This is a genomic window from Terrabacter sp. C0L_2 (genome assembly GCF_036352015.1).
Taxonomy (GTDB): domain Bacteria; phylum Actinomycetota; class Actinomycetes; order Actinomycetales; family Dermatophilaceae; genus Terrabacter; species Terrabacter tumescens.
Genome location: NZ_CP143557.1, coordinates 4488632 through 4545407, shown reverse-complemented (window position 1 = coordinate 4545407; position 56776 = coordinate 4488632). Strand labels below are relative to the sequence as shown.

The following is a 56776-nucleotide window of genomic DNA, read 5'->3' as shown; positions in this document are numbered from 1 at the left end:
CCCGACGGCCTCAACATCAACGACGGCTACGGCTCGACGCACACCGAGCACCTCAAGGAGGCCGTCGTGTCGGCCGGCGCCGACTTCGGCATCGCCCTCGACGGCGACGCCGACCGGTGCCTCGCCGTCGACGCCGCCGGCCACGAGGTCGACGGTGACCAGATCATGGCGATCCTCGCGCTCGCCATGAAGGAGCAGGGCGTGCTGCGCGGCGACACCCTCGTGGCGACGGTGATGTCCAACCTCGGCATGATCCAGGCCCTCGGTGGCGCCGGCATCACGGTGCTCCAGACCGCCGTCGGCGACCGCTACGTCCTCGAGGGGATGAAGGGCGGCGGCTTCTCGCTCGGCGGCGAGCAGTCCGGCCACGTCGTCATGCTCGACCACGGCACGACCGGCGACGGCACGCTGACCGGGCTCATGCTGGCCTCGCGGGTCGCGGCCACCGGGCGCACCCTCGCCGACCTCGCCGGCATCATGACCCACTTCCCGCAGGTGCTCGTCAACGTCAAGGACGTCGACAAGTCGGCGCTCGATGCCAACGTCGCCGTCGCCGACGCCGTGCGCGCGGCCGAGGGCGAGCTCGGCGAGACCGGCCGGGTGCTCCTGCGCAAGTCCGGCACCGAGCCCGTCGTGCGCGTCATGGTCGAGGCCGCCGATCGCGAGCAGGCCGCCGCCGTGGCCGACCGGCTCGTCGGCGTCGTCAAGGCCGAGCTCTCGCTCTGACCAGACCCGACCCGACCCGAGCCGTCCTGTGCTGGGTCCTCAGTGGGGAGACGCCCCTCGGGGCTGCTGGCAGACTCGGGGCGTGAGCCACGTCAACGTCGTGCCCCTGACGCGCCGGATGCAGCCCCGCGACCCGCACGAGCAGCACCGGGTCGCGACACCGCTCGAGCTGTTCTTCGACCTCGTCTTCGTCGTCGCCATCGCCAGCGCCGCGGCCCAGTGGCACCACGGCCTGGCCGAAGGACACCTCGGCGACCTCGTGGGCTTCGTCATGGTCTTCTTCGCCATCTGGTGGGCCTGGATGAACTACACGTGGTTCGCCTCGTCCTACGACTGTGACGACGTGGCCTACCGGCTGCTCACCTTCACCATCATGGCGGGATCGCTCATGCTCGCCGCCGGCATCCCGGACCTGTTCATCAGCGGCCAGTCCGGGCTCGTCGTGGCCGGCTACGCGGTGATGCGGTTCGCGATGGTGGCCATGTGGCTGCGGGCTGCGCGCAGCCATCCGGAGGGCCGGCGCACCGCCCTGACCTACGCCGCCGACATCTCGGCCGTGCAGCTGCTGTGGATCGCGCGGCTGCTGCTCGAGGGCGAGACGGCCCTGCGCGTGTCGTTCTTCGCCCTCGTCGTGCTCGAGCTGCTCGTGCCCGTCGTGGCCGAGCGGCACGGGATCACCCCGTTCCACCCGCACCACATCGCCGAGCGCTACGCGCTGCTGACCATCATCGTGCTCGGGGAGGTCATCCTCGCCTCGGTGCAGGCGGTCCAGGGCGCCCTGGTCCGGGGCGCCGAGCCCGGGCTGCTCGCCCTCGTGGTCGGCGGCCTGCTCATCGTCTTCTCGATGTGGTGGCTCTACTTCAAGCGCGACCACGCACCGCTCTTCGAGGGTGAGATCGCCAGCACCTTCCTCACCGGCTACGGGCACTACCTCGTCTTCGCCTCGGTGGCCGCCACCGGAGCAGGGCTCGCCGCCGCGGTCGACCAGGTCCAGGGCGAGGCGCACGCGACGGCACGCGTCATCGGGCTGGCCCTCGCCGGCGCCGTGGCCGTCTATGTGTGGTGCCTGACCGCCATGCACGCGATGGCAGGGGCGGCCGCGGCCGAGACCAGGGTGGGGGTCGCCGTCGGTCTGGTCCTGCTCGGGGTCGCGGCACTGGGGCTGCCCGTGGGCCTGACGGTGCTGAGCATCGGCCTCGTGCTCGCAGCCACGGTCGCGCACCACGTCTGGACGACGCGCGACGTCGCGCCCGTCCCCGCCTGAGACGACCGAACGCCGCGTTCGGTGTCGAACGCGCTGTCAGAACAGTGAGTTCGGCACCGAACGCGGCGTTCGGCGGTGGAAGAGGGGTGGGTCAGTCGACCCGGCGCAGCAGACCCGTGTCGACGTCGTAGACGAAGCCGGCGACCTCGACGCCCTCCGCGATGAGCGGGTGCGTGCGCACCCTCGCGAGGTCCTCGCGCAGCGCCCTCTCCTGGTCGGCGATGGCGTGGAACGTCATCCACGACGCGTCCTTGCCGGCGCTGGCGCCGACGCGATCGCGCAGCTCGGCTTCGGAGTTGGACGCCATGGCGCAGCGGGTGTGGGGCACGACGAGGATGCGGTCCACGTTCAGCAGGTGGGTGGCGAGGACGAGCGCCTCCAGGGCGTCGCTGCCGACGCGGCCGCCGGGGTTGCGGAAGATCTTCGCGTCGCCCGGCTTGAGGCCGACGAGGCCGAGAGGATCGATGCGGGAGTCCATGCACGTGACGATGGCAACGCCGGCCTGGGCGATGCCATCGAAGCCGGCCATGTCGAAGCGGTCGGCGTAGTCGCGGTTGGCCTCGATCAGGTCGTCGAATCCCTTTGCTGCAGTGACGTTCTCACTCATTGGTGTCCCTTCGTTCATTGGAGTCCAGGTCGCTTGGAGATCGTGAAGGCCATCGGCTTGCTCACCTCGGCGAAGAAGTCGTTGCCCTTGTCGTCGACGACGATGAAGGCCGGGAAGTCCTCGACGTCGATCTTCCACACCGCCTCCATGCCGAGCTCTTCGTACTCGAGCACCTCGACGTGCCGGATGCAGTCCTGGGCGAGCCGGGCGGCCGGGCCACCGATCGAGCCGAGGTAGAAGCCGCCGTGCGCGTGGCACGCGTCGGTGACCTGCGTGCTGCGGTTGCCCTTGGCGAGCATGACCTTGGAGCCGCCCGCGGCCTGGAACTGGTCGACGTAGGAGTCCATGCGCCCGGCGGTCGTCGGCCCGAAGGAGCCGGACGGCATGCCCTCGGGCGTCTTGGCCGGGCCGGCGTAGTAGACAGGGTGGTCCTTGAGGTACTGCGGCATCTCCTCGCTGGCGTCGAGGCGCTCCTTGATCTTCGCGTGGGCGATGTCGCGGGCGACGACGAGGGGGCCGGTGAGCGACAGGCGCGTCTTGACCGGGTGCTTCGACAGCTCGGCGAGGATGTCGTCCATCGGCTGCGTGAGGTCGACCTTGACGACGACGTTGCGGCTCGTCGAGCTCACCCCGATGGCGTCGTCCTCGTGGTCGCCGAGGTCGACGGCGCCCGCGTCGGGCAGGAAGCGCGCCGGGTCGGTCTCGAGCTGCTCGATGAAGACGCCGTCGGCGGTGATCTTGCCGAGCACCTGCCGGTCCGCGGAGCACGAGACGGCGATGGCGACGGGCAGGCTCGCGCCGTGGCGGGGGAGACGGACGACGCGCACGTCGTGGCAGAAGTACTTGCCACCGAACTGGGCGCCGATGCCGAACTGGCGGGTCAGCTCGAGGACCTTCTCCTCGAGAGCCGTGTCCCGGAAGCCGTGGGCCGTCATCGAGCCGGACTTGGGCAGCGAGTCGAGGTACTTCGCCGACGCGTACTTGGCTGTCTTCAGGGCGAACTCGGCGCTCGTGCCGCCGATGACGATGGCGAGGTGGTAGGGCGGGCAGGCGGCCGTGCCGAGCGAGCGCAGCTTCTCGTCGAGAAAGCGCATCATGGCGTCCTCGTTGAGGATGGCCTTGGTCTCCTGGTAGAGGTAGCTCTTGTTGGCCGAGCCGCCGCCCTTGGCCATGAAGAGGAACTTGTACTGGGCCTCGTGGCCGGGGAGGGTGTCGGCGTAGAGCTCGACCTGGGCCGGCAGGTTGGAGCCGGTGTTCTTCTCCTCCCACGTCGTGATCGGCGCCATCTGCGAGTAGCGCAGGTTCAGGCGGGTGTACGCGTCGTAGACGCCTTCGCTGATCGCGCGCTCGTCGGTGCCCTCGGTCAGCACGTGCTGGCCCCGCTTGCCCATGACGATCGCCGTGCCGGTGTCCTGGCACATTGGCAGCACGCCGCCCGCGGCGATGTTGGCGTTCTTGAGCAGGTCGAGGGCCACGAACTTGTCGTTGTTGCTCGCCTCGTCGTCCTCGAGGATGTTGCGCAGCTGCTGGAGGTGGCCGGGCCGCAGGTAGTGCGCGATGTCGTGCATCGCGGTCTCGGTGAGCAGCCGCAGCGCCTCAGGGTCGACCTCGAGGAAGGTGCGCCCTCCCGGGCCCTCGACGGCGCGCACGCCCTCGGTCGTCAGCAGCCGGTACGGCGTCTCGTCGGCGCCGATCGGCAGCAGGTCCTCGTAGGCGAAGTCGGCCACGACACGCTCCTTGCGATCACCGGCGGGCCGGGGCGCCCACCGCACGGGCGTATGCCGCGCGGCCACACGGCATACGAAAGTCCCCTCCCAGCCTAGTGAACGGCTGGGAGGGGACTGACGCGAGGTGCGTCACGTGGACCGGCCGGTCAGCCCTTGACCGCGCCGGACGTCATGCCGCGGATCATGAAGCGCTGCAGCGTGACGAAGACGATCATCGGGATGATGATCGAGATGAACGCGCCGGCCGTGAGCAGCTCCTGACCCTGGCCCTGCGTGCCGAGCAGCTGCTGGAGCTTGACGATGACCGTCGTGTTCTCGCTCTTGAGGAAGAGCTTGGCGATGAGCAGGTCGTTCCAGACCCAGAGGAACTGCAGCGTCGCGAAGGCGGCGATGGCCGGGATCGACATCGGCGCCACGAGTTTCCAGAACGTCTGGAAGTGGCTGCAGCCGTCGATCTTGGCCGACTCGACGACGCTGCGCGGCAGCGTGCTCATGTAGTTGCGGAGCGTGTAGATGCACAAGGGCATGCCGAATCCCGTGTGCAGCAACCAGACCGCGATGTACTGCCCGCTGATGCCGAGGCCGCGCGGGCCGAGGATGTTGAGCATCGGCTGGAAGGCCACCTGGATGGGGACCACCATGACGGCGATGATCAGCAGGAAGAAGAACTCCTTGAACGGGAAGTCCATGAAGGTGAACGCGTAGGCGGCGAACGCCGCGAACATGATCGGGATGACCGTCGCCGGGATCGCCACGATGATGCTGTTGATGAAGCCCGAGCTGAGGTCGGACCCCGTCCAGGCACCGGCGTAGTTGCTCGTCGTCCAGTCGGCGCCGAACGGGTTGAACAGCGCCGTCCACCAGCCCGAGGTCGCCGCGTCGTCGCGTGAGCGGAACGAGGTCACGAGCAGGCCGAGCGTCGGGATCGTCCAGAGGATCGCCAGGACCGTCAGGGTGACGATCGAGAACGTGCTGCGGGGACGCCCGTCCTTCATCAGGGTGCGGCTCATCGACCTGCCTCCTCGTCGCGGAAGTGCTTGATCTGGTACCAGATGAGCGGGATCACCGCGATGAGCAGGATGACGACGATGGCCGTGGCCTGCCCGGCCTCGCTGGCCGCGAACAGCTTGTTGAAGAAGAGGTTCGCGATGACGTTGGTGCCGTAGGCGCCGTTGGTCGTCACGTAGACGATGTCGAAGACCTTGAGCACCGTGATGAAGACCGTGACGAACACCGTGATGATGGTGCCCTTGATCTGCGGGATGACGACCTGCCAGAAGATCTGGAACTCGCCGGCCCCGTCGATGCGTGCCGCCTCGAGGGTGTCCTCCGGGACTCCCTTGATGGCGGAGGAGAGCAGCACCATGGCGAAACCCGCCTGCAGCCAGATGAGGATCACCATGAGCAGGATCGAGTTGAGCTTGACGGTGTCGATGGCGAGCCAGGTCTGCGGGTCGCCGCCCAGCCCCGTCCAGATCGCGTTGAGCAGACCGGTCTGGGCCTGCCCCGGGTTGTTGTACGCGTAGACGAGCAGCCAGATCGCCGAGGCGCCGACCGCCGAGATCGCCATCGGCAGGAAGATCAGGCTCTTGGCGACCTTCTCACCGGTGGCCGACAGCTTGTCGGCGAGCACCGCGACGATGACACCGAAGCCGACGACGAGCGCCGGCACGATGAGCAGCCACAGGATGTTGTTGACGATGGACTGCCAGAACTCGCTGTCGCCGAAGATCGTCTTGTAGTTCTGCAGCCCGACGTACGCGGTGCTGTCGGCGTTGGCGAACGAGTAGTTGATCGTCTGGAACGTCGGGTAGATGAGCATGAGCCCGACGAGGAGCAGACCGGGCAGGAGGAAGGCGTAGGGGATCGCGCCCTCGGAGAGCCGCCGCGGCAGGCCCTCGACGAACATGTTGAGGAAGTAGAAGAGCAGCGCGGCCCCTCCGACTCCCGCGATGATCGCGAGGAGGCCGATGACGAACTTGTTGCCGAACCACTGCGGGTAGTAGCCGAACGCGAGGAAGAGGTTGGCCAGCCCCCAGACGACGGCGATCATGCCGACGATGCCCAGGGCGATCTTCATCGGGTTGGTGCGCAGGTGCGCGTCGGGGTCGTCCCCCGTCCGGAGTCTCTGGCGCGGCGCTGCCGCGCTGGTGTCGGCGGTCATGACTTCGGCCAGGAGGCTTCGATGTTGTCCGCCGTCTGCTGCGAGCTCTGTCCGCTCTCCCACTTGACCATCTCGGTCCAGAAGGTGCCCGAGCCGACGGCCTTGGGCATGAGGTCCGAGCCGTCGAAGCGCAGCACGCTCGCCTTGTTGGCGATGTCGGCGATCTTCTTCGTCGTCTCGTTGGGGTAGTTGTTGACGTCGAACGTCTTGTGCGGCGAGAGCCAGCCGCCGGCCTTGGCCCACGGTCCGCCGAACTTGTCGGAGGTCAGGAATTCCATGACCTTCTTGGCGTCGGGGTCGGTGCCGTTGAAGAGGCCGGCGAGGTCGCCGCCGCCGAGGATCGCCTGGCCGTCGTAGCCGCCGTCGAACTTCGGGAAGACGTAGATGCCGACCTGGTTGTCGAGGTCGGCCTGGACGTTCTTCGGGTAGAAGGTCGTGGCGAAGTTGCCCTGGCGGTGCAGCATGCACTTGGGCGGGTTGGCGAAGGCCGGCGTCATCGCGTCACCGAAGGGGGTGTTGAGCACGCCCTTCGTGCCGCCGAGGACCATCTTCGGGTCCTTGTTGAACTTCGCAGCCTCGTCGAGCGCCTTGACGACGCGAGGGTCGTTGAAGGGGATCCGGTGCGAGGTCCAGTCGTCGTAGACGGTCGGGCCGTACATGCGCAGCATGAGCTCCTCGACCCAGTCGGTGCCGACCCAGCCGGTGGCCTGGTCGGAGCCCCACCCGATGCACCACGGGGTGATGCCGGTGGCGGCGATCTTGTCGGCGACGTTGGTCTGGAGGTCCTGGATCGAGGTCGGGTCCTTGGACCAGCCGCCCTTCTCGTAGGCGGCCTTGGGGTACCAGACGATGCTCTTGACGGCGTTGCGCATCGGGGCGCCGTAGACGCGGCCCTTGTAGCGGCCGGCGTCGAGGAAGCCGGGGAGCAGCGTGCCCTGGAGCTTGTCGTAGTCGAGGTAGGTGTCGATCGGCCAGACCTTCTTCTGCGCCGCGAACTCGAGCAGGCCGCCCGGCTGGGGGAACAGGCCGATGTCGGGGGCGTCACCCGCCGACACCTTCTGCTTGACCGTGGTCGTGAAGTCCTGGTCGGACGTGTACTGGATCTTGATGCCGCTGCTCTTCTCGAAGTCCGCGAGAGAGGCGTTGAAGTTCTTCTCCTCGTCGCCACCGAAGGCGCCGAGGATGGTCACGACCTTGTCGCCGTCCGCTGAGCCGCCGTCGACGAACCCGCCGGAGCCTCCCGCTCCGCCCGAGCCGCCGCTTCCGGCATTGGGGTTCTGCAGGCACCCGGCCAGGACGAGGGTCGCGGCGGCGACCACCCCGCCAGCCTGCAGTGCCCGTCTGGGAAATCCACTCATGGTCGCTCCTCGTCGTTGAGTTGTGCGTCGATCCCCACCGATCAACGTGACCACGGTCACGTGAAGTACCTCATTCCTACCGCGTCGTAGGGGGTGGGTCCAGTGTCGGTGACCTGCTCGTGACCTACCCCGAAGACGCGCTCGGGGGACACGCGAGCGGTGCCGGGTACGCGAACGGCCCCCGGGGACGCCGGGGGCCGTTCGCGTGACACCTGTGGTCGGTGTGACCTCAGGAGGACTCAGACGCATCGTCCGTTCTTGCACTCGTGGTCGAACAGGGCCCGGGCGAGCACCGTCGTCATGTCGGCCGGGGAGGGCGCTGCGTAGAAGTCGGAGTAGGTCATCTTCGAGATCTGCGACAGCGCCTTGGGGTCGACGTCCGGGCCGATGCCGATGGTCGTGATGGCGACCGGCTTGTTCGGGTCGCTCGCGGCCCGGAGGTTGGCCTTGAGCTGCTCGAGCGAGATCCCCTGCGGGTCGTCGTTGCGCCCGTCGGTGAGGATGACGACGGCGTTGACCCGGTTGGGGTCGTACTGCTGCTTCGCCTTCTGGTACGCCGCCCAGATCGTGTCGTAGAGGCCGGTGCCGCCGCCGACGTTCTTGGCGAGGGTGCTGGCGGCCGTCGCGACGAGCGCCCGGTGGGAGTCGTCGTCGAGGCGGCCGATCGGGGCGAGCTCGCGCCAGTCCTTGCCCGGGCCGCCCTGGTCGATGGAGAAGACCCACAGGCCGAGCTTCGTCGTCTTGGGCAGGGCGGCGAGGGCGATGCCCGCGGCCTCCTGGGTGATCGCCACGCGGGTCGTGTCGCCGACCTTGTCCTTCATCGAGCCCGACACGTCGAAGACGGACAGGATCGAGAAGTCGGTCGTCGCCGACTGCCACACGTTGGTGGCCGCCGTGACGGCGGCCGCGTCGGGGGTCGGGCCGATCTTGACCTCACCCACGCTGCCCTGCGGGGTGGGCATCGTGACCGGGACGCCCGTCGAGCGGATGCCGTACTGGGCGAAGATCTTCGCGGCGGCCGGCGTCATGAGGTAGGCGCGGAGCAGCTCGACCGCCTGGTCGCGGACCGGGTCCGTCGCGACGTTGACGAGGGAGAACTCGAAGGCCGGGGTGCCCTCGCTCGGAGTGACCGAGACCATCTTGTGGTCGGGGTAGAGCCGGTTGTGGTCGATGAGGTCGGCCTCGGACACGGGGAACGCCGAGGCGGTCGTGGGGTCGGCGTTGTAGGCGCCGAAGAGGTCGTCGATCGACGGGGCGGCGCCCTTGGCGAGCTTGGGGATGACGACGCGTCCCTGCTCGTTGGACAGCTCGGGCAGGGCCGAGGCGAGCGTCAGCATGCCGGCCGTGGTCGAGCGCGGGTCGCTCATCCGGATCGGGCTGTCGGACGCGACGAGCTCGAGCCACTTGGGCTGGCCGTCGAGCTTGGCGGCCTGCGCCGGGTCCATGGCGATGACGAGCGGGCTCTTGGCGAAGGGGCTCGACGGCTTGGCGTTGAGCTTGGCGGTCGCGTTGACCCGCTCGAGCCAGCGCGGCGAGTCGGGGATCCAGCCGTCGGGCCGGTCGGGCTGGCCCTGGCCGAGGCCGATCATGGCCTCGATGGGCGCCTTGCCCTTGACGACGTAGTCGACGCACGGGGAGTCGGGATCGGCCTGGTACTCCTTGGCGAGCGCCAGCACCGCCGGTTGGGCGGCCTCGGAGACCCACAGCGAGACCGGGGTGCGGTCGGGGCACGACTTGCCCGGCGTCGCGGTGAGGGCGGCGACGGGAGCCGCCTCGCGGCCCTTCCACCAGAGGGCGCCACCGACACCGGCGCCGGCGAGAACAACGACGCCGAGCACCGCCGCGATGATCCGGTTGCGCCGGGCCGCGGCGATGCGGGCCTCGAGCGCCTTACGGTTGGCGCGGCTCTCGAGGAGGCTCTGTTCGTAGGGGCCCATGGGGCGACGTGGAGGGGTGGGGTTGGACACGAGGTTTCCTCACATGAGGACGCCCCGGCACCGGGGCGTCAGGGTGAACCACCGGCCAAAACTACCCGCGGTTCGCGCAGAATGGTGCCCGACCCCGGGGCCGATTGTCTAATGTCCGATTTGTCCTCAGGAGAGGGCGATTCGCGTCGGCGCGTGGGCGCCGGCCCGCTCCACGGTGAGGGCACCGGCGCGCAGGGCGCGCTCCACGGCAGGGACGACGTCGTCGAGGGTGGAGGCGCGCAGGCGGGTCCTCGCCTCAGGCCCGCCGAGCAGGCCGGCGTCGAGCAGGCCCGAGACGAGACCGGCCATGAAGGAGTCGCCGGCGCCGACGGTGTCGACCACCTCGACGCGGGGCGCGGGCAGGGCCAGCCGCTCGCCCGTGCGGGTGATCCGCACGACGGCGCCCTCACCACCGCGCGTCACGACGACGACGGCCGGCCCGAGCTCGCCCCAGGCGCGCAGCACCGCGTCGAGGGACTCGCCGGGGCAGAGCCACTCGACGTCCTCGTCGCTCAGCTTGACGACGTCGGCGAGGGCGATGGAGCTCTTGATCGTCTCGCGGGCCTGCTCGGGGCGGCCCATGAGGGACGGGCGGGCGTTGGGGTCGTAGGACACCGTCGCCCCGAGCTCGCGGGCGGCCGCCAGGATGGCGCGCACCTGGCTGCCACCCGGCTCGAGGACGGCCGCGATGCTGCCGGTGTGGACGTGGCCGTATTCCGTGAGGCCGGGGACCGCGGCCACCTGCCACTCGAGGTCGAAGACGTACGACGCGGCGCCGCTCTCGTCGAGGGTCGCGTGGGCGACGGAGGTGAAGGGGGCACCCTGGGAGCCGGCGGTCAGCGCGACGCCGCGCTCACGGCATACCTCCTCGATGCGGAGACCACGCTCGTCGGTCGCGATCCACGTGGCGAGGTCGACGGGGTGCTCGAGCGCGGCCAGGCCGAAGGCGACGTTGGCGGGGCTGCCTCCGACGTGCTCCTCGGTGAGCCCGGCCGGGGTGGTGACGGCGTCGACGAGGGCCTCGCCGACGACGAGCGTGCGGGTGCTGCTCACGCGGGCCTCCTCAGGGCTCGATCATGTCGGTGCTGCCGAACCAGCCCGGACGGTCGAAGCGGTGCTCGCTGTCGATGGTGCGGATCGTGCCGCTGCGCGAGCGCATGACGAGCGAGTTGGTGCGCGCCGACTTCGCGCCGTAGCGCACGCCGCGGAGCAGCTCGCCGTCGGTGATGCCCGTCGCGACGAAGAAGCACTCGCCCGTGACGAGGTCGTCGGTCGACAGGACGCGGTCGAGGTCGTGTCCGGCGTCGAGGGCCTTCTGGCGCTCGTCGTCGTCCTTGGGCCAGAGGCGGCCCTGGATGACGCCGCCGGTGCACTTGATGGCGCACGCGGCGATGATGCCCTCGGGCGTGCCGCCGATGCCGAGGAGCAGGTCGACACCGGTGTCCGGACGGGCTGCCATGACGGCGCCGGCGACGTCGCCGTCGACGATGTAGCGGATGCGGGCGCCCGTCTCGCGGATCTGCTCGGCGAGGCCCTCGTGGCGCGGGCGGTCGAGCATGACGACGGTGACGTCGGCCGGCGTCTCCTTCTTGGCCTTGGCGATGCGCCGGATGTTCTCGGCGACGGGCAGGCGGATGTCGACGACGTCGGCGGCCTCGGGGCCGGTCGCGATCTTGTCCATGTAGAACACGGCGGAGGGGTCGTACATCGCGCCTCGGTTGGCGACGGCCATGACCGCGACAGCGTTGTTCATGCCCTTGGCCGTCAGCGTCGTGCCGTCGATCGGGTCGACGGCGACGTCGACCTCGGGTCCGGTGCCGTCGCCGACCTGCTCGCCGTTGAAGAGCATCGGGGCGTTGTCCTTCTCGCCCTCGCCGATGACGACGACGCCGCGCATGCTGACGGTCGAGATCATCGCGCGCATGGCCTCGACGGCGGCGCCGTCGGCCTTGTTCTTCTCGCCGCGGCCGACCCACCGACCCCCGGCCATGGCTGCTGCCTCGGTCACCCGGACCAGCTCGAGAGCGAGGTTGCGATCCGGCTGGCTGTGCTTCATCAGGGGTCCTCCGTCGGCGCAGAACGAGTCGGCGCCAGCCTAGCGGTGAGCCCGCCCGGGTTTGGACCGCGTCCCGGAGTCGGGGACGATGGGGACATGAGCACCCCGTCGACGCCGTCGACACCCCCGGCAGAGAGCACCCCGACCGCCGTGACGGAGCCCTCGGCGGCGACGGATCCCGTGTCGACCGAAGCTGCGTCGGGCGAGGCCGCGGCGCCGGCCGCTCCGCCGAGCCGCTACTCGCTCGGCACGTTCCCCAACATGTTCCGCTCGATGTTCGTCATCGGGCTGTTCGTCCTGGCCCTCGTCGCCATCGTGCCGCGGATCAGCCAGGTCCAGCGCCCGGCCGTCGACGCCGCCGGCAAGGCGAGCCAGGTCGCCGCGCAGACCACGTGGCCCGTGCAGCTGCCGAAGGGCCTCGGCGAGGGCTGGGTGCCGACGGTGGCGACCTACGCGCCGGGCACCGAGAAGGTCCCGACCTTCACGACCGTCTGGACCACCCCGAGCGGGGCCGACATCGCCCTCAAGCAGGCCGTGGGCGCGACCCAGGGCTGGGTCGACCGCTCCGTCAACGACGGCGAGGCCGCAGGGACCGTGAGCGTCTCGGGCCGGACGTTCGAGAAGTTCGTCGCCGGCGACAAGGGCCAGCTCGCCTACGTCGCGAAGGGGCAGGGCGCCAAGGGCCTGACGCTCGTCGCGAGCGGCACGGCGCCCGAGGACGAGCTCAAGGCCTTCGTGGCCGCGCTCGCGCCCGTGGCGCCGGCTCCCGGCGTCTCGCCGGCGCCGTCGACCACCACCGGCTGACGGGCCGCTGACAGGCCGTGGTCGGTTCGACCGCCTGGCGCCGCTGAGACGACGGGTCGCTCAGGACTCGTCGTCCTCGTCGAAGATCTCGTCGTCGGCGTGCAGCTCGCCCGCAGGTGCCGGCGGCCGGGTGGCCCGCTCGATCTCGGCCTGCGCCCCGTCGAGCCAGGTGGCGCAGTGCGCGGCCAGGGCCTCGCCACGGCGCCAGAGGTGCATCGAGTCCTCGAGGGGCGCCTGGCCGGCCTCGAGCTTGGCCACGATCGCGATGAGCTCCTCGCGGGCGTCCTCGTAGCGCATCCCGGCGATGTCGGGGAACGAGCCGTCGGTCGTCGTCGCGTCAGCCATGGGCGCCACCCTATGACGTGGGTTCGTCGGCGCCGTCGACCGGCTTCGGCGGGCTCGCCTTCCGTGGCCTGCGGGGCGACGCGGTCTTCGCAGTCGCCGGCGTCGCCGGCGCCTCGGTGGTCGCCTTCGCCGCTGCCTTGGCGGCGGGCCTGGGGCTCGTCCTGGTGGTGGCCCTGTCGGTCGCCGCGCTGTCGGTCGCGTCCTCGGCGCCGGCCGACACGGGCCGGACGCCGAAGTCGCCCCGCGCCACCCGGACCCGGAGCAGCTCGCCCACCCCGACGTCGTCCTGGTCCATGACGATGCGTCCGTCGCGGTGCTGCACGACGGCATACCCCCGCTCGAGCGTCGACTGGGGAGACAGGGCGACGACCTGCCGGCGCAGGTGCTCGGCCTGGTCGGCGGCGCGGTGCAGGCGCGCCTCCATGCGCGTGGTGGCGCGGGACCGCAGGGCGGCCACCTCCTGACGGCGCGCGCGGACGAGGGCGACCGGGTCGGCCATGACCGGGCGGGAGACGAGCGAGCGCAGCCCGGAGCGCTCGGCCTCGACCCGGCGCACCATGGCGCGCCGCACCCGGTCGCGGCCGGCGTCGACGAGGGCCTGCTCGTGCGCCGCGTCGGGGACGACCTTCTTGCCGGCGTCGGTCGGCGTCGACGCGCGCCAGTCGGCGACGAGGTCGAGCAGCGGGGTGTCGACGTCGTGGCCGATGGCGCTGATGACGGGCGTCCTGGCCTGGGCGACGGCACGGATCATGGCCTCGTTGGAGAAGGGGAGCAGCTCCTCGAGGGCGCCGCCGCCACGGGCGATGACGATGACGTCGACGGCCGGGAGGGCGTCGAGCTCGCGCAGTGCCTCGACGACCTCGGTGACGGCCGACGTGCCCTGCACCGCGACCTCGCGGATCTCGAAGGCGACCGCGGGCCAACGGCGCCGGGCGTTCTCGACGACGTCCTTCTCGGCGGCCGAGTTGCGGCCGGTGATGAGGCCGACGCGGTGCGGGAGGAAGGGGATCGGCCGCTTGCGCTTGGCGTCGAAGACCCCTTCGGCGGCGAGGGTGCGCTTGAGGATCTCGACGCGGGCGAGGAGGTCACCGATGCCGACGGGGCGGATCTGGCGGGCCTCGAGCTGGAGCGTCCCGCGCTTGGTCCAGAAGGTCGGCTTGGCCTGGAGCACGACGCGGGCGCCCTGGGCGAGCGGGATCGGCATGGCGTTGACGGCGTTCATCGGGACCGAGACCGAGAGCGACATGTCGACGTCGGGGTCGCGCAGGGTGAGGAAGGCGGTGCCACCTCGCGGGTTGAACTGCACGACCTGGCCCTCGACCCAGAGCTGGCTCATCCGGTCGACGTAGTCCGAGATCTTGAGGCTGAGCACCCGCACCGGCCAGGGCTGCTCGGCCGTCGTGTCGGCGGCCTTGTCGGGCAGCGGGCTCGTCATGCTCACCCGCGCCACCCTAGAGGTGTTGTCCGGGCGGTGGCGTGAACCCGGCGGCGGCGCGGTGACTCCCCGTCGACGCGCGCTGGGCGAATCGGGCTCGTGCACGGGGTCCCCGTACGATGGGCGCATGAGCGACACCGCCGACCAGACGTCCGCCAAGAAGGTCCTGCTCGCGGCGCCGCGGGGCTACTGCGCCGGCGTCGACCGCGCCGTCGTGACGGTCGAGAAGGCGCTCGAGCTCTACGGCCCGCCCGTCTACGTGCGCAAGCAGATCGTGCACAACAAGCACGTCGTCACCACCCTCGAGAAGCGCGGCGCGATCTTCGTCGACGAGACGGACGAGGTGCCCGAGGGCGCCACCGTGATCTTCTCCGCCCACGGGGTGGCTCCCGTGGTCCACGAGGAGGCGAAGGCCCGCAGCCTCAAGACGATCGACGCCACGTGCCCGCTCGTGACGAAGGTGCACCGGGAGGCCGTGCGCTTCGCCGACGACGACTTCGACATCCTGCTCATCGGCCACGAGGGGCACGAGGAGGTCGTGGGCACCTCGGGCGAGGCGCCCGAGCACATCACGCTCGTCGACGGCCCCGACGACGTCGAGAACGTCACCGTCCGCGACCCCGAGAAGGTCGTCTGGCTCTCACAGACGACGCTGTCGGTCGACGAGACGATGCAGACGGTCGCGCGCCTCAAGGAGAAGTTCCCCGCCCTCCAGAGCCCGCCCTCCGACGACATCTGCTACGCCACCCAGAACCGTCAGCTCGCCGTCAAGCAGATGGCCAAGGACACCGACCTCATGATCGTCGTGGGGTCGCGCAACTCGTCGAACTCGGTGCGGCTCGTCGAGGTCGCGATCGAGCACGGCGCCCGCGACGGCCACCTCGTCGACTTCGCCGACGAGATCCAGGAGGCGTGGCTCGAGGGCGTCACGACGGTCGGGGTGACCTCCGGCGCCAGCGTTCCCGAGGTCCTCGTGCGCGACGTGCTCGCCTGGCTCGCCGAGCGCGGCTACGGCGAGGTCGAGGCCGTCATCGCCGCCGAGGAGTCTCTGCTCTTCTCGCTGCCCAACGAGCTGCGCCGCGACCTCAAGGCCCGCAAGGGCGAGGACGCCGGCACGCTGCGCCACGACGCGGCGTTCGAGGACACCGGCTCGCTGCACTGACCCGTGCGCCGGACCGCCCGCCGGACGTCGAGGGCGACGGCACGGACCGGCGGGAGTGCGACCGGGCTCCTGCGTCAGCCGCCGAGGGCCTTGGCGAGCGCCGGCTGGAGCTCCTCGACGGTCCGCGTCGAGATGTACTGGCCACCGGTGACGGACACGACCTGCTGCATCGCGGCTGCATCGGCCCGACCACCGATGCCCAGGACGACGATGCGCACCGGCCGCTTCGCGTCCTTGGCAGCGGCGAGGCGCTTCTTCAGCAGGTCGAGCGACAGGCCGTAGTCGTCCTCGTTGGGGCCGTCGGCGACGACGACGAGGGTGTTCGTGAACCCGGGGCGCCAAGCGGACTTCGCGCGGTCGTAGGCGGCGGCGATGGTGTCGTAGAGCCCGCTTCCGCCGCCGACGTACGTGTCGAGGCCGGTGACTGCGGAGTCGAGCGCGGTCAGGCTCTTCGCGACGCCGAGGCCCGCGTAGTCGGTGAGCTGGCGGTAGTCGTCCGCGCGGTTGCCCACGTGCAGGGAGTAGATCCACAGCGAGGCGACGGCGGTCGGCGAGACAGCCGCGAGGGCGCGGACCGTCGACTTCTGCACGACGGCGAGGCGGGTCGCCCCCTCGGTGCGCTCGAGCATCGACCCGGAGACGTCGACCGCGATGAGGGCCTGCGTCTTGCGGGCCGAGGCGTTCCACAGCGAGAGGACCCCGGCGAGGGTCGTGGAGCTCGGCGCGGCGGCGTCGCGGATCTCGCCGTAGAGGGGTGACGGGTCCTTCGGGTCACCGGACGCGGTGCGGAAACCGCTGTCCTGCAGCAGCTTCTGGGTGGCGGAGGACGTGAGGTAGGCGCCCAGGGCCTTGACGAGACCCGCCTTGGCGTCGTCGGTGGTGAGGGGGACGAGGGAGTACTCCAGCGGTGGCGCGCCCTCCGACGCCGCGACGGCCGAGAGCTGCTCCTCGGGGTGCGCGGCGTTCCAGGCGACGAGCTGCGCCTGCGACACGACGGCCGCGCCGGTGCGGGCCTGTGCGAGACCGTCCAACGTCACGCCGCCGCCGGCGGTGGGCGCGGAGGACGTGACGAGCGAACGCATCCGCGGGACGGGAAGGGTGGCCGCGGCGACGCCGAGGACGTTGCGGGCGATGGCGGAGCGGTTCGGGTCGGGGATGCGCACGGGCACGGCGCCACCGAGCAGGTCCGCCCAGCCGAGGCGCGTGCCGAGGGCCGACGCGGGGTCGTCCTTCATCGCGAGGACCACCGGGGTGGAGGCGAACGGCTCCGTCGGCGCGAGCGACGAGCGGGACACGGCGTTGGCGCGGCCGATCCACACGGAGGAGTCGGTGATCCAGGCGTCGGGACGCCCGGCGCCGGCCAGCGAGCCGGCGACCGAGAAGGGCTCCTCGGAGTCGATGGTGAAGGCCGCGCAGGGGGCGTCGGGGCGCTGGGCCAGGGCGGTCGCGGCCGCACCGACGACCGGAGCGACGGCGGGTGCGACGGCGACCCGCACCTTGACGGGCTTGGCGCACGAGGTGGGCTGGGCCGCGACCGTGGGCACCGTGGTGGGCACGTCACGCTGGCCGATGTAGCGGTAGGCCCCGTAGCCGACCCCGGCGGCGACGACGACCGTCGTCACCGCGGCGACGACACGGGTGCGACGGCGACGGCGGGCACGCTCGCGCTCGGCCGCCTCGACGCGCTCGCGCGACTCGCGCAGGCTCTGCTCGTACGGTCCGATGCGCCGCCCCGGCGCGCTGGAGTCCTCTGGACTGGTGCCCCCCGGCCCGGTCACGATCTACCCGATCCCACGCGCGTATTGTGCGCGGCGCCCTATCAGGTGTCCACTATCGGGACAAACCGGACGCACGCTCGAGACGACGAAACCGGCTGTGGGGCAGGCGTGCTCACGGGCGACTCATCCAGCCGTGCCGTCGGCGGTGCCGGCGGCGGGGAGGCCCCGGTGTCGTCCGGACCCCATGACCTCGTCGAGGAACGCATCGTCGCGCGCCGAGCGGCCGAGGTCGTCGGTCAGCTCGGCCGCGCTGGGCGAGCGGGGCGCGACCTCCAGGGGAGTCAGCGACGGCGGACGCTCGCTCGTCAGGTGGAGCTCGTGCATGCGGCGGGCCGTGACGAGAACGCGCGACTCGAGCGTGCCGACGAACTTGTTGTACTGCTCTACGGACCGCGAGAGCGACTGGCCCATCGTCGTGACGTGGCCGCCGAGGGTGGTCAGACGGGCGTAGAGGTCCTGCCCGATGGCGAGCAGCTCGCGGGCGTTCTGCTCGATCGCGTCCTGCTGCCAGATGGCCCCGATGGTGCGCAGGACGGCGAAGAGGGTGCCCGGGGAGGCCAGGACCACATTGCGCGACAGGGCGTGCTCGTAGAGGCCGGGGTCATCGGCGAGCGCCGTCGCGAGGATCGCCTCGCCAGGGACGAAACAGATGACGACCTCGGGGGAGCGGGTGAACGCCGTCCAGTACGCCTTGGCCGCCAGGCCCTCGACGTGCCGTCGCAGTGCGGTCGCGTGCGCGGCGAGCAGCTCGGCCCGCTCGACCTCGGACACGGTCTCGCCGTGCGCCTGGAGGAAGTGCGCCATCGGCGCCTTGGAGTCGACGACGACGTGGCGCGACCCGGGGAGGTTGACGACGGCGTCGGGTCGCACGGTCGCGCCGTGCCGGCTGACGCTCGTGACCTGCTCGTCGAAGTCGCATCGCGCGATGAGGCCGGAGAGCTCGAGCACGCGGCGCAGCTGCACCTCGCCCCAGGCGCCACGGACGGTCGAGGCGTTGAGAGCGGTCGCGAGAGTCGCGGTCTCGGAGCGCAGGGACTCGGTGGACCGGCTCACCTCGGTGAGGCGTTCGCCGAGCTGGCCGAACTGGAGCGACCGGTCGCGCTCGAGCGCGCCGACCTGCCGCTCGACCCGGCCGATGGTGTCGCGCAGTGGCGCGAGCAGGGTCGCGGTCGTGTCGTCGACGTCGCGGGCGGCCTCGAGGTCGCGGACCCGCTCGCGCAGCACGTCGCGCTCGGCCTCGGCCCCGGCGGAGCGGGCGAGCAGGCTGGAGCGGGCCAAGAGCCACGCGAGCAGCCCGCCGACCAGGGCGCCGATGACGAGCCCGACGAGCAGAGCGGTGAGGTCCATGGCAGCACCGTCCCAGACGCCGCCGACAGCGCCGGCGCGCGACACCCGGCCACACGGCATACGACCACGGAGTCGGGGCGTCGGGCGGGTCTGTTACACCTAGTCCGTGAGCGAGTACGACGACGCGACCCGGCTCGAGGCCGGCGACGACCAGACGCAGCGGCACGGCACCTTCCACGAGGAGTGGATGATCGGCAACGCCGTCAACGGCGGCCTGGTCATGACGACGGCCCTGCGCGCCCTCGGCGAGCACCTCGCGGCCGACCCCGACGAGACGACCGAGCACGTCGACCCGGTCGTGCTCTCGGCGTACTTCATGACCGCGTCGCAGCCCGGCCCGTTCACCGTCACGACCGAGGTGATGCGCTGCGGCCGCAAGCTCTCGACGGGGCAGATGACGATCCACCAGGCGGGCGACGACGGACAGCCCGTCGAGCGCATGCGCGCCATCGGCTCGTTCGGCAACCTCACCGACCTCGACGTGCAGCGCCAGGCGAGCCCGCCCGCGATGCCGCCGCCGGAGCAGTGCGTGTCGGCCGAGCAGGCGCCGCCCGACTTCCTCGCCAACGCCAAGTTCCTCGAGCGGCTCGACCTGCGCCTCGACCCGAGCACGGCCGGCTGGGCGATGGGCAAGCCGTCGATGCAGGGCGTCATGCGTGGCTGGCTGCGGCTGCGGGACGGCCGCGAGCCCGACACGACGATGCTGATGATGGCGCTCGACGCGCTGCCGCCGGTCGCCTTCGACCTCGGTCTCTTCGGCTGGACGCCGACGCTCGAGTTCACCGGTCACGTGCGCCGCCGCCCCGAGCCGGGCTGGCTGCAGGTCACGCTCGGCAGCGACACCCTCGGCGGCGGGATGATGGAGGAGGACGCCATGATCTGGGACTCCGCCGGCAACCTCGTGGCCCAGTCGCGCCAGCTCTGCGGCGTGCGCATGCCGGGCTGAGGCCGTCGTGAGCGTCCACCTCGTCTACGAGACCCACGCCGTCACCGAGGACAACGAGGCCGGCATCGCGACCGGCTGGCTGCCGGGGCGGCTCTCCGAGCAGGGCCGGGCCCAGGCCGTCGAGCTCGGCGAACGGCGACGGGGCGAGGCGCTCGCAGCGGTGTACGCCTCGGACCTGCGGCGTGCGGTCGACACGGCGGTGATCGCCTTCGGCACGGGCTTCGTCCCGTTGCGTTTCGACCCGCGCCTGCGCGAGTGCGACTACGGCCGCCTCAACGGCGCCCCGGTGACACAGCTCCACCCCGTGCGCCTGACCCATGTCCACACGCCCTTCCCGGGCGGCGGACAGAGCTACCGCGACGTCGTCGAGTCGACCGCCGGGTTCCTGGACGACGTGCGCCGCGACCACGACGGCGAGCGGGTGCTCGTCATCGCGCACTCGGCCAACCGCTGGGCCCTGCAGCACCTCCTCGACGGCACGCCGTTGGAGCAGCTCGTCACCGCGCCGTTCGACTGGCAGCCCGGCTGGGAGTGGACGCTGACGTGATCCCGGCGGCACGGCATACGCCCTCGTGGTCGGGAGCGCGCCCGATCGCCACTAAACTCTTGTCCTCGTGGCACTCACCATCGGAATCGTCGGTCTCCCCAACGTCGGCAAGTCGACGCTCTTCAACGCGCTGACCAAGAACAACGTGCTCGCCGCGAACTACCCGTTCGCGACGATCGAGCCCAACGTCGGCGTCGTCCCGCTGCCCGACTCACGGCTCGGCGCGCTGGCCGAGATCTTCGGGTCCGAGAAGATCCTGCCCGCGACGGTGAGCTTCGTCGACATCGCCGGCATCGTCCGCGGCGCCTCGGAGGGGGAGGGCCTCGGCAACAAGTTCCTCGCCAACATCCGCGAGGCCGACGCGATCTGCCAGGTCGTGCGTGCGTTCGAGGACGGCGACGTCGTGCACGTCGACGGCAAGGTCAGCCCGGCGAGCGACATCGAGACCATCCACACCGAGCTGATCCTCGCCGACCTCCAGACCCTCGAGAAGGCCGTGCCCCGCCTCGAGAAGGAGGCGCGGATCAACAAGGACAAGAAGGCGACCCTCGAGCTCGCCCAGGCCGCGCAGAAGGTCCTCGAGGAGGGCCACACGCTGTATGCCGCAGGGCCGGCCGCCGGAATCGACCTGGCCGAGGCGAAGTCGCTCGGCCTGCTGACGACCAAGCCCTTCATCTACGTCTTCAACCTCGACGAGGACCAGCTCGCCGACACCGAGCTGCAGGCGTCGCTGCGCGAGCTCGCCGCTCCGGCCGACGCGGTCTTCCTCAACGCCAAGCTCGAGATGGACCTCATGGAGATGGAGCCCGACGAGGCGCTCGAGCTGCTCCAGAGCTTCGGCGCCGAGGAGTCGGGCCTCGACCAGCTGGCCCGCACCGGCTTCCACACCCTCGGCCTGCAGACCTACCTGACGGCCGGCCCCAAGGAGTCGCGCGCCTGGACCATCGGCAAGGGCTGGACCGCCCCGATGGCCGCCGGTGTCATCCACACCGACTTCCAGCGTGGCTTCATCAAGGCCGAGGTCGTGTCGTTCGACGACCTGGTCGCAGCCGGGAACATGAACGCTGCGAAGGCCGCCGGCAAGGTGCGCATCGAGGGCAAGGACTACGTCATGGCCGACGGCGACGTCGTGGAGTTCCGCTTCAACGTCTGAGCGACGGCGCTCGCCCGCATGGGACCGGGCGGCATCCGTCTCAGAAGCCGAGCCGTTGTGCGTTGTCGCGGATCTGCTTGACGACGCGCAGCTCGCGGTTGCCGCAACCGACGCAGGTGAGGACGTCAGGGTCGCCGGGCGTCCGGCGGTAGGTGTGGCCGAGAATCCGGCACGACAGGTGCAGGCGGGTCGTCCTGACCCTCCGGGTCCGGCGGCTCGTGGTTGTGTGGGTCGTGGTGACGGTCGAGGTGTTCATGCCTCGAGGGTGCCCGGACCCGGCGGATCCGTCTGTGCCCGCGGCGACACACCCTCGGTCCGGGCCTGCCTGTCGCTAGGGTGGCGGCCCATGAGCGACGTGACGATCCTGCACAACGACCGCTGCTCGACTTCGCGCGCGGCCATGGAGCGCCTCGACGAGGCGCACGTGTCCGCCGACGTCGTGGACTATCTCCGCCACCCGCTCGACGCGGTCGCCCTCGCCGACCTGCTCGACAAGCTCGAGGACGCGCCGACCGACCTCGTCCGCCGTGACGCCCACTTCCGCGAGCTCGGCCTGGCCGAGGGCGACGTGCAGACGCGCGACCAGGTAGTCGCCGTCCTGACCGAGCACCCTCGGCTCATGCAGCGCCCGGTCATCGTGCGGGGTGACCGCGCGATCATCGGCCGCCCCAAGGAGCGCGTCGCCGCCTTCCTCACCGAGTGAGCCGAGTGAGCGGGGTCAGCCGCGGGCTGCGGGTCAGTCGAGTCCGAGCCCGCGGCGTCCCGTCGAGTTGAGCCGCTCGGGCGCGAACCGGTCGGGCCACGTGCGCTCGTAGTGCTCCTCCGGGAAGTCGCTCGGGCTCGAACCGCTGAGGAACGCCTCACGGACGCTCACGGCATACCTCTCGTTGCGCTCGCACCACGGCGCCGCTGGGATGTACATGACGTTGCCCCAGCCCTGCTGGTCCTCGACGGGAGCGACGCTGTGGATCATGTCGCAGTGCCACCAGACGGAGTCGCCCGCCTGCACGTCGGGGATGCCGCTCAGCGCCTCGAGGAGCAGCGGGTGCCACTTCTCGGTGGCGGGGAAGACCTGGTTGGTCGTGACGCCGCACATGTCGTCGTCGGCGACGTCGTCGAGCAGGGGGCGGAGCATGAGGTAGGCCATCGCCTCGGGGATCGGCACGGTGTGCAGCACGCCCTGGTCGTGGGCCATGTCGGACAGGGCCGTCCACCCCTGGAAGGTGCGGAAGGCCGAGCACATCGTCGTGCCGGGGTACTGCGGGCCGGCGGTGCGGTGGGCGGCGTCCCACGGGTCGTAGTCCTCGACGCTGCCGTCGAAGAGGTGACGGAAGGCCCGCTGGTAGCTCTCCGTCATCCAGAGGTCGAGGGTGCCCGGATCGCAGTGTGCGCCAAGGCCGTTCGAGTCGGCGCCCGGCGGGCGACGGCGGATGCGGTCGGGGTAGAGCGAGTCACGCTCGGGGTCGAACCACGTGACGCCGTCGGACTCGTGCTTCCACTGGGAGTTGAGCAGCGACTGGACCGTGGCCATCCGCTCGCTCTGGCGCGCCTCCATCTGGGCGGCCGACCAGTAGATGGGGTAGATCTCGGGCTTGGAGCCGACGCTGCCGAAGAAGTCGTCGCCGGGGCCGCGGTAGCTCTCGAAGAACCGGTTGCCCTCGACGTAGTCGACGATGCCGGCGTCCCAGGCGAGCGCCTGCTCGCGGGGGAAGTGGCCGCGCACGACGAGGCAGCCGCGACGGCGCAGCGTGGCGAGCTGCTCGGGGGTGACCGTGCCGTTCTCGATGTCGGCGTAGTCGATGACGGGCCAGACGCTCTCGCCGCGCTCGCGGTCGGCGTGGATCTCGGCCACGCGCTCGCGGACCCGTGCCTCGACGACGGCGAAGACCTCGTCGACCGTGCGGCCCGAGGCCTCGATGCGGCGGCGGATCGCGGCCTTGACCTCGCGGACCGCCGCGGGGAGGTCGTCGGGCGTCGTCTCCCAGTGGGGGAGGGCGAGGTCGGTCGGGCTGGGGTGCGCGGTGGTCATGAGGTGTCCTTTGGTGAGGAGTCCTTACGAAGAGGAAGGTAGCGCGGCCTCGCGATTTCGGCAAGGGTCCTAACTAAGATGGACGCATGCCGTCCGCCAAGCCGAGCCTGGAGCTGCTCCGAGCGCTCACCGAGGAGCACGTGCTGCGCGCGCTCATGGACCACCGGCGGCTGACGCGCGCCGAGATCGCCGGCCTGACCGGAATCTCGAAGCCGACGATCTCCGAAGGCGTCCGACGCCTCGTCGACATGGGTCTCGTCGTCGACACGGGGGAGCGCAGCTCAGGTCGGGGGCGGGCCGGCTCGTACCACGCGCTCTCGCCGGCCTGCGGCACGGCGCTCGTCGTCAGCATCACGCCGGGCGCCGTCACGTGCGAGTGCGTCGACGCGTTCGGCGACGTCGTCGCCAGCACCGCCGTCCCGCTGGAGCACGGTGCAGGGGCGTATGCCGTGTCGCGGGCTCTGAGGGCAGCGCTCGAGCAGGCTGACGTGGCCGGGACGACGTCGAGCTCGCCGGGTGTGGGGCGACGAGTGCGCATCGCCGTCGTCAGCGCTGCCGACCCGGTCGACCGTGCCACCGGACGCCTCGTGCACCTGCCCGACGCGCCGTTCCTCGTCGGCGACCTCGACCCGCGGTCGCTGCTGGGCGACGTCGTCGAGGGCCCCGTGCTCGTCGACAACGACGTGAACTGGGCGGCGCGGGCGGAGCAGGCGGCCGGAGAGGCGGGGGCGGCCGCGGCGGTCGGGGCCGCCGGCTCGGCCGACTTCGTCTACCTCTACCTCGACGAGGGACTCGGGTGCGCCGTCGTCTCCGACGGCGAGGTGCGTCGCGGTCACTCGGGGCTGGCCGGCGAGATCGCCCATCTCGTGACGGAGGGGCCGGACGGGCGGGCTACCCGGTTGACCGAGGTCTTCGCCCAGCTGGGCCTGCGTCGCGACGGGTCGACGGCCATCGACGTCCGCCGGCTCCGGGCCCGCGTCGCCGAGGCGCCCACGGGCGACCCGACGCTCGAGGCCCTCGCGGCCGCTGTCAGCGGCGTGCTCGAGGCGGCGATCGCGCTCGCGGACCCCGCGGTGGTCGTCGTCGGCGGGGAGTGGGGGCGTGACGAGGACTTCGTCGCCGCGCTGCGTCGCCGCTCCGCCGACCTGACCCGACCCGTGCCCGTCGCCGCTGCCGAGGTCGGTGACCAGCCGCAGCTGGCCGGAGCGCGGGCCGCGGCGATCGACCGGCTCCGGGACATCGTCGTGGGAGCCGTCCGGTCCCCGGGCACGCAGTAGGACGGACCGGTAGGGCGGCCTCGACGGAGGCCTGCGGGGATCACCGAAGAAAAGTCCGTCGTGCCCTGTAACGCCTGCTCCGGTCCCCGCGATAGTGGGGATAGAAGAGGCGCCACTCGGACCCCCGAGCGAGTGGCGCCTCTCCTGTGTCCGGGGGCGGGACGGTCAGCGTCCCTCCTCGTCCACGAACTCTGGCCCGCGCATGCCGTGTGGCCGGCTCTCTCCGGGATCGCGACGTCGTCCTCGGCCGGGCTCGGCCTACACGACGTCGAAGAGCTCGGTGTGGATCCGGCGTGAGGGCACGCCCCGGTCGCCGATGATCTCCGTCGCGGCGGCGACCATGGGGCCGGGACCGCAGATGAAGTAGTCGACGACCTCGCGGGCCCGACGCCGCGGGAGCGCGCTCGAGCACGTCCGACGTGAAGTAGCCGATCTCGCCCTCCCAGTCGTCCGGCGGCTCCTCGAGGATCTCGACGAGCTGCAGGTCGAGGCGGTCGCCGAGGTGCTCCCCGTCGGCGCGGTGGAGCTGGTCGTCCGCGGTGCGGCCGGCGACGACGAGTAGGACTGGACGCTCGTCACCGCGGTCGGCCAGGGTCCGGATCATGCTCAGCATCGGCGTGATGCCGACGCCGCCGGCGATGAGCACGAACCGGTCCGAGCGCAGCCCGTCGAGGGTGAACGAGCCGTGCGGCCCGTCGATGAAGACGCTGCGCCCGGGTCGGAGCCCCGCGACGAGCTCGCTGAAGTCGCCCATGCCCTTGATGGTGAACTCCTTGCGCCACGGCTCGGTCGCCGCCGACGCGATGGTGAAGGGGTGCTCCTCGAACACGTACGGCGAGGTGCCGATCTTGAGCCAGGCGAACTGGCCGGGGCGGAAGGGGACCCCGGGGTGACCGGCCGCGTGCAGGACGAGCGTCGTCGCGGTCGGTGAGACCTGGCGCACCTCGTCGACGACGTAGCGGTTGCGGAAGGACCGCAGCGGCCGCCACACCCACCGGTGCAGGAAGGCGAGGACGAGCAGCAGGCCCAGCCCCTCGAACCAGATCCTCGCCGAGTCGAAGCGCGTGAGGTCCTGGAGCCACAGGACGTGCAGGGCCGTCGCGAGGAGCACGATGTGGGCGAGGAGCACGTGCACGAGGCGCCAGCCCTCGTAGCGGGGTCGGCGCCGTCGCCGGGTGAGGCCCAGGGCGACGACGCCCACGAGCGCGAGCGTCGCGATGCTCGCCGCCCAGACGCGTGGGGGCGCGACCCGCAGGTCGAGCAGCGCGGCCCCCGGACCCGGCCGGACGAGCACGATGACGACGTGGACGACGACGAGGGCCACGGCCCCGAGCGCCAGGGCCCGGTGGTTGCGCAGGAGCCGCTCGACGCCGAGGTAGCCGGTGACAGGACGGAAGCGGCTGGGCAGCACGAAGGTCAGGACGAGCAACGACGTCGCGGCGAGGGCTGCGACGAGCGAGGTCACGTGCAGCGGCTCGCGGTGCACCCCGTCCGGCGCGGACCACAGCGCCCACAGCGGCACGGCGAGCGCTGCGACCACGAGCAGTGTCCAGAAGGCCGGGGGCCAGTCGACGTCGAGATGCTCCGCCCCTGCCGCCCCATCGCGTGCGCCGACCGCCCAACGGGGTGGAAGCCACGAGAACTCCATCCGGAGGCGGAAGGTGCTTCGAGTCTAGGGACGGGCGTCCCCGAGCGCCTCACGTCCCGGATGAGGATCTTCTAACAGACTCACGCCCAGCGGTGCCCCGTGACGAGGAGGTACTCCCAGCCCATCTGCCCCGCGCCGTCGAGGTGGTCACGCGCGAGGTCGGCCAGCGCTGCGTCGAGCGCTGCGACCTTGTCCGTGTCGTCGGAGATGCCGCGGTAGGTGGCGATCGTCGGTCCGTACGTGCGCTTGAAGAAGTCGCGAAATGCCTCAGGTCGGTCGAAATGCACTGGGAGCACACGCGTCTCGGCCGTCAGGTCCACCACACGGTCGCCGAGCAGGTCGCGCACGTGCGCCTCGTCGCCCCACAGCGGGGGTGGCTGGGCGCCGGGAGGCGGCGACGCGGCATACGGCTTCATCACGGCGAACAGCCGGCCGATGAAACCGTCGGGTGTCCAGCTCGCGAGCCCGATCGTGGCGCCCGGGCGGGCGACGCGGACGAGCTCGTCCGCGGCGGCCTCGTGGTGCGGCGCGAACATGACGCCCACGCTCGACATCACGACGTCGAACGACGCGTCCGCGAACGGCAGCGCCTCGGCGTCCCCCTGCTTCCACTCGAGCCGGATCCCGGCCTCGTCGGCGACCTGTCGTCCCACGTCGAGCAGCGCCGGCGAGAGGTCGCAGGCCACGACGTGGGCGCCGGTGCGCGCGGCCGGGATCGCGGCGTTGCCCGTGCCGGCGGCGACGTCGAGGACGTCCTGACCGGCGGTGACGTGGCACGCGTCGACGAGGACGCGGCCGAGCTCCGGGATGACCTCCCGGGCGACTGCCGCGTAGTCGCCGAGCGCCCACAGCGCGGCGTGGCGGGCCTTGAGCTCTGCGTCGGCGGTGGCTGCCGGCGTCTGGGTGTGCGTGGTCATGCTCGTCCCTCCATCGGTGACGGGCCGCTGCGGCCCGGGGCCCCTGAGGGGCCGTCCGTCCAGAGTCCGACGAGCGCAGGTGGCCGCTCCAGTACACGTTGTGGACTGTCGTGGTCCACGTTCGGGACCGATACTGAGTCGGTGGGCCGCGGCAACGACGGCGGCGGTCCCTGACCGGAGGTGGGGGATGGGACGACACGATCCCGGGGCAGGTCAGTACTGCCCGATCTCGCGGACGCTGGACGTCGTGGGGGAGCGGTGGTCGCTGCTCATCCTGCGCGACATGATGACCGGCACGACGCGCTTCAACGACCTCGCGCGGGGGCTGCCCGGGCTCTCGCGCACGCTCCTGACGAAGCGGCTGCGTCACCTCGAGCGGTTCGGCGTCGTCGAGCGCTCGGGCGCACGCTACGTGCTGACGCCGTCGGGCCGCGCCCTCGAGCCGGTCGTCTTCGGCCTGGCCCAGTGGGGAGCGGACTGGATGTTCGGCGACCCGCAGCCGGAGGAGCTCGATGCGCAGCTGCTCGTCTGGTGGATGCACACGCGCGTCGACACCTCGGGGCTCGTCGGCGAGCGCCACGTGCTCCACCTGCGGTTCGTCGACGACGCCCGACGCTTCTGGATCCTCGTCGAGCACGGCACCCCGTCGGTGTGCATGAGCGATCCCGGCTTCCCCGTGGACGTGACGATCAGCAGCGACGTCGCGTCGTTGTATGCCGTGTGGCTCGGCCGTCTGCCGCTGCCCGTCGCGCTGCGGTCGGGGCGCGTGCACGTCGACGGGGCGACGACGGTGACGCGGCGGCTCGACGAGGTGCTCCGGCTCAGCCCGGTGGCGCCGTTCGTGGCGGCCGCGGGGGCCCGACCGGCCTGAGCCGGCGAGGCGTGGCGAGCTGCTAGACGGCGCAGCCGTCCGGACCGCAGGCCACGTCCGAGCCGCCGGGAGTCCCGCCGGTCAGGGGCTGCACCATCTGCAGCGGGTGCGCCTCGCGCCAGGCCTGTTCGAGGGCCTGTGTGAACAGCTCGGTCGACTGGGCGCCGGAGATGCCGTACGTGTCGTCCAGCACGAAGAACGGAACGCCCCGGATGCCGAGGGAGTTCGCGGCCGTGATGTCGGCGACGACGGCGTCTCGCCACGTGTGCGTCTGCAGGTCGCGGGCGATCTCTTCCGCGTCGAGCCCCGCCTCGACACCGATGCGCACGAGCACGTCCCGGTCACCGATGTCCTCGCCGTGCTCGAAGTGGGCCGAGAGCAGGGCCTCCTTGACGCGGTCGCCGACCCCGTGGGTCTTGGCCAGGTGGAGCAGCTCGTGGCCGGCGAAGCTGTTCGCGACGACGACCGACCCGAAGTCGTAGCGCAGGCCCTCCTCGGCCGCGATCGCGGTGACCTCGTCGAACATCCCCCGCACCTGCTCGCGCGACATGCCCTTGCGGTCGACGAGGTAGTCGAGCTCGCTGCCGTCGTGGTGGTCCGGGAGGGTCGGGTCGAGCTGGTAGCTGCGCCAGGTGACCTCCACGTCGCCCCGGTGGGGGAAGGCGGCGAGCGCCCTCTCGAAGCGACGCTTGCCGATGTAGCACCACGGGCAGGCGATGTCGGACCAGATCTCCACCTTCATGCAGCGCTCAACCATCACGGGGGCGGTTTGCTTCCCGGGAGTCGAGCTCGTGGGCGTCGGGTTCCGGGCACGCCTCGCCGGCCCGGCCGTGCCGGGACCGGCCGCGCTCGTTCCACATTTCGAGACGGTAACGGTTCGGATTCAGCCGGGGTCCAACTTCGAGGTTTCGGCCGAAGTGCCTTTCACGAGAGCCGCCGGTGCGTTAGCGTCCCCGAAGCGAGATGCAGCCACGGCGGGCTGTCGGGGCCGAAACCAGGTCCGGCGACGACCGCCTGAACGACGAGAATCGAGGTGCGAGGTCGTGTCGGAGATCCATCGGGACGTCGAGTTCGGTGCGGGGACGGCGACCGAGACGTTCGACCTCGAGGAAGAGACCCCGGCCAAGAAGATCGAGGGTCGCACCCCGTGGCAGCTGGCCCGCGCGCGTCTGCGCCGCGACAAGCTCTCGATGATCGCGCTGACGGTCGCCTCCCTCGTGGTGCTCATGGCCGTGCTGGCGCCGATCCTCGACGCGGTCGGCATCCTCAAGCCCAACGACTTCAACCCCGAGCTCATCGACCCGGCCCTCGGCGGCTACCCCCGCGGTGCCTTCGGCGGCATGTCCTGGAGCCACCCCCTCGGTGTGGAGCCCGGTACCGGCCGCGACACGCTGTCGCGCGTCGTGCTCGGCCTGACGTTCTCGCTCATCGTGGCCATCAGCGCGACCCTCATCGCCGTCGTCGTGGGCACGGTGCTCGGGCTCATCGCCGGCTTCCTCGGGCACTGGGCGGACTGGGGCATCTCCCGCTTCGCGGACATGGTGCTGGCCTTCCCGGTCACCCTGATGCTGCTGGCCCTGTCAGGCATGTTCATCGAGCTCATAGGCAGGGTGGTCCCCAACGACAACGTCGCCACGGGCCTCTACATCATCTTCGTGCTCGGCTTCTTCGGCTGGCCGACCTTCGCCCGCATCATCCGCGGCCAGGTCCTGTCGATGAGGGAGCGCGAGTTCATCGAGGCCGCGCGCAGCCTCGGCGCCTCCAACCGCAGGATCTACTTCAAGGAGCTCCTGCCCAACCTGTGGGCACCCATCCTCGTCTACGGCACGCTCGTCCTTCCCGCCTACGTCTCGGCGGAGGCGGCACTGTCCTTCCTCGGGGTCGGCATCAAGCCCCCCACACCGACGCTCGGCAACATCCTGGCCAACTCGGTCAACTACGCCTCGAGCGTCCCGATCTTCTTCCTCGTCCCAGGTCTGGCGATCGCCACCGTCGTCCTGAGCTTCAACCTGCTCGGCGACGGACTGCGTGACGCCCTCGACCCGAAGGCGGACCGATGATGCCTCCCGCCCAGGCTTCTGCACAGGCGCAGGCACATGGAAGATTGCCCTCGGCAACCGCCCGAGGGTGGGAGCGCCGTTACATCGGTGCGTTTCGTCAAAGGAGTGGTATGAGCAGCAGGAAGAGGACTACGGCCCTCGCAGCTCTGGGGGTCGCCTCCGTGCTCGGAGTTTCCGCGTGCGGCGGGGGTGGCACCACCGGTGGCACGACCACCGGGTCCAATGCGGCAGGGGGCGCCCAGAAGGGCGGCACGATCTACTGGCTCACGAAGCGTCCGGCCGAGCACATGGACCCGCAGCGCACCTACATCGGGCGCGACATCTTCAACCAGCAGCGCCTGGTCTACCGCGGCCTCCTGCAGTTCCCCGCCGGCAAGTCGGGCGCGGACGCCATCGTTCCCATCCCCGACGTCGCCACCGACACGGGCAAGAGCGAGGACGGCGGCAAGAAGTGGACGTTCACCATCAAGGACGGCGTCAAGTGGGAGGACGGCAAGCCGACCACGTGTGAGGACTTCAAGTACGGCTTCTCGCGCAACTTCGCCACCGACGTCCTAACGGGTGGACCGTCGATCTACCCGCTCAACTACCTGCCGTCGGTCGCCAAGGCCTACAAGGGCCCGTACCTCAAGACCGGCCAGGACGTCTACGACAAGGCCGTCACGTGCAACGGCAACGTGCTGACGTTCAACTTCGAGAAGCCGTGGGCCGACTTCCCGATGGCCGTCGCCGGCCTGAACTTCGCCGCTCCGTTCCGTCAGGACAAGGACCAGGGCGACAAGAACAACTTCGTCATCTTCTCCAACGGCCCCTACAAGGCCCAGGGTGGCAAGTGGACGAAGGGCACGGGCGCCACGTTCGTGCGCAACGACCAGTACGACCCGAAGACCGACGGCAACCGCCAGGCGAACCCTGACAAGTTCGTCTTCACCGAGGGTCTGACCAACGAGATCATCACCCAGCGTCTCATCGCCGACGGTGGCAACGACAAGTACGCCGTCACCGACCGCTCGATCCCGCCGGCCTTCTACAACCAGATCACCGGTGCCGTCGAGAAGCGTGCGACGAACGTCCCCTCGCCGTACACGTTCTACATCCTGCCGAACTTCAACAAGATGAAGGACCTCAAGGTCCGACAGGCCCTGGCCATGTCGACCGACCGTGCGGGCTACATCAACGCCCTGGGTGGCGCCAAGGCCGCGACGCTCGCCAAGAGCCTCGTCGCCCCGGACCTGCCCGGCTACAAGGAGAACCCGGCCTTCGCGAGCATGCCCCCGGCCGGTGACCCCGCCGCGGCGAAGAAGCTCCTCCAGGAAGCCGGCGTCGCGATGCCGTACCCGATCACGTACACCTACCAGGGTGGCACGCCGACCAGCGACAACGCTGCCGCGGCCCTGAAGTCCGGCTGGGACAAGGCCGGCTTCAGCGTCAAGCTCGCGCCGCTGACCGACACGTACTACGACGTGATCCAGAACCCGGCGAACAACTCGTTCGACGTCACCGAGGGTGGTTGGGGTGCTGACTACCCGTCCATCTTCACGGTGCTGCCGGCGCTGTTCGACTCCCGCATCAACCTGACGGGCAAGTCCAACGGCCAGGACTACGGCAACTACAAGAACCCCGAGGCCGAGAAGATCATGGACGAGGCTGCGGCCGCGCCGAACCAGGACGCAGCCAACGCCAAGTGGCAGGAGCTGGACGCGTTCCTCGGCAAGGACGTCGCCTACATCCCGAACTACATCCAGAACTTCTACTTCCTGCACGGTTCTGGTGTCGGCAACTACAACCAGAACCCGGCTGTCAGCATGTTCCCGGACCTGGGCGTCATCAGCGTCAACAAGTGACACGACCGGACGGTGCACCGGCTCTGAGATGAGCTGACGCACCGGGTGGGGGGCGGCTCGCCCGCCCCCCACCTTTTCCGGTGCTCGACACCGGTCCCACTCGCCTCATCCTTACTACCGGAAGGACGAGCCCCCTTTCGGGGCGACCTCGCACATGTTCGCGTACATCGTCCGCAGAGTGGCTGCGGGCATGGTCATGATCCTGGCCATGTCGCTCGTCACGATGGTGCTGTTCTTCGCCAGTCCCGTCGACCCGGCGCGCTACACGTGCGGGAAGAACTGCACTCCGGAGCTCCTCGAGCAGAACCGCAAGGCCCTCGGCTACGACCAGCCGGTCCTGTCGTACTGGGTCGACTTCACCAAGGGCATCTTCGTCGGCAGCGAGTTCCCCAAGGACCCCGAGCTGAAGAAGTCCGCCCCCGAGACGATCGCCGACTGCCCGGCCCCCTGCCTGGGGTACTCCCCGCAGTCGAGCCGACCGGTCCGCGACATCATCGTCGAGAAGCTGCCGGTCTCGGCCTCGCTCGCCATCGCCGCCTTCATCATGTGGATGATCGCCGGCGTCGGGCTCGGCATCGTGGCCGCGTTGCGGAAGGGGACACTGGTCGACCGCGCCATCGTCGGCAGCGCCCTGGTGTTCTATGCCTTCCCCACGTTCTTCATCGGACTCGGGCTCTACGTCTTCCTCGCGCTCAAGTGGGGACTCGTCCCGGTCCCGGCCTACACCTCGATCGCCGACGGCGGCGTCGGCTTGTGGCTGCAGGGGCTCCTGCTGCCCGCCTTGACGCTCGCGCTCGTCTACATCGCGGGCTACATCCGGCTCACTCGCGCCTTCGTGCTCGAGGCCAAGGGCGAGGACTACCTCCGGACCGCCCAGGCCAAGGGCCTGAAGTCCGGACGCATCCTCTTCAAGCACACGCTCCGAGGCGCACTGACGCCGATCGCCACGGTCGCGGGTCTGGACCTCGGTGGCCTGCTGGGTGGCACCATCATCACCGAGCAGGTGTTCAACTACGACGGACTCGGGCGCACCGCGGTCATGGCGGCCACGACCTACGACCTCCCGGTCACGGTCGGCATCGTGCTCGTGGCCGCGACGTTCGTCATCACCGCCAACATCGTGGTCGACGTGCTGTACGCGGTCATCGACCCGCGCGTGAAGTACAGCTGACCTGGACCCGGCCGCTGCACCATCAAGGATTGGACAACGCATGAGCACCTGGGTGCCCACCGAGGGGACGAGCGAGGCACTGCTCTCCGTACGCGACCTCAAGGTGACCTTCCCGACCGAGGACGGCCTGGTCAAGGCCGTCGACGGACTCACCTTCGACCTCAACGCCGGCGAGACGCTCGGCATCGTGGGCGAGTCCGGGTCGGGCAAGTCCGTCACGAGCCAGGCGATCATGGGCCTGCACCGCGGGACCCGGGCGAAGGTCGAGGGCAGCATCGGCTTCGAGGGCCGGGACCTGCTCAAGCTCGAGGACGAGGAGCTGCGCGTCATGCGCGGCCGCGACATCGCGATGATCTTCCAGGACCCGCTCTCGGCGCTTCACCCCTACTACACGGTGGGCAACCAGATCGTCGAGGCCTACAAGATCCATCACGGCTCGGCCTCCAAGGCCGCCGCGCGTGCGCACGTCGTCGACATGCTCGAGCGGGTCGGGATCCCCAACCCCCAGAAGCGCATCGACCAGTACCCCCACGAGTTCTCGGGCGGCATGCGCCAGCGCGCGATGATCGCGATGGCCCTGGTCAACAACCCGCGCCTCGTCATCGCCGACGAGCCGACGACGGCGCTGGACGTCACGGTGCAGGCCCAGATCCTCGAGCTGCTCATGGATCTCCAGAAGGAGATGAACTCGGCGATCATCATCATCACGCACGACCTCGGGGTCGTGGCCGAGATGGCCGACAAGATCATGGTCATGTACGGCGGCAAGGCGGTCGAGGGCGGCACGGCCGACCAGACCTTCTACTCGGCCGAGCACCCCTACACCTGGGGTCTGCTGCAGTCGATGCCCCGCATCGACCGGGAGCGCCTCGAGCGCCTCCAGCCCATCCCCGGCAACCCGCCGTCGCTCATCAGCCCTCCCTCCGGCTGTGCCTTCCACCCCCGCTGCGCCTACCGCGACGACGAGAACCTCGGCTGTTCGACCATCGTCCCCGAGTTCGACGTGCAGGACTGGCACCCCGTTCGGTGCCTCATCCCGGCGCCGAAGCGCAAGGCGATCTTTGACACGGAGATTAGGACGCCCTCATCGTGACCACCACCCACCCTGAGTCCGACGTGATCCTCGAGGTCAAGGACCTCCAGAAGCACTTCCCGACGCGCACCTCGGGCATCATCCGCAGGGCCTCCGACCCGGTCAAGGCCGTCGACGGCATCTCCTTCACGGTCCGCCGCGGAGAGACCCTCGGCCTCGTCGGCGAGTCCGGCTGTGGCAAGTCCACGGCCGGCCGCACGATGCTGCAGCTGCTCGAGCCGACGGGCGGCTCGATCCACTACAACGGTCGCGACATCACCGGCGCCCACGGCGCCGACCTGCGCAAGCTGCGCACCGAGATGCAGATGGTCTTCCAGGACCCCTACGGCTCGCTCAACCCGCGCCAGACCATCGGCACCATCGTCGCCGCGCCGTTCGACATCCAGGGCATCACGCCGAAGGGTGGCGTCAAGGCCGAGGTGCAGAGCCTCATGGAGCGCGTGGGCCTCAACCCGGAGCACTACAACCGCTACCCGCACGAGTTCTCGGGCGGCCAGCGCCAGCGCATCGGCATCGCGCGCGCCGTGGCGCTGCGCCCGAAGCTCATCGTGTGCGACGAGCCCGTGTCGGCCCTCGACGTGTCGATCCAGGCCCAGGTGGTCAACCTGCTCGAGGACCTGCAGGCCGAGTACGACCTCACCTACGTCTTCGTGGCCCACGACCTGTCGGTGATCCGCCACATCAGCGACCGCGTGGCGGTGATGTACCTCGGCAAGTTCATGGAGGTCGCCGACCGCGACGAGCTCTACTCCAACCCGCTCCACCCCTACACGCAGGCCCTGCTCTCGGCCGTGCCGATCCCGGACCCGCGCAAGGAGAACAAGCGCGAGCGCATCCTGCTCAAGGGTGACCTGCCCTCGCCGATCAACCCGCCGTCGGGCTGCGTCTTCCACACGCGCTGCCCCCGGTTCCGCGAGGAGCTCAGCGACACCGAGCGCAAGCGGTGCACCACCGAGATCCCGCTGGTGCAGAAGATCGGCGACCACGAGGTCGCGTGCCACTTCGCCGGACCGTCCAAGGTCGAGGTGCTCTGACCCGCCCCCTGCACGGATCGGCCCGATGGGCTGCGTGACGGTGCGGCGTCCGGTGGGGTGATCACCCCACCGGACGCCGCACCATCTGCATCACCGCCGGAGACACCGCCGGAAACACGCCCGAAGGGACGAAGGCTCCCGGCGCGACGTCACCCGTCGGTCTCGTCGTCGAAGCGGCCGAGCACGCGTTCGAGAAGGTCCTCCATCGACACGAGACCCACCGGTCCGGACGGACCGTCGACGAGGACGAGCTGCGCGTGCTGCGCCCGCATCGTCGACACCGCATCGAGGAGCGACAGGCCCTCGTCGAGGTGGACGGCAGGTGCCGTGACCGTCGTGACGGGGGAGCCGGGGACGGCCCGCACGATGTCCCGCACGTGCACGATCCCCAACGGGGTGTCGCCCTCGAGGACGACGAGCCGCGAACGGCCGGTGTCGCGCGAGACGGCCTCCGCCTCGGCGCAGGTCGCGGCTGCGTCGACCGAGACGAACCGCTCGCGCGGGACGACGACCTCGGTCAGCGGTGTCGTGTCGAGGTCGATGGCGCCGGCGAGCACGCGGTGCTCGGGCTCGGCCAGCATGCCGTGGTCCTTCGAGCTGGCGATGAGCAGCTGCAGCTCCTTGGGCCCGTGGACCTGGCCGAGCTCGTCCTGCGGCGTGACGCCGACGAGGCGCAGGCACCCGTTGGCCATCGCGTTCAGCACGCTGAGCGCCGGACGCATGACCCACGCGAACCCGCGGAAGGGCAGGGCGAGCAGCACGGCAGACCGCTCGGGGTGGGCGATGGCCCACGACTTGGGCGCCATCTCGCCGACGACCATGTGCAGGAAGACGACGATGCCGACGGCCAGGACGACGGAGACGACGTAGGCCGCGGCGTCGGGGACGCGCACGAAGGTGAACACCGGCGTCAGCAGCTCGGCCACGGCGGGCTTGGCGAGAGAGCCGAGCCCCAGGGTGCACAGGGTGATGCCGAGCTGGGCGCCCGCGAGCATGAGCGAGAGCTCACGGCTGCCGCGGACCGCGGCCCGGGCTGCGACGCTGCCGCGCTCGGCGAGCACCTCGAGCCGGTGCCGCTTGCTGGCGACGAGGGCGAACTCGGCGGCGACGAAGAACGCGTTGAGGACGAGGAGCAGGAGCGAGACGAGCAGGGCTGTGGTCATCGGCCGGCCTCCGTCGTGGCATCGGTGTCGGCATCGGTGTCGGCAGCCATGCCGGCAGCGTCATCGGCGTCGTTGTCGGCGTCGAGGCTCTCGAGGTCGGACATGAGGTCGAGCACCTCGACCCGCACCCACGACGGGACGTGGCGCTCCACGGCCTCGACCGTGAGGCGCACCGAGACGGGCAGGTGGCGGGTCTCGTGGTCGTGGTGGTCAGGGTGGTCGTCACGAGGTTCGGCGGGTTCGCCTGTGTCGGAGTCGGACCCGTCCTCGCCGAACCGGTCGTGCGCGATCTCGCGGCGCGCCTCGAGGTGCACCTCGTCGCCCACGACGGCGGTGCGACCGAGGTCTTCGAGGATGAGCCCGCTGATGGTGGAGTACTCGTCGCTGCTCGTCAGGCGCAGGTCGGTGGCGGTGTCGAGCTCGTCGAGGCGCAGGTGCCCGGGGACGCGCCAGGTGTCCGGGGCGGTCTCGACGACGCCCGGCTCGGGCGCGTCGTCCTCGTCGAGGATCTCGCCGACGACCTCCTCGGCGATGTCCTCGAAGGTGACGATGCCGGCGAAGCCGCCGTGCTCGTCGACGACGACGGCCAGCTGGCGGTGGTCGGCGCGGATCTGCTCGAGGACGCGGGGGAGCGGTGCGCTCGTCGGCACGACGGTGGCCTCCGACACGACCGAGCCGACGAGGGTGGTCGCCCGGCGCTCCGGCTCGACGGAGAGCACCTCCGCGATGCCGGCGACCCCGACGATGTCGTCGCCGTCGCGGCCCGTCACCGGGAAGCGCGACCAGCCGGTGTCGAGCAGGTCGACGAGGTCGGCGACCGTCGCGTCGGCGTGCACCGTGGTGACCCGCACGCGGGGCGTCATGACGTCGCCGGCGTCGAGCTCACGGAAGCGCAGGCCGCCCTCGAGCACGTCGGAGAGGTCGTCGTCGAGCAGGCCCCCGGCATGGGACTCGTCGATGATCCTGGTCAGGTCCTCGGCCGTGGCGCCCTGCTCGAGCTCCTCGACGGGCTCGATGCCCACCTTGCGCAGCAGCGTCGTCGACGCACGGTCGAAGAGGCGCACGACCGGGCCGGCGAGCGTGAGGTAGACGAGGGTCGAGCGGCTCAGCGACCGGGCGAGCGGCACGGTGCGGGCGATGGCGAGGTTCTTCGGGGCGAGCTCGCCGAAGACCATCTGGACGACGGTCGAGAAGACGAGGACCGCGGTGACCGACAGGCTGAGGCGGGCGGCATACGACATCGAGGGGTCGAGCAGCTCGGCGATGCCGGCGCCGACGAGGGGTTCGGAGACGTAGCCCACGAGCAGGGCGGTCACCGTGATCCCGAACTGCGCGGCCGAGAGCGTGAAGGACAGCTGCGAGGTGACGCGCAGGGCGCGCTCGGCGGGGGCGTCGCCCTCGGCGGCGAGCTGGCGCAGGGCGTTGCGGTCGACCGCGACGTAGGCGAACTCCTGGGCCACGAAGTAGCCCGTCGCCGCCGTGAGGGCGAGGATCAGCAGGACCCCGAGGCCGATGCCCAGGGCGGTGCTCATGCGATCACCACCCGGGCGAGCGAGTGGTGGGTCAGGGGTGGCCGGACCGGGTCCGGCCACGGACTATGGCCCTCCCGGGACTCGGCGCGCGAGTCGGAGCGTGAGTGGGATCGCATGAGGCAATCCTAAGTTACGGCCGAGGGCGGTCGCTCCGGCCGGCGTCAGGTCGTCGCCACGGCGCCCCTGCGGGCCGCCTCCTGGCTGATCTGGTGGGCCAGCTCGACGTCGAGCTGGGTGAGGCCGCCCTCCGAGTGCGTCGACAGCGCGAAGGTGACCGTGCGCCAGCGGATGTCGATGTCGGGATGGTGGTCCATCGTCTCGGCCGCCGCGGCCACCTCGTCCACGAGCGCGATCCCGGTGAGGAACGCAGGGGCCTCGAAGGAGGCCCGGATCGTGTCGCCCTCACGCGTCCAGTCGGGCAGGTCGCCCAGTTGGCGCTCGATCTCCTCGTCGGTCAGTCGTCGTGTCATGACGTCCAGTAAACCGCCGTCGTATGCCGTGTGGCCCGCTCAGCGCCCCGCTGCAGGCCGTGCGTGTGGCACCATCGACGTCGCCATGAGCATCGCTGAGCCCGTTCCGGTCCGCCTCGTCGTCGGGGCCGCTGTCGTCGACGACCTCGAGCGCCCGACCCGGCTGCTGTCGGCGCGTCGCACCGAGCCCTCCGCGCTCGCCGGCGGGTGGGAGCTGCCCGGGGGCAAGGTCGACGAGGGCGAGTCGCCGCTGTCGGCGCTGCACCGCGAGCTGCTCGAGGAGCTGGGCGTCCGGGTGACGCTCGGCGCGCACGTGCCCGGGCCCCAGCCGGGCTCGACGTGGCCGTTGGGCGACCGGTACGAGATGCTGGTCTGGCTCGCCGAGGTCGTCGAGGGCACGCCCGAGCCAATCGAGGACCACGACGAGCTGCGCTGGCTGGGGCTCGACGAGCTGCGCTCGGTCGGGTGGCTCCCCGCAGACCTTCCCATCGTCGAGGCGCTCGAGACCATGCTCCGGCGGCCTGCCGAGCCCGACCGCAGCCCCTGACGCCTGGCCAGCCCCGAAACACCTGCCAGATCCACCTGCAGAACCCGCTTGAGCACCACCCACGACGACGTGGTCCGAACCACCCTCGAAACCCTGAGAGACTGTCCCTCATGCCCATGAAGACCCGCGCGGACATCCGCAACGTCGCCATCGTCGCCCACGTCGACCACGGCAAGACCACCCTCGTCGACAAGATGCTCTGGCAGTCCGGCGCGTTCGGCGAGCACCAGCACGTCGACGAGCGCGCGATGGACTCCGGTGACCTCGAGCGCGAGAAGGGCATCACGATCCTCGCGAAGAACACCGCGGTGCACTACACGGGCAAGGCCGCCCAGGACCGTGGCCTGACCGACGGCGTCACCATCAACATCATCGACACCCCCGGCCACGCCGACTTCGGTGGCGAGGTCGAGCGCGGCCTGTCGATGGTCGACGGTGTCGTGCTCCTCGTTGACGCGTCCGAGGGCCCGCTGCCCCAGACCCGCTTCGTGCTGCGCAAGGCGCTCGCCGCGAAGATGCCGGTCATCCTCTGCATCAACAAGGTCGACCGTCCCGACTCGCGCATCGCCGAGGTCGTCGACGAGGCCTACGAGCTGTTCATGGACCTCGACGCCACCGAGGAGCAGATCGACTTCCCGATCGTCTACGCCTCGGCCAAGGCCGGCCGTGCCTCGACCGAGCGCCCCGACAACGGTGGCCTGCCCGAGGGCGAGGACCTCGAGGCCCTCTTCGAGACGATCCTCGAGACGATCCCCGCGCCGACCTACGACGACGAGGCGCCGCTGCAGGCCCACGTCACCAACCTCGACGCGTCCAACTTCCTCGGCCGCCTCGCCCTGCTCCGTGTCTTCAACGGCACGATCAAGAAGGGCCAGCAGGTCATGTGGTGCCGTCACGACGGCTCGCAGCAGCGCGTGAAGATCACCGAGCTGCTCATGACCGAGGCCCTCGAGCGCAAGCCCGCCGAGGAGGCCCGCCCGGGCGACATCATCGCCGTCGCCGGCATCCCCGACATCACCATCGGCGAGACCCTCGCCGACCCCGAGAACCCGATCCCGCTGCCGCTCATCACGGTCGACGAGCCGGCGATCTCGATGACGATCGGCACCAACACGAGCCCGATGGTCGGCCAGGTGCGCGGCTCGAAGGTCACGGCCCGCATGGTCAAGGACCGCCTCGACAAGGAGCTCATCGGCAACGTGTCGCTGCGCATCCTCAACACCGAGCGCCCCGACGCCTGGGAGGTCCAGGGCCGAGGCGAGCTGGCTCTCGCCATCCTCGTCGAGCAGATGCGCCGCGAGGGCTACGAGCTGACCGTGGGCAAGCCGCAGGTCGTCACGCGCGAGGTCGACGGCAAGGTCCACGAGCCCGTCGAGCGCCTCACCATCGACACGCCCGAGGAGTTCCTCGGCGCGATCACGCAGATCATGGCCGCCCGCAAGGGCCGCATGGAGCAGATGACCAACCACGGCACCGGCTGGATCCGCATGGAGTTCCTCGTGCCCAGCCGTGGCCTCATCGGCTTCCGCACCGAGTTCCTCACCGAGACGCGCGGCACGGGCATCGCCCACCACGTCTTCGAGGACTACGAGCCGTGGTTCGGCGCGATCACGACCCGCACGAGCGGCTCGCTCGTCTCGGACCGCAAGGGCGTCGTCACCTCCTACGCGATGGTCAACCTCCAGGAGCGCGGCACGCTGTTCGTCGACCCGACCACCGAGGTCTACGAGGGCATGATCGTCGGCGAGAACTCCCGCGCCGACGACATGGACGTCAACATCACCAAGGAGAAGAAGCTCACCAACGTGCGCGCCTCCTCCTCGGACAACTTCGAGAAGATCGTGCCGCCCCGCAAGCTCAGCCTCGAGCAGAGCCTCGAGTTCTGCCGCGAGGACGAGTGCGTCGAGGTGACGCCCGAGTCCGTCCGCATCCGCAAGGTCGTCCTCGACGCCGGCGAGCGCGCACGCACCGCGTCCCGCGCCCGTTCGGCGGCGAAGGCCGAGGGCTGACCGACCGGTGCCGGGCGGAGGTCGCGGCGTGGTGCGTGGGCTGACGAGGTCGGTCGCTGCCGGGGTCGGGGCTGCCCTCCTGGCAGCGGGCGCCGCTGCGTGCACGGGGTCGAGCGACCCCGTCAGCACGCAGGGCGCGCTCGGCACCGCCCCGTCGGCGTCGGGGGAGCCCCAGCGCGGTGGTGACCTGCAGGTGCTCGTCGCAGGGACCATCGCGACGTGGGACCCGCAGCTGATGTACGTCGGCCCCGAGGCGTTCTTCGCCCAGCGCACCTTCGCCCGCGGCCTCACGGCATACGGCACGGGTGCGCACCAGCGCGACGTCCAGGCCGACCTCGCGACCGACACCGGCACCCCGAGCGACGGCGCGCGCACGTGGTCCTTCACGCTGCGCCCCGGCGTGAAGTGGCAGGACGGCTCGCCGATCACGTGCGACGACGTGCGCCACGGCGTCGCACGCACCTTCGACCGGCGCACGCACGTCGGCGGCACGAACTACGCCAGCTTCCTGCTCGACATGCCGACGCAGGTCACGCCCGAGGGCCTGGAGAAGCCGGTCTACTCCGGCCCGGGCGACACGGCCCATCGCGCGGACTTCGAGAGGGCCGTGTCGTGCAAGGGGTCGACGATCACCTTCCGGCTGCGCGACGCCGAGCCCGACTTCCCCCACATCGTGGCGCTGCCGGAGTTCGCGCCGCGCAAGGCCTCGACCGACACGACGAGCGACAAGGCGTCGTATGCCGTCATGTCGAGCGGGCCCTACCGCCTCAAGGACCCGTGGGTCGTCGGCAAGGGCGGCACCTTCGTGCGCAACGAGCACTGGGACCCCCGCACCGACCCCATCCGCCGGGCCTACCCCGACGAGATCCGGGTCATGTCGGGGCTGGGTGAGCAGTCCGTCATCCAGCGCCTGCTCAACCAGCAGGACGACGACGCGTATGCCGTCTCGTGGGTCCAGGCGAGCCCGACCCTGCGCAACCAGGCGGGCACCGGCCTGCAGGCCCGGCTGACGTTCCCCTACACGGGCAACGTCGACTACCTCGCCGTCAACATGCGCAGCAAGGTCATGGCCAACCCCGCGGTGCGCAAGGCCCTCGCGCTGTCGACGAACCGCGCGACCTACGTCACCGCCACCGGCGGCGAGGGTGCAGGGACGCCGACGTGGTCGATCCTGTCGCCCACCGTCGACCCGCAGTCGGTGACCCCGCCGCCCGGCACGGGCGTCGAGGGGGACCCCGAGGGCGCGCGTCGGGCGCTCCAGCAGGCGGGGGTCAAGCTGCCGGTGCCCCTGCGCGTCGTCTACGCGCGATCGGTGCTCGGGGACAAGGCATACGCCGCCCTGGCCGCGGGCTGGGAGCGCGCCGGCTTCGACGTACAGCTGACGAGCGTGCCGGCCGAAAAGTACTACGAGACCATCGAGAAGCCGACCTCGGTCTCCTCCTTCGACGTCTTCCGCGGCGTGTGGACGCCCGACTGGCCGTCCGCCGGCGGGGTCCTGCCGGCGCTCTTCGACTCGCGCATCAACATCGACTCCTCGGGCCCCGGCCAGGACGTCGGCTACTTCAGCAGCCCCGCCGTCAACGCCCTCATCGACAAGGCGGACGTGACGCCCGACCCGCGCGCCCGCGCCAAGGTGTGGCAGCAGGCCGACCGGACGCTGCGCGACGAGGGCGGCTACATCGCCCTGTCGGCGACCAAGGCGCTCTACCTGCACGGGTCCGGTGTGAAGTCCTACGAGGACCACGCCGTCGGCGGCATCGTCGACCTCGCCACCGTCGCGGTGCGCTGACCCGACCTGCCCGTCCCGCCTGCCGATCCGCCTGCCGATCCGCCCGCTGACCCGAGAGGTGCCACCCGTGTCGCGACTGCTCTTCGTCCACGCCCACCCCGACGACGAGACGCTGACGTGCGGCGTGGCCATGGCCCACCACGTCGCGCGCGGCGACGAGGTGCACGTGCTGACGTGCACCCTCGGGGAGGAGGGCGAGGTCATCCCGCCCGGTCTCGCGCACCTCGAGGGGGACCCGGACGACCGGCTCGGCCCGCACCGTCACGGTGAGCTGACGCAGGCGCTCGAGCGCATCGGCGCCGCGATGCACGTCCTCGGCGCCGACGAGGCGGCAGGGAGGCTCTCGCTCTACCGCGACTCCGGCATGGCGGGCTCTCCGGCCGCGTCCCACGCGCACGCCTTCGCAGCGGCCGACCTCGACGTGGCCGGCGCCCTCGTCGCCGACGTCGTGCGCGAGGTGCGCCCCGACGTCGTGGTCACCTACGACGAGCACGGCGGCTACGGCCACCCCGACCACATCCAGACGCACCGCGTCACGCGCCGCGCCCTCGAGCTGCTGGGCCCCGCCGACCGACCCGAGCGCGTCTACGAGATCCTGACGCCCGCGGGTTGGGCCCGCGAGGACCGGCAGTGGCTGCGCGACGCGGACCCCGCGCTGCTCGACACGTCCGCGTGGTGGAGCGAGCAGGACCTCGGAGCCGGCTCGCCCGAGGCGCCGCGCCTCGTCGTGCCCGACCTGGTCCACCCGTTCCCGCCGTCCGTCGTCGACGACGCGCTGGTGACGCACGCGGTGGTCCACGAGGCAGCTCGCGCGACGCAGAACGACGCCCTGCGCGCGCACGCGACCCAGGTCATCGTGGCGAGCGAGGACGTCCACGCCCTCTCCAACCTCGTCGCCGCCCGGACGACGGGACGCGAGGGTTTCCGCCGCGTCGACCCCCTGACGTGGGAGACGGTCGGGGGAGCGGTCGAGCCGAGCGAGGCCGGCCTGCTCGCCTGACGCACCTCCGCGGCCGGGAGCCGTCGAGGGGCGGATGACTGCTGGCGTATGCCGTGTGCTGCGGCGGGTGCCCCGACGGCGCCGCCTCGCGCTCTCGGGCGCCACCAGGCGTTACCTTCGTGCCACTCGATGTCCCCTGCCCGGAGAGACGATGGCCGACGACTGGTACGACGACACGCGGCGTGAGCGACGCTCCACCGCGGTGCGCCTCGTCGTGGCCGCGATCGTGCTCGGCGGCGGCTACGCGGGACTCTGCGCCTGGTCCGCGCAGCACGTCCCGGCCTCGGTGTCGGTGGGTGGCATCCGCGTCGGTGGGATGTCGACGGACAGCGCCCGGGCGGCCGTGCTCGCCGGCTCGCGGACCCTCCTCGACACCCCGATCGTGCTGAGCGTGCCGGGGCGGGACGAGCCGCTCGAGGTCGTGCCCCGCGAGGCAGGGCTCGGGGTCGACGCCGACCGTTCGCTCGAGGGGCTGACGGGCCTGACCCTCGATCCTCGGGTGCTGTGGAACCGGCTGACGGGCTCGATCAGCGCGCCGTTGCTGACGACCACCGACGACGACAGGCTGACCGCGTACCTCGACCGCCTCGCACCCTCGCTCGCGGTCGCCCCCGTCGAGGGGCGCGTGACCTTCCCGGGCGGGTCCGTGGCCGCCGACATGCCCGTGCCGGGGCACACGCTCGACGTCGCCGGCACGAAGATCGCGCTGCGGCGGGCCTTCCCCGACTCGACGCGGGCCACCGCGGTGCTGCGCGAGACCCCGCCGCAGGTGAGCGCCGACGCGGTCGAGCAGTTCGCCTCCGACGTCGGCAGCACGGCCGTGTCGCGGCCGCTCACCCTCGTGTCGGGCACGACGCGGGTCCTGCTCGGACCGTCGGAGTACGCGCCGACGGTCTCGGTCGTCCCCGACGGGTCGGGGCACCTGGCCCTGCACTTCGACGAGACCGCCCTCGCGCGGCTCGTCGCCGGCAAGGTGCCGGTGACGACGCGCGCCGCGACCAGCGCGCGGTGGGAGTTCGAGCCGAACAACGGCAAGCCCCGCCTCGTGCCGTCGGTCGACGGGCTCACCGTCGACGAGGACGCCCTCGCCAAGCGTGCCGAGGCCGCCATCTCCGGCGCCGACCGCACGGTGGACGTGAGTCCGGCGCCCGCCCAGCCGCCGTTCACGACCGAGGACGCCCAGAAGGCCGGCATCAACGAGCTCGTCGTCGACTTCCGCTCGCCGTTCCCGACGGACGACCCCGCTCGCACCAACAACCTCGTCGGTGCTGCCAAGCGCCTCAACGGCACCTACGTGCCGGCCGGAGGCACCTTCAGCCTCAACGCCCTCCTCGGCGCGCAGACCGCGGACACGGGGTTTGCCGAGGGCGCCGTCGTCGTCGACGGTCGCCTGACGCGGGGGACCGGCGCCGGGGCCGCCCAGGTGGCCACGCTGACCCACAACCTCGCCTACTTCGCCGGCGTCGACATCGTCCGGGCCACCCCGCACGCGTTCTACAACCCGCGTTATCCCGAGGGACGCGAGGCCGCCGTCCACTGGCCGACCCTCGACAGCACGTGGAAGAACGACACGCCGTACGGGATGCTCCTGCAGACCTGGGTCGAGGGCGGCGTCCTCCACGGGAGGGTGTGGAGCACCAAGACCTGGGACATCGCGTCCGTCAAGGGCGAGCGGCGAAACGTCACACCTCCCAAGACGATCCGCAGTGCGAGCCTGACGTGCGAACCGCAGCCACCCAGCCCCGGCTTCGACGTGACGGTGACCCGCGAGTGGCGCAGCCCCGGCTCCAGCGCGCTCGCCCGCAGCGAGCCGGTGACGACGCACTACCTCCCGGAGGACCAGGTCATCTGCACCAACCCCAGGGCCACCCCGCCCTGAGCACGGTCAGCACGTGCAGGACCGCCGCTCGAGCCCGGAGAGTCAGGCGGACGGGCGGGTCAGGTAGGTGTACTCGTGGTGCACGCTGAAGCCGAGGTCCTCCCAGAAGGCCACGCCGTCGGCGTTGTCGGCCGACACCTGGAGGTAGATCGCGGGCATGGTGTTCTCGCGGGCCACCATCGCCACGGCGGAGACGAGGGTCGTGCCGAGTCCCTCGCGGCGGTGCTCGGGGTGCACCCACAGGCCGAAGATGCCTGCCCAGCCGGGGTGGATCGCCATGCGCGCGAGGGCGATGATGCGGTTGCTCTCCGGGTCGCGCACCGACAGGAAGAGCTGGCCGTCACTGCCCGTGAGCACGGCCTCCGTCGCGCCGGGCACGATGGTGCGCTGCTCGCCGTAGGCCATGAGCCAGTCCATCTTGAGCTCGGAGTCCGCCGTCACCGGGACGGACTCCTCGGTGAGCGGCGGGACCGCGGCGGACAGGCCGGTCATGATGAGCACCCGCTGCCAGTCGTCGCGCCCGCCGCCGACGGCATAGCCGCGCTCGAGCAGGGCTGCCGCGACGGGCACGTCCTCGACGGCGAACCCGCGCTCGCCGTGCACCTGGAAGACGGCCGGACGGCCGCGGTCGGAGTACCACTTCTCGACGAAGTCGAGGGCCCTGTCGAGGGGCAGGCTCGGGTCCCCGACGACGAGCGCCGAGTTGGCGCGCCCGGTGAAGCCCTCGGAGGCCCGGAGCACCCAGTCGCCGAGGCCGCCGCGGTCGAGCGCCTGCCAGCCCTTGGCCATGAGCTTCTCGAGGTCGTCGGCGGAGATGCGCTCGTGGGCGTGGCCGGGGCGGCTCGCCGGGGGCGGCACGTCCTTGGCGGCGATGACGTCGGCGCGGATCAGCTTGACCCGCTCGGTCTTCGTGTCGACCACGAGGAAGTCGTTGTTGCGGGCGATGAGCTCGCCGAGGAAGTCGGTCGCCCCGGCCTCCGCACCCTCACCGAGCCGGTAGCGCACGACGACCCGGCTCCCGATGGTGAGTCCCGCACTGAGGCGGTGGCCCGGGGTGTCGGTGCTGCTCGCGAAACCCGTCTCATCCGCGGGGCCGTCGGTGGGATCGCCAGTCATGTCCGGCATACTAGGCGGTGCAGCATCCGCTCCCGAACGCTCCACAGCAGGAGGTCCGCTCCCCATGACCTACGTCATTGCCCAGCCTTGCGTCGACCTGAAGGACCGTGCCTGCATCGAGGAGTGTCCGGTCGACTGCATCTACGAGGGCAAGCGGTCGCTCTACATCCACCCCGACGAGTGCGTCGACTGTGGTGCGTGCGAGCCGGTCTGCCCCGTCGAGGCGATCTACTACGAGGACGACGTCCCCGAGCAGTGGGCCGACTACTACAACGCCAACGTCGAGTTCTTCAACGACCTCGGCAGCCCGGGTGGTGCCGCCAAGCTCGGCGTCATCGACAAGGACCACCCGCTCATCGAGGCCCTGCCGCCGCAGGAACACGACGAGTGACGACGACCGGCGGGCCCGTGCGCGGGCTCGACCTCCCCGACTTCCCCTGGGACTCGCTCGCGCCCTACAAGGCGCGGGCGGTCGCGCATCCGGAGGGCATCGTCGACCTGTCGGTGGGCACGCCCGTCGACCCCACACCCGAGGTCGTACGCCGTGCTCTGGCCGACGCTGCCGACGCGCCGGGCTACCCGCTGACGGTCGGCACCGCCGACCTGCGCGCTGCGATCTGTGAGTGGTTCGAGCGCCGCCGCGGTGTCGCCGGGCTGACGGCCGACGCCGTCCTGCCGACGATCGGCAGCAAGGAGCTCGTCGCGTGGCTGCCGACGCTGCTCGGCCTCCGATCGGGTGACGTCGTCGGCATCCCGGCCGTCGCCTACCCGACCTACGACATCGGGGCGCGCATCGCCGGTGCGACCGCCGTCGTCGCCCAGTCGCTGACGAGTCTCGGCCCGCTGACCGCTTCGACGACGCCAAAACTGTTGTGGCTCAACAGTCCCGGCAATCCGAACGGTCAAGTTCTCGGCGTCGAGCACCTCCGCAAGGTCGTCTCGTGGGCGCGTCAGCACGACGTCGTCGTGGCGAGCGACGAGTGCTACGCCGAGCTCGACTGGCGCGAGGGGCACGTCGGCACCTCGACCCCGAGCATCCTGCACCCCGACGTCTGCGACGGCGACCACACGGGACTGCTCGCGGTCTACTCCCTGTCGAAGCAGTCCAACCTGGCCGGCTACCGGGCGGCGTTCGTGGCCGGGGATCCCGCGATCATCGGGAGGATCCTCGAGGTGCGCAAGCACGCCGGCATGATCATGCCCACACCCGTCCAGCACGCCATGGCCGTCGCCCTGCGCGACGACACCCACGTGCAGACGCAGCGGGCGGCATACGCCCGCAGGCGAGAGCAGCTGCTGGCCGCGGTCACCCGCGCGGGTCTGCGCGTCGACCACTCCGAGGCGGGGCTCTACCTGTGGGCGACTCGCGGGGAGGACTGTTGGACAACGGTTTCCGAGCTCGCCGACCGCGGGATCCTCGTCGCGCCCGGCGCGTTCTACGGTGCGGCGGGGGCGCAGCACGTGCGGATCGCGCTCACGGCCACCGACGAGCGCATCGCCGCTGCCTGCTCCCGGCTCTGACGGCCTGTGAGGCCGTTCGCCGGCAGGTGCAGACGGGTGCCGCCGGGTGGGCCTGTTTTCTCGGCGGACCCGGCGCTGGGGTAACGTCGCTCGCGGATACGTCCGGCGATCTTGGGCCGGAGTGACAGGAGGCGGAGGAACAGTGACGAAGGCAGTGGACGCGACACTCAAGGTCGCAGACAAGGAACTCACGTTCCCGGGAGTCGGCGCCGTCGAGGGCAACGACGGGCTCGGGGTCGGGTCCTTGCTCAAGGAGACCGGCCTCGTCACCTACGACGTCGGGTTCGTCAACACCGCGTCGTGCAAGAGCGCGATCACCTACATCGACGGCGACGAGGGCATCCTGCGCTACCGCGGCTACCCGATCGCCGAGCTGGCCGAGAAGTCGACGTTCGTCGAGGTCTCCTACCTGCTCATCTACGGCGAGCTCCCGACGCCCGAGGAGCTGACGCGCTTCGAGGACTCGATCCGCCGGCACACGATGCTGCACGAGGACCTCCGCGCCTTCTTCAACGGCTTCCCGCGCGACGCCCACCCGATGCCGGTCCTCAGCTCGGCCGTGTCGGCGCTCGGCACGTTCTACCAGGACAGCCTCGACCCCTTCGACCAGGAGCAGGTCGAGATCTCGACCGTCCGACTCCTCGCCAAGCTGCCGACCATCGCGGCCATGGCGCACAAGAAGAGCGTCGGCCAGCCGTACATGTACCCCGACAACTCGCTGTCGTTCGTCGAGAACTTCCTGCGGATGACGTTCGGCTACCCCGTCGAGCCCTACGAGGTCGACCCGACCGTCGCCAAGGCCCTCGACCTGCTCTTCATCCTGCACGCCGACCACGAGCAGAACTGCTCGACCTCGACGGTGCGCCTCGTCGGCTCGGCCCACGCGAACCTCTTCAACTCGGTCTCGGCCGGCATCCACGCCCTGTCGGGCCCGCTGCACGGCGGCGCCAACCAGGCCGTCCTCGAGATGCTCGGCCAGCTCCACGAGTCGGGCGACGACCCGAAGAAGTTCATGGAGAAGGTCAAGAACAAGGAGGACGGTGTCCGCCTCATGGGCTTCGGGCACCGCGTCTACAAGAACTACGACCCGCGCGCGGCCATCATCAAGAAGGCCGCCGACGACATCCTCGAGAAGCTCGGCCAGAACGACCCGCTGCTCGAGATCGCCAAGGGCCTCGAGGAGATCGCGCTCGCCGACGACTACTTCGTGGAGCGCCGGCTCTACCCCAACGTCGACTTCTACACCGGCCTCATCTACAAGGCCATGGGCTTCGAGTCGAAGATGTTCACCGTCCTCTTCGCCATCGGGCGCCTCCCGGGCTGGATCGCCCAGTGGCGCGAGATGATGACCGATCCGGAGACGAAAATCGGCCGCCCGCGCCAGATCTACACGGGCGAGGCCCAGCGCAGCTACCCCAGCTGAGCCGCCTGAGCACGCCCCGAGCCCCGGCTCGGCGCAGATCCACCCGATGCCCCCGCCCCGCAAGGGACGGGGGCATCGGCATGATGGGGTGATGGCCACCTACCTCGTCAACGACGCGGCGGTCGCGCGGTGCCGCGAGCTCATCGACAAGCGCCAGTACGTCCTCGACAGCGACTGGGGCCAGGTGCAGCCGAACGCCGAGGCGCAGAACGCCTACCTCGAGCACCACTCGTGGGACGACTACGCGGCGTGGCACCTCGGCCTGACCGAGGGCGCCCACGACGGGACCAAGGCCCGCTACGCGTTCGCCTACGGTGACCTGCGCCGCGTGCACCGGACCGCGCTCATCGCCTGCGTCTACCGGGCGAGCGAGTGGCGGCACAAGGAGATCGAGCTGGCCGCGCACGACCTGCTCCAGCACCTCGACCGGGTGTCCGGCTGAGCTGACGGGGTCGTGTGCGGGGTCGTGCGCCGTGTCGTATGCCGGGTCGCTCAGCCGAGGTTGATCGTGACGGTCCTGCCGGCGGTCCCGCTCGACCACCCGTCGTCGCCCGTGGAGCGGTCCCACGCGCGGTCGCCGACGCTGACCCTGCTCGCCCCGTACATCTCGGCGCGGGCGACGGCCCAGTGGGCGACGGCCCACGCCGTCGTCGTGTCACGTGCGGTGACGGTCAGGAAGCCCGACCCGGGGCGGGCCGTCGTGACGCCCATCTGCTGCGAGAGGTCGCTCGCGACCCGCTGCGGTGACACGCTGGTCTTCACGGCGTCGAGCCGGCACGTCAGGCCGGCGGGGGAGTGGCCGGTGAGGGTCGAGGCGAGTACCCGGCCCTGCCCCTCGTGGTCGCGGTAGGCCTCGGGGAAGCCGCTCTTCTGGACGCGCTGGGCGATCTTGGTGATGTCGGCCGTCTCATATCCCTTGTACTTCACGAGGGCGTCGTAGAAGGCGTTCGTCGCGTGCACGGGATCGAGGATCTGCTCCTTGGTGCCCCAGCCCTGGCTCGGCCGCTGCTGGAACAGGCCCAGGGAGTCACGGTCCCCGTAGCGCAGGTTGCGGATCTTCGACTCCTGGAACGCCGTGGTCAGGGCGATCGTGGCCGCGCGCGGCGGCATGCCCCGCTTGATCGACAACGCCGAGATCAGCGCGGCGTTGGCCGTCTGGTCCGGGTCGAAGGTCTCGGTGATGCCGGCGGCCTGGATGGTGCACTGCGGGTTGACGACGCTCTGGATGAGGAATCGCGCTCCGAACCACCCGGCCGTCCCGACGACGGCCAGCACGAGCAGCACGGTCACCCAGCGGCGCCGACGACGCGCTGGTGTTCGGCGCCGTGATTCGGCAAGGGTCGGGCCCGGTCGGTGGTTCGGCATGGGGTCCTCGGGTGGTCCGGCTCTGGTCTGAACCGGGTGGCGGCGTGCGGTCTGTGGCGTGCGGTCTGTGGCGTGCGGTCTGTGGTGGGCGGTCTCTGGGGTGTGGCGGGTCAGTCGTTGGCGTGGAGCGCGGCGTTGAGCGTGATGCCGGTGCCCTTGCGGTCGCGGGCCTCGACGGCACCGCTCACGCTGTTGCGGATGAAGAGCACGTTGCTCGACCCCGACAGCTCCTTGGCCTTGACCACGGTGCCGTCGGGCAGCGTCACCTTCGTGCCCGCGGTGACGTAGAGCCCGGCCTCGACGACGCAGTCGTCCCCGAGCGCGATGCCGATGCCACCGTTGGCCCCGACGAGACAACGCTCGCCGATGCTGACGCGTTCCGTGCCGCCACCGGAGAGGGTGCCCATGATCGAGGCGCCCGCCCCGATGTCGGACCCGTCGCCGACGACGACGCCCTGCACGATGCGTCCCTCGACCATCGAGGTGCCCAGCGTGCCGGCGTTGAAGTTGCAGAAGCCCTCGTGCATGACGGTGGTGCCGGCGGACAGGTGAGCCCCGAGGCGCACGCGGTCGGCGTCGGCTATGCGGACGCCCTGCGGCACGACGAAGTCGGTCATCCGCGGGAACTTGTCGACGCCGTGGACCGCGACGTGCTGGCCCCGGGCGCGCAGCCGCATCCGGGTCTGCTCGAAGCCGTCGACGGCGCACGCACCGGCGCTCGTCCACACGATGTTGGGGAGGGCGCCGAAGACGCCGTCGAGGTTGATGGTGTTCGGCTGCACGAGGCAGTGCGAGAGCAGGTGCAGACGCAGGTACGCGTCGGGTGCGTCGGCCGGGGCGGCGTCGAGGTCGATCTCGACGAGGCGGACCTCGGTGCGGACGCGGCGGGCGGCATCGGCGCCGACGAGCGCGTCGAGCCCCTCGGGCACGGCAGCCTCCGCAGGGCGCTCACCCAGCGCCGGCTGCGGGAACCACGTGTCGAGCACCTGCCCGTCGTCCGTGATCGTCGTCAGTCCGTGACCCCATGCGTTGCGCTCCGACATGGCGGCAAGGATATGGGTCGCGGGCGCCACCGTGGGACGGCGACCCACGGCCCGGACGGTCCGGCGCCCCAGGAGGGCTGCAGGGGAGGGCTGCGGGGGAGGGCTGCGGGGGAGCCGAGCGGAGCGCCCCGGCCGACGTCCTCCCGCGCTCGCGTCGCCCGCTGCGGATAACCTTCCGCGTATGCCGTCGACCTCCTCGTCCGCCGACCCGACCACCCACGCCGCCTCCGACGCGTCCCCCGTGCTCGACCTGTCGGCGGACGTCACCACGCTGACGGCCGCGGTGTGCGACATCGAGTCCGTCAGCCAGGGCGAGGCGGCGCTCGCCGACGCCATCGAGGCCGCCCTGAGCCAGCTGTCCCACCTCGAGGTCACGCGGCACGGCAACACCGTCGTCGCCCGGACCTCGCTCGGACACAGCGAGCGGGTCGTGCTCGCCGGGCACATCGACACCGTGCCGCTCACGTCGGTGCCCAACCTGCCGACGCGCCAGGTCGACGGCGAGCTGTGGGGCCGCGGCACCGTCGACATGAAGGGCGGCGTGGCGGTCATGCTGCGGATCGCGGCCGAGGTGGCCGAGCCGACCCGCGACCTGACCTTCCTCTTCTACGAGTGCGAGGAGATCGAGGGGCAGTACAACGGCCTGGCCATCCTCGCCGAGACCGACCCCGACCTGCTCGCCGGCGACTTCGCCGTGCTCCTCGAGCCGACAAACGGCGCGATCGAGGGCGGCTGCAAGGGCACCCTGCGCGTCGAGATCGTCACCAAGGGCATCGCCTCCCACTCGGCCCGGCCGTGGAAGGGCCACAACGCCATCCACGACGCGGCCGCGGTGCTCTCGCGCCTGACCGCCTACGAGGCCGAGACGATCACCGTCGACGGGCTCGACTACCACGAGGCGCTGCAGGCCGTCGGCATCGCCGGTGGCATCGCCGGCAACGTCGTCCCCGACCGCTGCACAGTCACGGTCAACTACCGCTACGCGCCCGACAAGGACACCGAGGAGGCGCTGGCCCACGTGCGCCGGGTCTTCGAGGGCTTCGACGTGACGCTGACCGACGCCGCCGACGGCGCCCGCCCAGGGCTGCACCTGCCGGCCGCACAGGCGTTCATCGACGCCCTCGGCGTCGAGGTCAACCCCAAGGAGGGCTGGACCGACGTCGCGCGCTTCTCGGCGCTCGGCATCCCCGCCGTCAACTACGGCCCCGGCGACCCCAACCTCGCCCACATGGACGACGAGCGTTGCCCCACCCACCAGTACGTCGACGCCGAGGCCGCGCTGCTGCGCTGGCTCGGGTGAGCGCGCCGAGCCCGTTGCATAGGGTGGCGCTGTGACCGACGACCAGCCCGTGCCCGACGCGCCCGACGTGCCCGACGTGCCCGGCACGGCCGCCGCGCCGGCGAGCCCGCACCTCGACCGCCGCCAGACCGGACCGGTGACCCTGCGCGGTCACAAGGTGCCGGCGACGACGACCGACCAGCGGCTCCTCAAGGCACGCCAGCCCACCGACTGGCTGCACGCCGACCCGTGGCGGGTCATGCGCATCCAGTCCGAGTTCGTCGAGGGCTTCGGCACGCTGTCCGAGCTCGGGCCGGCCGTCGCCGTGTTCGGCTCCGCGCGCATGGGAGCCGACCACCCGGCATACGCCATGGGTGTCGAGGTCGGGCGCCTGCTCGCCGAGGCCGGCTACGCCGTCATCACCGGCGGCGGCCCCGGCGCGATGGAGGCGGCCAACAAGGGCGCCTTCCAGGCCGACGGCACCTCGGTCGGGCTCGGCATCGAGCTGCCCTTCGAGACCGGCCTCAACGAGTACGTCGACCTCGGCATCAACTTCCGCTACTTCTTCGCCCGCAAGGTCATGTTCCTCAAGTACTCCCGCGGCTTCATCGTGCTGCCGGGCGGCTTCGGCACCCTTGACGAGCTCTTCGAGGCCGTCACCCTCGCGCAGACGCAAAAGGTCACGGAGTTCCCCGTCGTGCTCATGGGCGTCGCCTACTGGCACGGCCTCATCGACTGGATGCGCGACACCGTGCTCGCGGCCGGGATGATCAGCCCCGCCGACCTCGACCGCATCATCCTCACCGACGACCCGCACGAGGCCGTGCAGGCGATCCGCACCTACGAGGAGCCCGCCTCGTGAAGTGGTTCATCCTCTTCGTCGGGATCGTCGTCCTGTGCTTCGTCGTCGCCCTGATCCTCGGTCTCGCCGGTGGCGGCCTCGGGCGGGCCGCGACGAGCCTCAGCCACGAGCCGCTGCCCGACGAGCCCATCCGTGACGCCGACTTCGACGACCTCGTATTCGACGTCGGGGCCCGCGGCTACCGGATGAGCCAGGTGGACGGCGTCGTCGACCGGCTCCGGCGCGAGCTGCGCGAGAAGGACGAGGAGATCGCGGTGCTGCGGGGCGATGCGCCCGTCGCTGCCCCTGAGTCACCTGGGAGCTCCGAAGCCGCCGAGCCGACCGGACCCACCGAGACCGACGCGGCTGCCGAGACGCCCGAGTCCGAGTCCGAGTCGTCCGAATCGCCCGAGCGGTCCGAGGTCACCGAGCAGTCCGAGCAGTCCGGTTCGACGGTCGGCCGCGAACGCACCACATGACCGAGGCGCTCGCCCTGCGGCCCCGCCGCGTGTTCATCGCCTGGGTGCTCGCGCTCTACGCCCTGGCCCGGGTCGTCACGACGACCATCCTGCTCGTCGTCATGCAGCACCAGGTGCCCTCCGGCATGACCGGCGGCGACGACGTGCCGGTGTCGTACTTCCCCTTCACGGCCCTCTGGGACGGGCAGTGGTACCAGACCATCGCGCACACCGGCTACCCGTCCGAGCTGCCGAGGAGCGAGGGCGGCTCCGTCCAGCAGAACCCGTGGGCGTTCTACCCGCTCTTCCCGCTCATGGCGCGCGCCGTCATGGCCGTGACGGGGCTGGGCTTCCCGGCCGTCGGCTCGACGATCGCGCTCCTCTGCGGTGCGGGTGCGGCCGTGCTCATGGGACTGCTGCTGCGCGAGCGCATCGGCGACCCCGCGGCCTACCTCGTCGTGGCGCTCTGGGCGAGCTTCCCGGCGTCCGTGACGCTGCAGCTGGCCTACACCGAGTCGCTCGCGATGCTGCTCCTCGTCGCCTACCTCTACGCCCTCGCGAAGGAGCGGTGGCTCGTCGCGACGGCCGTCGCGCTGCTCGTCGGCCTCTCGAGACCGATCGCCGTGCCGCTCGGGCTCGTGACGCTCGTCGTGGTCGTCCTGCGCTGGCGGGCCCGGCGCGAGCGGCCGATCACGAGGGGGACGTATGGCGCGATGCTCGCCGCCCTCGTCGGCTGCGGTGTCGCCGGACTGCTGTGGCCGGCCATCGCCTGGTGGCGCACCGGGGTCCGCTCGGCCTACACCGACACGATGGCGACGTGGCGCGGGTCGGGCACGGTCGAGCCCTTCACGCCGTGGTGGGGGATGTCGAAGTACGCGTTGGGCGACACCTGGGGGCCGGTGCTGCTCGTGACCGTGCCGCTCCTCATCGTCGCGATGATGGCCGGCCCCTGGGCGCGGGCGCTCGGTGCGGACCTGCGCACGTGGACGCTGGCCTACCCCGCCTACCTCGCGGCGGTGCTCGACCCGTTCACGAGCATCTTCCGCTACCTCGTGCCGCTCTTCCCGATCCTCGTCGTCGTGCTCGGTGCCGGGTGGGCCGACCGCCGCGGCAACACGTGGAAGCGGCTGCTCTGGCGGTTCGTCCCGCTGCTCCTGCTCAGCATCGTCGGCCAGTACTACTGGACCGACATCCTGTGGCGCTTCGTCCCCCCGAGCGACTACCCACCGTGACCCCACCCGACCTGACCTGACTCATGCCCGGACCCACCGTCCGGCTGAGGATGGGCCGGCAGATGGTCCTGCGCCCGGTGTGGTGATCACCCCACGGCGCGCAGGACCATCCCGCAGTCGATGGGTCGGTTCTTACGGCAGCCACCATCCACACCCGCCCCGACCCGGCCTCGACTGTCCACAGCCCCGCGCGGCTCGCAGGCGTCGACACTCCGCTGCCGTCAGTCTCGAGGCATGGCGCTCACCGAGACGGCCCTGGATCTCGCCCGGACCCAATGCGGGGTCCTGACCCGGGCCCAGCTTCTCGCGTCCGGTGTCAGCCGCGAGACGCTGCGCTGGCGGGTCGGCCGGGACTGGCGGCTGCTGCTGCCGGGGATCTACGTCCTCCAGACCGGTCTGCCGTCCGAGGAGCAACGGCTCGTCGCCGCCCAGCTGTTCGGAGGCGACGGCGCGTGGCTGGCAGGCTCAACCGCTGCGGCACTGCACGGACTGCGGGCCTGTCAGGTCCGGCTTCCGATCCGGGTCCTCGTGCCGGCGCCGCGTCGATCCCGTCGTGTCGCGTGGGTCGACATCCGGAGCACGACCCTGCTCGGGGAGCCACTCGTGTCGCGTGGGTCCCTCCAGCTCGGATGCCTCGCCAGAGCCGTCGTCGACGCCGCGGTCGAGACCCCCGACGAGCGCAGCGCGCGGGCCTAGGTGATCGAGGCGGTGCAGCGCCGGCTCGTCCGGATCGATGACCTCGAGCACTGGGTCGACGCGCGCGGGCGCCAGCACTCGCG

The 56776-nt window shown here is 71.0% G+C and carries 53 protein-coding genes (2 of these 53 cut by a window edge); 30 read left to right on the top strand and 23 right to left on the bottom strand.

The window, feature by feature from the left end; all coding sequences use genetic code 11:
- On the top strand, positions 1-726 hold the 3' portion of the coding sequence (gene glmM, locus U5C87_RS21105; protein WP_330474388.1) for a phosphoglucosamine mutase. It extends 621 nt beyond the left edge of the window; the window shows 726 of its 1347 coding nt (coding positions 622-1347); the start codon falls outside the window, past its left edge; it ends in the stop codon at positions 724-726.
- An 82-nt stretch (positions 727-808) separates the two neighbouring features.
- Complete coding sequence (locus U5C87_RS21100) at positions 809-1990, top strand: low temperature requirement protein A (RefSeq protein ID WP_330474387.1); 1182 nt, start codon at positions 809-811, stop codon at positions 1988-1990.
- Between the two features lie 91 nt (positions 1991-2081).
- Here U5C87_RS21100 and U5C87_RS21095 read toward each other — a convergent pair whose 3' ends face one another.
- From U5C87_RS21095 to glpX, 8 genes are all read right to left on the bottom strand, one after another.
- Entirely contained in the window at positions 2082-2597 is a 516-nt protein-coding gene (locus U5C87_RS21095) for a beta-class carbonic anhydrase (protein ID WP_330474386.1), read from the bottom strand.
- Positions 2598-2611: 14 nt separating this feature from the next.
- A complete protein-coding gene (locus tag U5C87_RS21090) occupies positions 2612-4324 on the bottom strand; it encodes a fumarate hydratase (RefSeq protein WP_330474385.1) in 1713 nt (570 codons plus the stop codon).
- A 146-nt stretch (positions 4325-4470) separates the two neighbouring features.
- Positions 4471-5334 (bottom strand): carbohydrate ABC transporter permease, encoded by an 864-nt coding sequence (locus U5C87_RS21085; RefSeq protein ID WP_330474384.1) that lies wholly within the window; start codon positions 5332-5334, stop codon positions 4471-4473.
- Positions 5331-6488 carry a carbohydrate ABC transporter permease gene (locus tag U5C87_RS21080; protein ID WP_330474383.1) on the bottom strand — a complete coding sequence of 386 codons (1158 nt, stop codon included), beginning with the start codon at positions 6486-6488 and terminating at the stop codon, positions 5331-5333. The genes U5C87_RS21085 and U5C87_RS21080 overlap by 4 nt, the downstream gene beginning before the upstream one ends.
- Complete coding sequence (locus U5C87_RS21075; RefSeq protein ID WP_330474382.1) at positions 6485-7846, bottom strand: ABC transporter substrate-binding protein; 1362 nt, start codon at positions 7844-7846, stop codon at positions 6485-6487. The genes U5C87_RS21080 and U5C87_RS21075 overlap by 4 nt, the downstream gene beginning before the upstream one ends.
- Before the next feature lie 239 nt (positions 7847-8085).
- Positions 8086-9783, bottom strand: a complete 1698-nt coding sequence (locus U5C87_RS21070; RefSeq protein WP_330474381.1) for a substrate-binding and VWA domain-containing protein — start codon at positions 9781-9783, stop codon at positions 8086-8088.
- A gap of 156 nt (positions 9784-9939) precedes the next feature.
- Positions 9940-10866 carry a carbohydrate kinase family protein gene (locus tag U5C87_RS21065; protein WP_330474380.1) on the bottom strand — a complete coding sequence of 309 codons (927 nt, stop codon included), beginning with the start codon at positions 10864-10866 and terminating at the stop codon, positions 9940-9942.
- 10 nt (positions 10867-10876) lie between these two features.
- A complete protein-coding gene (glpX, locus tag U5C87_RS21060; protein ID WP_030194339.1) occupies positions 10877-11869 on the bottom strand; it encodes a class II fructose-bisphosphatase in 993 nt (330 codons plus the stop codon).
- A 96-nt stretch (positions 11870-11965) separates the two neighbouring features.
- Between glpX and U5C87_RS21055 the strand changes: the two genes are divergently transcribed.
- A complete protein-coding gene (locus U5C87_RS21055) occupies positions 11966-12673 on the top strand; it encodes a DUF4245 domain-containing protein (RefSeq protein WP_330474379.1) in 708 nt (235 codons plus the stop codon).
- Positions 12674-12733: 60 nt separating this feature from the next.
- On the opposite strand, the gene U5C87_RS21050 is transcribed toward U5C87_RS21055, so the two are convergent.
- Both U5C87_RS21050 and xseA read right to left on the bottom strand, forming a co-directional pair.
- The gene (locus U5C87_RS21050; RefSeq protein ID WP_030194345.1) at positions 12734-13018 is read right to left on the bottom strand and encodes an exodeoxyribonuclease VII small subunit; all 285 of its coding nucleotides are present in this window, start codon (positions 13016-13018) and stop codon (positions 12734-12736) included.
- Between the two features lie 10 nt (positions 13019-13028).
- Entirely contained in the window at positions 13029-14453 is a 1425-nt protein-coding gene (xseA, locus tag U5C87_RS21045; protein WP_330476729.1) for an exodeoxyribonuclease VII large subunit, read from the bottom strand.
- A 127-nt stretch (positions 14454-14580) separates the two neighbouring features.
- On the opposite strand from xseA, the gene U5C87_RS21040 reads away from it, so the two are divergent.
- Positions 14581-15615 (top strand): 4-hydroxy-3-methylbut-2-enyl diphosphate reductase, encoded by a 1035-nt coding sequence (locus U5C87_RS21040; RefSeq protein WP_330474378.1) that lies wholly within the window; start codon positions 14581-14583, stop codon positions 15613-15615.
- 74 nt (positions 15616-15689) lie between these two features.
- Here the strand turns inward: U5C87_RS21040 and U5C87_RS21035 are convergent, their stop codons facing one another.
- Both U5C87_RS21035 and U5C87_RS21030 read right to left on the bottom strand, forming a co-directional pair.
- Positions 15690-17393 carry a substrate-binding and VWA domain-containing protein gene (locus tag U5C87_RS21035; protein ID WP_330474377.1) on the bottom strand — a complete coding sequence of 568 codons (1704 nt, stop codon included), beginning with the start codon at positions 17391-17393 and terminating at the stop codon, positions 15690-15692.
- A 123-nt stretch (positions 17394-17516) separates the two neighbouring features.
- A complete protein-coding gene (locus U5C87_RS21030; protein ID WP_330474376.1) occupies positions 17517-18740 on the bottom strand; it encodes a DNA recombination protein RmuC in 1224 nt (407 codons plus the stop codon).
- Positions 18741-18846: 106 nt separating this feature from the next.
- On the opposite strand from U5C87_RS21030, the gene U5C87_RS21025 reads away from it, so the two are divergent.
- From U5C87_RS21025 to ychF, 3 genes are all read left to right on the top strand, one after another.
- Entirely contained in the window at positions 18847-19686 is an 840-nt protein-coding gene (locus U5C87_RS21025; protein WP_330474375.1) for a thioesterase family protein, read from the top strand.
- A gap of 7 nt (positions 19687-19693) precedes the next feature.
- Complete coding sequence (locus U5C87_RS21020) at positions 19694-20233, top strand: histidine phosphatase family protein (protein ID WP_330474374.1); 540 nt, start codon at positions 19694-19696, stop codon at positions 20231-20233.
- Positions 20234-20300: 67 nt separating this feature from the next.
- Complete coding sequence (gene ychF / locus U5C87_RS21015) at positions 20301-21386, top strand: redox-regulated ATPase YchF (protein ID WP_330474373.1); 1086 nt, start codon at positions 20301-20303, stop codon at positions 21384-21386.
- A gap of 40 nt (positions 21387-21426) precedes the next feature.
- Here ychF and U5C87_RS21010 read toward each other — a convergent pair whose 3' ends face one another.
- Complete coding sequence (locus tag U5C87_RS21010; protein ID WP_330474372.1) at positions 21427-21642, bottom strand: hypothetical protein; 216 nt, start codon at positions 21640-21642, stop codon at positions 21427-21429.
- A 90-nt stretch (positions 21643-21732) separates the two neighbouring features.
- Between U5C87_RS21010 and U5C87_RS21005 the strand changes: the two genes are divergently transcribed.
- Entirely contained in the window at positions 21733-22089 is a 357-nt protein-coding gene (locus tag U5C87_RS21005; protein ID WP_330474371.1) for an ArsC/Spx/MgsR family protein, read from the top strand.
- Positions 22090-22122: 33 nt separating this feature from the next.
- Here U5C87_RS21005 and U5C87_RS21000 read toward each other — a convergent pair whose 3' ends face one another.
- Positions 22123-23415 (bottom strand): DUF1479 domain-containing protein, encoded by a 1293-nt coding sequence (locus tag U5C87_RS21000; RefSeq protein ID WP_330474370.1) that lies wholly within the window; start codon positions 23413-23415, stop codon positions 22123-22125.
- A gap of 86 nt (positions 23416-23501) precedes the next feature.
- On the opposite strand from U5C87_RS21000, the gene U5C87_RS20995 reads away from it, so the two are divergent.
- Positions 23502-24692 (top strand): ROK family transcriptional regulator, encoded by a 1191-nt coding sequence (locus U5C87_RS20995; protein WP_330474369.1) that lies wholly within the window; start codon positions 23502-23504, stop codon positions 24690-24692.
- A gap of 40 nt (positions 24693-24732) precedes the next feature.
- Here the strand turns inward: U5C87_RS20995 and U5C87_RS20990 are convergent, their stop codons facing one another.
- Together U5C87_RS20990 and U5C87_RS20985 are read right to left on the bottom strand one after the other, a co-directional pair.
- Complete coding sequence (locus tag U5C87_RS20990) at positions 24733-26232, bottom strand: ferredoxin reductase family protein (RefSeq protein ID WP_330474368.1); 1500 nt, start codon at positions 26230-26232, stop codon at positions 24733-24735.
- 188 nt (positions 26233-26420) lie between these two features.
- On the bottom strand, positions 26421-27257 hold the full coding sequence (locus U5C87_RS20985; RefSeq protein WP_330474367.1) for a class I SAM-dependent methyltransferase: 837 nt from the start codon (positions 27255-27257) through the stop codon (positions 26421-26423).
- Between the two features lie 187 nt (positions 27258-27444).
- Between U5C87_RS20985 and U5C87_RS20980 the strand changes: the two genes are divergently transcribed.
- The gene (locus U5C87_RS20980; protein ID WP_330474366.1) at positions 27445-28128 is read left to right on the top strand and encodes a winged helix-turn-helix transcriptional regulator; all 684 of its coding nucleotides are present in this window, start codon (positions 27445-27447) and stop codon (positions 28126-28128) included.
- A gap of 22 nt (positions 28129-28150) precedes the next feature.
- Here U5C87_RS20980 and U5C87_RS20975 read toward each other — a convergent pair whose 3' ends face one another.
- Entirely contained in the window at positions 28151-28870 is a 720-nt protein-coding gene (locus tag U5C87_RS20975; protein ID WP_330474365.1) for a DsbA family oxidoreductase, read from the bottom strand.
- A gap of 301 nt (positions 28871-29171) precedes the next feature.
- Here U5C87_RS20975 and U5C87_RS20970 point away from each other — a divergent pair, with 301 nt between their 5' ends.
- From U5C87_RS20970 to U5C87_RS20950, 5 genes are all read left to right on the top strand, one after another.
- Complete coding sequence (locus tag U5C87_RS20970; RefSeq protein WP_330474364.1) at positions 29172-30188, top strand: ABC transporter permease; 1017 nt, start codon at positions 29172-29174, stop codon at positions 30186-30188.
- A gap of 161 nt (positions 30189-30349) precedes the next feature.
- A complete protein-coding gene (locus U5C87_RS20965) occupies positions 30350-32032 on the top strand; it encodes an ABC transporter substrate-binding protein (protein ID WP_330474363.1) in 1683 nt (560 codons plus the stop codon).
- A gap of 178 nt (positions 32033-32210) precedes the next feature.
- Positions 32211-33203 (top strand): ABC transporter permease, encoded by a 993-nt coding sequence (locus U5C87_RS20960; RefSeq protein ID WP_443082082.1) that lies wholly within the window; start codon positions 32211-32213, stop codon positions 33201-33203.
- A gap of 40 nt (positions 33204-33243) precedes the next feature.
- Complete coding sequence (locus U5C87_RS20955; RefSeq protein ID WP_330474361.1) at positions 33244-34296, top strand: ABC transporter ATP-binding protein; 1053 nt, start codon at positions 33244-33246, stop codon at positions 34294-34296.
- Positions 34293-35330, top strand: coding sequence for an ABC transporter ATP-binding protein (locus tag U5C87_RS20950; protein WP_330474360.1), 1038 nt, complete (start codon positions 34293-34295; stop codon positions 35328-35330). Before U5C87_RS20955 ends, U5C87_RS20950 begins: the two co-directional genes overlap by 4 nt.
- 149 nt (positions 35331-35479) lie before the next feature.
- Here U5C87_RS20950 and U5C87_RS20945 read toward each other — a convergent pair whose 3' ends face one another.
- The 3 genes from U5C87_RS20945 to U5C87_RS20935 form a co-directional block, all read right to left on the bottom strand.
- Complete coding sequence (locus U5C87_RS20945; RefSeq protein ID WP_330474359.1) at positions 35480-36493, bottom strand: hemolysin family protein; 1014 nt, start codon at positions 36491-36493, stop codon at positions 35480-35482.
- A complete protein-coding gene (locus U5C87_RS20940) occupies positions 36490-38025 on the bottom strand; it encodes a hemolysin family protein (RefSeq protein WP_330474358.1) in 1536 nt (511 codons plus the stop codon). The genes U5C87_RS20945 and U5C87_RS20940 overlap by 4 nt, the downstream gene beginning before the upstream one ends.
- A 161-nt stretch (positions 38026-38186) precedes the next feature.
- Positions 38187-38495, bottom strand: a complete 309-nt coding sequence (locus U5C87_RS20935) for a 4a-hydroxytetrahydrobiopterin dehydratase (protein WP_330474357.1) — start codon at positions 38493-38495, stop codon at positions 38187-38189.
- Between the two features lie 85 nt (positions 38496-38580).
- Between U5C87_RS20935 and U5C87_RS20930 the strand changes: the two genes are divergently transcribed.
- From U5C87_RS20930 to U5C87_RS20910, 5 genes are all read left to right on the top strand, one after another.
- On the top strand, positions 38581-39042 hold the full coding sequence (locus U5C87_RS20930; RefSeq protein ID WP_330474356.1) for a (deoxy)nucleoside triphosphate pyrophosphohydrolase: 462 nt from the start codon (positions 38581-38583) through the stop codon (positions 39040-39042).
- A 110-nt stretch (positions 39043-39152) separates the two neighbouring features.
- A complete protein-coding gene (gene typA, locus U5C87_RS20925; RefSeq protein ID WP_030194434.1) occupies positions 39153-41051 on the top strand; it encodes a translational GTPase TypA in 1899 nt (632 codons plus the stop codon).
- 28 nt (positions 41052-41079) lie between these two features.
- Positions 41080-42840 carry an ABC transporter substrate-binding protein gene (locus U5C87_RS20920; RefSeq protein ID WP_330474355.1) on the top strand — a complete coding sequence of 587 codons (1761 nt, stop codon included), beginning with the start codon at positions 41080-41082 and terminating at the stop codon, positions 42838-42840.
- 67 nt (positions 42841-42907) lie between these two features.
- The gene (mshB, locus tag U5C87_RS20915; protein ID WP_330474354.1) at positions 42908-43840 is read left to right on the top strand and encodes an N-acetyl-1-D-myo-inositol-2-amino-2-deoxy-alpha-D-glucopyranoside deacetylase; all 933 of its coding nucleotides are present in this window, start codon (positions 42908-42910) and stop codon (positions 43838-43840) included.
- A 151-nt stretch (positions 43841-43991) separates the two neighbouring features.
- Entirely contained in the window at positions 43992-45719 is a 1728-nt protein-coding gene (locus U5C87_RS20910) for a VanW family protein (RefSeq protein WP_330474353.1), read from the top strand.
- Positions 45720-45761: 42 nt separating this feature from the next.
- On the opposite strand, the gene U5C87_RS20905 is transcribed toward U5C87_RS20910, so the two are convergent.
- Positions 45762-46835 carry a GNAT family N-acetyltransferase gene (locus tag U5C87_RS20905; protein ID WP_330474352.1) on the bottom strand — a complete coding sequence of 358 codons (1074 nt, stop codon included), beginning with the start codon at positions 46833-46835 and terminating at the stop codon, positions 45762-45764.
- Between the two features lie 64 nt (positions 46836-46899).
- Here U5C87_RS20905 and fdxA point away from each other — a divergent pair, with 64 nt between their 5' ends.
- The 4 genes from fdxA (at position 46900) to U5C87_RS20885 (ending at position 50221) form a co-directional block, all read left to right on the top strand.
- The gene (fdxA, locus tag U5C87_RS20900; RefSeq protein WP_020143133.1) at positions 46900-47226 is read left to right on the top strand and encodes a ferredoxin; all 327 of its coding nucleotides are present in this window, start codon (positions 46900-46902) and stop codon (positions 47224-47226) included.
- On the top strand, positions 47223-48356 hold the full coding sequence (dapC, locus tag U5C87_RS20895; protein WP_330474351.1) for a succinyldiaminopimelate transaminase: 1134 nt from the start codon (positions 47223-47225) through the stop codon (positions 48354-48356). Before fdxA ends, dapC begins: the two co-directional genes overlap by 4 nt.
- Before the next feature lie 142 nt (positions 48357-48498).
- On the top strand, positions 48499-49779 hold the full coding sequence (locus U5C87_RS20890; protein WP_330474350.1) for a citrate synthase: 1281 nt from the start codon (positions 48499-48501) through the stop codon (positions 49777-49779).
- Between the two features lie 91 nt (positions 49780-49870).
- On the top strand, positions 49871-50221 hold the full coding sequence (locus U5C87_RS20885) for a hypothetical protein (protein WP_330474349.1): 351 nt from the start codon (positions 49871-49873) through the stop codon (positions 50219-50221).
- 50 nt (positions 50222-50271) lie between these two features.
- On the opposite strand, the gene U5C87_RS20880 is transcribed toward U5C87_RS20885, so the two are convergent.
- The gene (locus U5C87_RS20880) at positions 50272-51144 is read right to left on the bottom strand and encodes a hypothetical protein (RefSeq protein WP_443082081.1); all 873 of its coding nucleotides are present in this window, start codon (positions 51142-51144) and stop codon (positions 50272-50274) included.
- Between the two features lie 110 nt (positions 51145-51254).
- Positions 51255-52187, bottom strand: coding sequence for a 2,3,4,5-tetrahydropyridine-2,6-dicarboxylate N-succinyltransferase (gene dapD / locus U5C87_RS20875; RefSeq protein WP_330474347.1), 933 nt, complete (start codon positions 52185-52187; stop codon positions 51255-51257).
- 181 nt (positions 52188-52368) lie between these two features.
- Between dapD and dapE the strand changes: the two genes are divergently transcribed.
- The 6 genes from dapE to U5C87_RS20845 all read left to right on the top strand — a co-directional run.
- Positions 52369-53487 carry a succinyl-diaminopimelate desuccinylase gene (dapE, locus tag U5C87_RS20870; protein ID WP_330474346.1) on the top strand — a complete coding sequence of 373 codons (1119 nt, stop codon included), beginning with the start codon at positions 52369-52371 and terminating at the stop codon, positions 53485-53487.
- 76 nt (positions 53488-53563) lie between these two features.
- Positions 53564-54328, top strand: a complete 765-nt coding sequence (locus tag U5C87_RS20865; RefSeq protein ID WP_443082146.1) for a TIGR00730 family Rossman fold protein — start codon at positions 53564-53566, stop codon at positions 54326-54328.
- Complete coding sequence (locus U5C87_RS20860) at positions 54325-54786, top strand: cell division protein DivIVA (protein WP_330474345.1); 462 nt, start codon at positions 54325-54327, stop codon at positions 54784-54786. The genes U5C87_RS20865 and U5C87_RS20860 overlap by 4 nt, the downstream gene beginning before the upstream one ends.
- Positions 54783-55997 carry a hypothetical protein gene (locus tag U5C87_RS20855; RefSeq protein WP_330474344.1) on the top strand — a complete coding sequence of 405 codons (1215 nt, stop codon included), beginning with the start codon at positions 54783-54785 and terminating at the stop codon, positions 55995-55997. The genes U5C87_RS20860 and U5C87_RS20855 overlap by 4 nt, the downstream gene beginning before the upstream one ends.
- A 234-nt stretch (positions 55998-56231) precedes the next feature.
- A complete protein-coding gene (locus tag U5C87_RS20850; RefSeq protein ID WP_330474343.1) occupies positions 56232-56693 on the top strand; it encodes a hypothetical protein in 462 nt (153 codons plus the stop codon).
- Positions 56694-56776, top strand: partial view of a hypothetical protein gene (locus tag U5C87_RS20845; protein ID WP_330474342.1) — the 5' end (the start) only. The gene runs 430 nt beyond the window's last position; the window shows 83 of its 513 coding nt (coding positions 1-83); it begins with the start codon at positions 56694-56696; its stop codon lies off the right edge, out of view.

What these genes read in the sequence shown, in the direction of transcription:
- U5C87_RS21095 (WP_330474386.1), bottom strand. Translation starts at nt 2,597, where the DNA reads ATGAGTGAGAACGTCACTGCAGCAAAGGGATTCGACGACCTGATCGAG.
- U5C87_RS21085 (WP_330474384.1), bottom strand. Translation starts at nt 5,334, where the DNA reads ATGAGCCGCACCCTGATGAAGGACGGGCGTCCCCGCAGCACGTTCTCG.
- U5C87_RS21080 (WP_330474383.1), bottom strand. Translation starts at nt 6,488, where the DNA reads ATGACCGCCGACACCAGCGCGGCAGCGCCGCGCCAGAGACTCCGGACG.
- U5C87_RS21075 (WP_330474382.1), bottom strand. Translation starts at nt 7,846, where the DNA reads ATGAGTGGATTTCCCAGACGGGCACTGCAGGCTGGCGGGGTGGTCGCC.
- U5C87_RS21070 (WP_330474381.1), bottom strand. Translation starts at nt 9,783, where the DNA reads ATGGGCCCCTACGAACAGAGCCTCCTCGAGAGCCGCGCCAACCGTAAG.
- glpX (WP_030194339.1), bottom strand. Translation starts at nt 11,869, where the DNA reads ATGAAGCACAGCCAGCCGGATCGCAACCTCGCTCTCGAGCTGGTCCGG.
- U5C87_RS21055 (WP_330474379.1), top strand. Translation starts at nt 11,966, where the DNA reads ATGAGCACCCCGTCGACGCCGTCGACACCCCCGGCAGAGAGCACCCCG.
- U5C87_RS21050 (WP_030194345.1), bottom strand. Translation starts at nt 13,018, where the DNA reads ATGGCTGACGCGACGACGACCGACGGCTCGTTCCCCGACATCGCCGGG.
- xseA (WP_330476729.1), bottom strand. Translation starts at nt 14,453, where the DNA reads ATGACGAGCCCGCTGCCCGACAAGGCCGCCGACACGACGGCCGAGCAG.
- U5C87_RS21040 (WP_330474378.1), top strand. Translation starts at nt 14,581, where the DNA reads ATGAGCGACACCGCCGACCAGACGTCCGCCAAGAAGGTCCTGCTCGCG.
- U5C87_RS21030 (WP_330474376.1), bottom strand. Translation starts at nt 18,740, where the DNA reads ATGGACCTCACCGCTCTGCTCGTCGGGCTCGTCATCGGCGCCCTGGTC.
- U5C87_RS21010 (WP_330474372.1), bottom strand. Translation starts at nt 21,642, where the DNA reads ATGAACACCTCGACCGTCACCACGACCCACACAACCACGAGCCGCCGG.
- U5C87_RS21005 (WP_330474371.1), top strand. Translation starts at nt 21,733, where the DNA reads ATGAGCGACGTGACGATCCTGCACAACGACCGCTGCTCGACTTCGCGC.
- U5C87_RS21000 (WP_330474370.1), bottom strand. Translation starts at nt 23,415, where the DNA reads ATGACCACCGCGCACCCCAGCCCGACCGACCTCGCCCTCCCCCACTGG.
- U5C87_RS20995 (WP_330474369.1), top strand. Translation starts at nt 23,502, where the DNA reads ATGCCGTCCGCCAAGCCGAGCCTGGAGCTGCTCCGAGCGCTCACCGAG.
- U5C87_RS20985 (WP_330474367.1), bottom strand. Translation starts at nt 27,257, where the DNA reads ATGACCACGCACACCCAGACGCCGGCAGCCACCGCCGACGCAGAGCTC.
- U5C87_RS20980 (WP_330474366.1), top strand. Translation starts at nt 27,445, where the DNA reads ATGGGACGACACGATCCCGGGGCAGGTCAGTACTGCCCGATCTCGCGG.
- U5C87_RS20975 (WP_330474365.1), bottom strand. Translation starts at nt 28,870, where the DNA reads ATGAAGGTGGAGATCTGGTCCGACATCGCCTGCCCGTGGTGCTACATC.
- U5C87_RS20955 (WP_330474361.1), top strand. Translation starts at nt 33,244, where the DNA reads ATGAGCACCTGGGTGCCCACCGAGGGGACGAGCGAGGCACTGCTCTCC.
- U5C87_RS20945 (WP_330474359.1), bottom strand. Translation starts at nt 36,493, where the DNA reads ATGACCACAGCCCTGCTCGTCTCGCTCCTGCTCCTCGTCCTCAACGCG.
- U5C87_RS20940 (WP_330474358.1), bottom strand. Translation starts at nt 38,025, where the DNA reads ATGAGCACCGCCCTGGGCATCGGCCTCGGGGTCCTGCTGATCCTCGCC.
- U5C87_RS20935 (WP_330474357.1), bottom strand. Translation starts at nt 38,495, where the DNA reads ATGACACGACGACTGACCGACGAGGAGATCGAGCGCCAACTGGGCGAC.
- U5C87_RS20930 (WP_330474356.1), top strand. Translation starts at nt 38,581, where the DNA reads ATGAGCATCGCTGAGCCCGTTCCGGTCCGCCTCGTCGTCGGGGCCGCT.
- typA (WP_030194434.1), top strand. Translation starts at nt 39,153, where the DNA reads ATGCCCATGAAGACCCGCGCGGACATCCGCAACGTCGCCATCGTCGCC.
- U5C87_RS20910 (WP_330474353.1), top strand. Translation starts at nt 43,992, where the DNA reads ATGGCCGACGACTGGTACGACGACACGCGGCGTGAGCGACGCTCCACC.
- U5C87_RS20905 (WP_330474352.1), bottom strand. Translation starts at nt 46,835, where the DNA reads ATGACTGGCGATCCCACCGACGGCCCCGCGGATGAGACGGGTTTCGCG.
- fdxA (WP_020143133.1), top strand. Translation starts at nt 46,900, where the DNA reads ATGACCTACGTCATTGCCCAGCCTTGCGTCGACCTGAAGGACCGTGCC.
- U5C87_RS20885 (WP_330474349.1), top strand. Translation starts at nt 49,871, where the DNA reads ATGGCCACCTACCTCGTCAACGACGCGGCGGTCGCGCGGTGCCGCGAG.
- U5C87_RS20880 (WP_443082081.1), bottom strand. Translation starts at nt 51,144, where the DNA reads ATGCCGAACCACCGACCGGGCCCGACCCTTGCCGAATCACGGCGCCGA.
- dapD (WP_330474347.1), bottom strand. Translation starts at nt 52,187, where the DNA reads ATGTCGGAGCGCAACGCATGGGGTCACGGACTGACGACGATCACGGAC.
- dapE (WP_330474346.1), top strand. Translation starts at nt 52,369, where the DNA reads ATGCCGTCGACCTCCTCGTCCGCCGACCCGACCACCCACGCCGCCTCC.
- U5C87_RS20855 (WP_330474344.1), top strand. Translation starts at nt 54,783, where the DNA reads ATGACCGAGGCGCTCGCCCTGCGGCCCCGCCGCGTGTTCATCGCCTGG.
- U5C87_RS20850 (WP_330474343.1), top strand. Translation starts at nt 56,232, where the DNA reads ATGGCGCTCACCGAGACGGCCCTGGATCTCGCCCGGACCCAATGCGGG.